Genomic DNA, 57,435 nt, shown 5'->3' with positions numbered 1-57,435 from the left:
GACCTGCCGGGCTTCAACGGCGAACAGCCTGATCCGGTGACCGGGCATTATTTATTGGGCAATGGGTATCGGGCGTTCAATCCGGTATTGATGAGATTCAACAGCCCGGACAATTTGAGCCCGTTTGGGGGTGGTGGGTTGAATGCGTATGCGTATTGCGTGGGGGATCCGGTTAATAGGGTGGATCCGACTGGGCATACGCCTTGGCTGATAAAGGCCCTTCTGAGAAGGGTTGGGCTAATGGCCAGACGTCAACGTGAGCCAATTGTGCTCAAAAAAATGATTCAGGGGGAACTAAAAATTCTAGGGGGAGGTGAACAAGTATTTTTTAGGCGTTCGCCTTTGCCTTCTGATAGCACCTTGGCTCCCAAGGCTCGAGCATCGAAACCCAGATATCAACTTCCGAAACCAGCCCATAAAGATACCGGAATTGGTCCGTATATCGAGACCGGTCCCAATCATGCGCCTCTTCCAATCGACCGACGTGATGCGTTCAAAAACACTCAGTCTTGGATAGCCAATTCGCCTTTCACCAGTATGGAATCTAGCAGTTTAGAAGTTTCATCAGTTTCTAATATCCACGCTCAGACGGTCTCCGCAGCATCTAATAGCTCTCTAACCTCTGCAAAACATTTGGAAAGATCATTGTCGTCTGTCTCTTCTGATCCCTTTTTTGGACCCAAGCTTTCTGGAGAGTTTGAGCGCGTATTGCGGAATATTCGGAGCACCTGACAGTTAAACGTCTGGAGGAGGCATTTAGCCTCCTCCAATTGTTCGCCAAAAACCTACGCCGCACTAAACAACTTATGCGGATCAATCACAAACTTCTTCGGCACGCCGGCATCGAACTCGCCGTAACCGCGTGGAGCGTCGTCGAGGCTGATGACTTCGACACCGACGATGTCTGCGATCTTGATGCGGTCCCACATGATGGCTTGCATCAGTTGGCGGTTGTACTTCATGACCGGGGTCTGGCCGGTGTGGAAGCTGTGGGATTTGGCCCAGCCCAGGCCGAAGCGGATGCTCAGGCTGCCCATTTTTGCTGCAGCGTCGACAGCGCCTGGATCTTCGGTGACGTACAGGCCGGGAATGCCGATTTTGCCGGCCACACGGACCACGCCCATCAATGAGTTGAGGACGGTTGCCGGAGCTTCATGTTGCACGCCTGCGTGGCCATGGCCGCGGGCTTCAAAGCCTACGGCGTCAACCGCGCAATCCACTTCCGGTTCGCCCAGCAGCGCGGCGATCTGTTCGTGCAGCGGGGTGTCCTGGGACAGGTCAGCAATTTCGAAACCCTGAGCCTTGGCGTGGACCAGACGGGCCGGATTGACGTCACCGATGATGACCACTGCGGCGCCCAGCAGGCGCGCCGATGCAGCTGCGGCCAGGCCGACCGGGCCTGCACCCGCGATATACACCGTACTGCCCGGACCTACACCGGCAGTCACGGCACCGTGATAACCGGTAGGCAGAATGTCGGACAGGCAAGTCAGGTCACGAATTTTTTCCATGGCCCTGTCACGGTCAGGCAGCTTCAACAGGTTGAAGTCGGCATACGGCACCAGCACGTATTCCGCCTGGCCGCCGGTCCAGTCGCCCATATCGACGTAACCATAGGCGCCGCCGGGGCGAGCCGGGTTGACCGTCAGGCAGACACCGGTGTGTTGTTCCTTGCATGAACGGCACAGGCCGCACGCCACGTTGAAAGGAACCGACACCAGATCACCGATTTTCAGGTTCTCGACGCCGGTGCCTTTTTCGATCACTTCACCCGTGATTTCATGCCCCAGCACCAGGCCGGTCTGTGCGGTTGTACGGCCGCGCACCATGTGTTGGTCCGAGCCGCAAATGTTAGTAGAGACCACGCGCAGGATGACGCCATGCTCGATCTTGCGACCGCGCGGATCCTGCATTTTTGGATAGTCAATTTTCTGTACTTCGACCTTGCCAGCGCCGAGATACACCACACCACGATTGCCAGACATGCTTTCACCTCGATTTTGTTGTTATGTCGCGGGGAAATGCGTTGCTTTGTCGGTGTAGCAGCAACGCACTGATTGCTCTGGGGTGCTTGCTTGATATTGATGTTTGCGATCCCGTAGGACCGGCTTTAGCCGGGAGGACGTCTTCCCGGCTAAAGCCGGTCCTACAGGGGATTGCGTTTACAGCACTACCGTTCTGTTGGCATTCAAAAACACGCGCCTTTCAATGTGATATCCCACCGCCCGGGCCAGGGTCTGGCCTTCGATATCCCGGCCCTTGGCGATCAGGTCTTCGGGGTAATGGCTGTGATCAACCGCTTCGACGCCCTGGGCAATGATCGGGCCTTCGTCCAGATCGTTGTTGATGTAATGGGCGGTGGCGCCGACCAGTTTCACGCCCTTGTTGTAGGCCTGATGGTACGGTTTGGCGCCCTTGAAACCCGGCAGCAGCGAGTGATGAATGTTGATCGCCTTGCCGTCCAGCTTGCGGCAAAGGTCCGGCGACAGCACTTGCATGTAGCGGGCGAGAATCACCAGCTCGGCGCCGGACTCTTCGATCACTTGCCAGACTTTGCTTTCCTGCGCCGGCTTGTCGTTCGGATCCAGGGGGAAATGGTAGTACGGAATTTCGTGCCAGCGCGCCAACGGCTCCAGATCCGGATGGTTGGACACCACGGCAACCACATCCATGGACAACTGGCCGATGCGTTGGCGGTAGAGCAGGTCGTTCAGGCAGTGGTCGGCCTTGGACACCATGATCACCACTTTCGGGCGGTAGTTCGGCGCGGTCAGCTCGAAGATCATGCCGAACGCTTGCCCGCGTTCGGCCAGACCGGCGCGAAAGCCCTGTTCGTCAAAACCATCGGGCTGACGGAATTCCACGCGAATGAAGAAGCGGCTGGAGAGCCGATCATCGAAGGAGTGGTGCTCGGTCACGTAGCAGCCCTGCTCGAACAGATAGCGGGTCACCGCGTCCACCGTGCCCAGCACGCTTGGGCAGTCGGCAGTCAGAATCCATGTGTCGGGGGCGCGGCTCATTGGTTAATCCTTGTTGGAAATGTGTCGTCGCTGCTCGCGGCTGAAGCCGCTCCTACGGGCGTACTGGAACATGCGCATCGCCTGTAGGAGCGGCTTTAGCCGCGAGAGCCGCGAGGTGTATCAGGCCTGAATGCTCAAGCCATACTCGGCACTGGCATCCTGCAACCACATCCACCAGTAATCAGCGAAGCTGCGGCGGATCAGCAGTTCCCAGGTTTCCTCGCCCGTACGGCGGATGACCAGTTGCGATTTGGCGAACACGGTGCCGACGGCCTTGCCCACCGGGAAGTTGTCCGGGTGAACGTCGTAGCTGGTGGATTTCATCAGCACTTCGCGGACTTTCGAGCCGGTCAGTTCAAGGATCGACTGGCCACCGCTGACGTTGACAATGGCAATGTGCAAACCGGTCAGCGCTGCGCGCAGCTTCTGTTCGGCTGCAAACTCTTCACCGCTGGGCACGATCAGCAGCCATTCATCCGGGCCGAGCCATTGCAGCGAGCTTTCGCCGTTGATGACCACGGTCAAGGCCTTGGGCAGTTCCATGCCGCTGGCGGTCGCCACTCCAGCAGCGAACGCCGGATCATGGGCATCGCCACGAATCGTCAGATGGCCGAGCAGTTTCTTCTCGCGCAGGAGCACGCCAGGGTTGGCGCGACCTTTACCGACCAGCTTGTTGAGATCGGCATGAAACAGCGGTGACTCGGCTTTTTCGCCGGTCGTTGGCCGCTGCTGGTAAACGTTGGCTGTGGTCATAGAGCACCTGTTCCTGAATTCTGTTGTTTCATTGGACGTAACTTCGGCGGCCTCGCTGCCTCGCGGCTGAAGCCGCTCCTACGGAATCCGTTTCCATTCCCCGTAGGAGCGGCTTTAGCCGCGAGAGGAGATGCAGTCACTCCACGTTCTGCTGCTCACCCTTCGGATCGAAGAACACCGAAGACACGATTTCGGCTTCGATGAAGCTGCCGTCCGCCAACGGTGCGAACACCCGTTCGCCCATGCGCTTCAAGCCGCCTTTGACCACGCCCATGGCGAACGAATAACCCAGCGAAGACACCGCGTAGCTCGACGTCACGTGGCCGACCATCTGCATCGGGATCGCTTGCTTGGTGTCGAACACCAGTTGCGCGCCTTCGGGCAGCCATTTGGTCGGATCGACCGGTTTCAGGCCGACCAGCTGCTTGCGCTGTTCGCGCACGCAATCTTCGCGATTCATGCCGCGCCAGCCGAGCCACGAGAACGGTTTGGTACGACCGACACACCAGCCCATGTTCAGGTCGTCCGGGGTCATCGAGCCGTCAGTGTCCTGGCCGACGATGATGAAACCCTTCTCGGCGCGCAGCACGTGCATGGTTTCGGTGCCGTACGGCGTCAGGTTGTACTGCTTGCCGGCTTCGACGATTTTTTCCAGTACGCCCATGGCGTAGTCGGCCTGGACGTTGACTTCGTACGACAGCTCGCCGGTGAACGAGATGCGGAACACCCGCGCCGGAACGCCGCCCACCAGACCTTCCTTCCAGGTCATGAACGGGAATGCATCACGGTCCAGATCGATGTCGGTCACTTCGCTGAGCAGCTTGCGGCTGTTCGGCCCGGACAGGGTCATGGTCGCCCAATGGTCGGTCACGGAAGTGAAATAGACCTTCAGGTCAGGCCATTCGGTCTGCTGATAGATTTCCAGCCATTGCAGTACGCGTGCCGCGCCGCCAGTGGTGGTGGTCATGATGAAATGGTTGTCGGCGACACAGGCGGTAACACCGTCGTCGAAGACCATGCCGTCTTCCTTACACATCAGGCCGTAACGCGCCTTGCCCACATCGAGCTTGGTCCAGGCGTTGCTGTAGATGCGGTTGAGGAACTCGCGGGCATCCGGGCCTTGAATGTCGATCTTGCCGAGGGTCGAGGCATCCAGCAGGCCGACGCTGTCGCGCACGGCTTTGCATTCGCGGCCAACGGCGGCATGGATGTCTTCACCTTTTTTCGGGAAGTACCAAGGGCGTTTCCATTGGCCGACGTCTTCAAACTCGGCGCCGTTCTTGACGTGCCAGGCGTGCAGCGCAGTGAAGCGAACCGGCTCGAAAATGTGCCCGCAGTGACGACCGGCCACAGCGCCGAACGTCACCGGCGTGTAGTTCGGGCGGAACATGGTGGTGCCCATTTCCGGGATGGTCACGTTCAGCGAGCGGGCGGCGATGGCCAGGCCGTTGACGTTGCCCAGCTTGCCCTGATCGGTACCGAAGCCCAGCGCGGTGTAGCGCTTGACGTGCTCGACCGACTCGAAGCCTTCGCGGGTTGCCAGTTCGATGGCGGCAGCGGTAACGTCGTTTTGCAGGTCGACGAATTGCTTCGGCGCGCGAGCGGTGGTTTTGTCATGCGGCACCTGGAACAGCGCCAGCGTCGGCTCTTCCGCGCGGCTCAGGGCTTTTGGCAAGACGCCTTCGACTGCTTTGAACCCGGCTTCGCTGGCGGCGCGCACGCCACCTTCGAAACCATCGGCCAGTGCGTCGCCGAGTGCGTAAACACCGTTCACACCACCGACGCAGACGCGTTTTTGCGGTGCTTCACCCGGTACGAAACCGAGGATGTCTTCACGCCAGACCGGCTTGCCGCCCAAGTGTGAAGCGAGGTGGACGATTGGGCTGTAGCCGCCGGAGCTGGCGACCAGATCGCAATCGAGCCATTCGCCAGGGCTGGTGACGCGATGGGCTTTGACGTCGATGGCGGCAATGCGCGCTGCCGTAACATGCTTGCTGCCGCGCGCTTCGATCACGGCGCTGCCGGTCAGGATGCGAATGCCTTTGGCGCGGGCTTCTTCAACCAGCGCGCCACGTGGGTTGTGACGGGCATCGGCAATCGCCACCACTTGCAGGCTGGCGTCGAGCCAGTCCAGAGCGACGCGGTACGCGTGATCGTTGTTGGTGGACAGCACCAGTTTCTTGCCCGGCGCCACGCCGTAACGGCGTACATAAGTGGAAACCGCGCCCGCCAGCATGTTGCCCGGCACGTCGTTGTTGCCGTAAACCAGCGGACGTTCGTGAGTACCGGACGCCAACACCACGCGCTTGGCACGCACACGGTGCATGCGCTGACGCACCTGGCCGATTGGCGCGCGGTCGCCGAGGTGATCGGTGAGGCGTTCGTGAATGGTCAGGAAATTATGGTCGTGGTAGCCGTTGACCGTGGCGCGTGGCAGCAGCACCACGTTCTTCAGGCCTTTAAGCTCGGCGATAACCGTCGCGACCCATTCAGTGGCAGGTTTGCCGTCGAGGCTTTCGCGAGTGTCCAGCAGGCTGCCGCCGAACTCTTCCTGTTCATCGGCGAGAATCACCCGTGCGCCGCTGCGCGCGGCAGCCAGGGCCGCAGCGAGACCCGCAGGGCCAGCGCCGACGATCAGCACGTCGCAGTGCTGGTTCATGGCGTCGTAGGTGTCCGGATCGTTTTCAGTCGGCGAGCGACCGAGGCCGGCAGCCTTACGAATGTACTTCTCGTAAGTCATCCAGAACGATTGCGGGTACATGAAGGTTTTGTAGTAGAAACCCGGCGGCATCAGCTTGCCGCCGACCTTGCCGAGAATCCCCATCACGTCATTGTTGACGCTCGGCCAGCCGTTGGTGCTGGTCGCGACGAGGCCCGAATACAACGCCTGTTGCGTGGCGCGCACGTTGGGGATTTGCGTCGCTTCGGTCGCGCCGATTTGCAGCACCGCGTTCGGCTCTTCGGAACCGGCTGCGAAGATGCCGCGCGGACGGGAATACTTGAAGCTGCGGCCGATGATATCAACGCCGTTGGCCAGCAATGCAGCGGCCAGCGTGTCGCCTTCGAAGCCTTGGTAGGTCTGGCCGTTGAAGGTGAAATTCAGCACCTTGCTGCGGTCGATGCGGCCGCCGTTGGGCAGTCGGTTAGTCTGGCTCATACCTTGTCTCCCTCGCCGCTGGCTGCCTGGTTGCCGAATGCCTTGTTAGTGAACTGGGGCTTGGCGCCAATCGGGTAGGTTTCGAGAATTTCGTAAGTAACGGTGTCGCGGGTAGCGTTGAAGTACTGGCGGCAACCGGCGGCGTGAATCCACAGTTCGTGATGCAGTCCGCGCGGGTTATCGCGGAAGAACATGTAGTCGCCCCATTGCTCGTCGGTGCAGGCGCCCGGATCCAGCGGACGCGGAATGTGCGCCTGACCGGATGCGTGGAATTCCTCTTCGGAGCGCAGTTCGCCACAGTGAGGACAGAAGATATGCAACATAAGGAAAACTCTCCTGTTAGTGGGCGACCGCGGCTGCGCCGTGTTCGTCAATAAGAGCGCCGTTGTGGAAACGGTCGATGGAAAAAGGTTTTGCCAACGGGTGCATTTCGCCTTTGGCGAGGCTGGCGGCAAACACGTTGCCCGAGCCCGGCGTGGCCTTGAAGCCGCCGGTGCCCCAACCGCAGTTGAAGAACATGTTCGGCACTGGTGTTTTGGAAATGATCGGGCAAGCGTCCGGCGTGGTGTCGACGATGCCGCCCCACTGACGGTTCATGCGTACACGGGACAGTACCGGGAACATCTCGACGATGGCCTGGACGGTGTGTTCGATCACCGGATAAGAGCCGCGCTGGCCGTAGCCGTTGTAGCCGTCGATACCGGCGCCGATCACCAGGTCGCCCTTGTCGGACTGGCTGATGTAGCCGTGTACGGCGTTGGACATGATCACGCTGTCGATAATCGGCTTGATCGGCTCGGACACCAGCGCTTGCAGCGGGTGGGATTCGATTGGCAGGCGGAAGCCCGCCAGTTTCGCCATGTGCCCGGAGTTACCGGCGGTGACCACGCCGACGCGCTTGGCGCCGATGAAGCCTTTATTGGTTTCCACGCCGACACACACGCCGTTTTCCTTGCGGAAGCCGATCACTTCGGTCTGCTGGATCAAGTCCACGCCCAAGGCATCGGCGGCACGGGCAAAGCCCCAGGCCACGGCGTCGTGACGGGCCACGCCGCCGCGCCGCTGTACGGTTGCGCCGATGATCGGGTAACGGGTGTTTTTCGAGCAGTCCAGGTACGGGATTTCGTCCGCGACCTGTTTGCCGTTGAGTAATTCGCCGTCCACGCCATTGAGGCGGTTGGCGCTGACCCGACGCTCGGAATCACGCATGTCCTGCAAGGTGTGACACAGGTTGTAGACGCCGCGCTGGGAGAACATCACGTTGTAGTTCAGGTCCTGGGACAGGCCTTCCCACAGTTTCATCGCGTGTTCGTACAGGTGCGCGGATTCATCCCAAAGATAGTTGGAACGCACGATGGTGGTGTTGCGCGCCGTGTTGCCGCCGCCCAGCCAGCCTTTCTCGACCACGGCCACGTTAGTGATGCCGTGCTCTTTAGCCAGGTAATAAGCCGTGGCCAGACCGTGCCCGCCGCCGCCGACGATAACCACGTCGTAGACTTTTTTCGGGGTCGGCGTGCGCCACATGCGCTGCCAGTTTTCGTGGTGGCTGAGGGAGTGTTTCAGAAGGCCGAAGCCTGAGTAATGCTGCATGAGTGACTACTCCTGACTCAGCGATAAACCGGGAAATCGGTGCACAGTGCTGCAACCTGACTGGCAACGTTGGCCTCGACATCGGCGTCGCCGAGATTGTCGAGGATGTCGCAGATCCAGCCAGCCAGCTCGACGCATTGGGTCACTTTGAAGCCGCGCGTGGTGACCGCTGGCGTGCCGATACGCAGGCCCGAGGTCACGAACGGTGATTGTGGATCGTTGGGGACAGAGTTCTTGTTCACGGTGATGTGCGCACGACCCAGCGCCGCGTCGGCGTCTTTACCGGTCAGGCCCTGACGAATCAGGCTGACCAGGAACAAATGGTTGTCGGTGCCACCGGAAACCACGTCAAAGCCACGGTCGATGAACACTTGCGCCATCGCCTGAGCGTTGTCGATGACTTGCTGTTGGTAAGCCTTGAAGCCGGGCTCCATGGCTTCCTTGAAGCACACGGCCTTGGCGGCGATCACGTGCATCAGCGGGCCGCCCTGGCCGCCTGGGAAAACAGCGGAATTGAGTTTTTTCTCGATCTCTTCGTTGGCCTTGGCCAGGATCAAGCCGCCACGTGGACCGCGCAGGGTCTTGTGTGTGGTGGTGGTCACGACGTCGGCATACGGCAGCGGATTCGGGTACAGGCCAGCAGCAACCAGACCAGCCACGTGGGCCATGTCGACGAACAGGTAAGCGCCCACTTTGTCGGCGATGGCGCGGAAACGTGGGAAATCCAGGGTTTTCGAGTAGGCCGAGAAACCGGCGATGATCATTTTTGGCTGGCATTCAACGGCGATGCGCTCGACTTCGTCGTAATCGATCAGGCCGGTGGTGGTGTCGATGCCGTATTGCACCGCGTTGTAGAGCTTGCCGGAAAAGCTGACTTTCGCGCCGTGGGTCAAATGACCACCGTGAGCGAGGCTCATGCCCAGCACGGTGTCGCCAGCTTGCAGCAGCGCCAGATAAACAGCAGCGTTGGCCGAACTGCCGGAATGCGGCTGGACGTTGGCGTAATCGGCACCGAACAGTTGCTTGGCGCGCTCGATGGCGAGCATTTCAACTTTATCGACGTGCTCGCAGCCACCGTAGTAGCGCTTGCCCGGATAACCTTCGGCGTATTTGTTGGTCAGACCGCTGCCCTGGGCTTCCATCACTCGCTGGCTGGTGTAGTTCTCCGACGCGATCAGTTCGATGTGATCTTCCTGACGTTGCTCCTCGGCATTGATCGCCGCCAACAGTGCATCGTCATAGCCTTGGATTTGGTCATTCTTGCTGAACATCGCGGTTCTCCCAGCGGCGGCGTGGCGCCTGACTTATGAGGGTAGGGCCGCAGTCTGAAGACAGTGCCCTTTGATGCGATGGTAGGGCCGGACCAAAGACGCCAAATGCCTACGGACGCCACGCAAAGGTGCGTTTACGACATGGGTTGGCGGGGAGGGATAAATAGAGCTTGTAGGACCGGCTTCAGCCGGGAGCGCGCCCTCGCGGCTAAAGCCGCTCCTACGGAAATCGCATTCGCTCAGGCAAAAAAAATCCCCCGTGATAATCGGAGGATTTTGGTCACATCATGTCGCAATCAGACAGATTTACCCGGCAACTGCCCATCGACCCGGAACATCCCGCGAATACCGCGTACGGCCTGGCGGATGCGGTCCTGGTTTTCGATCAGGGCGAAGCGCACGTGATCGTCGCCGTATTCACCAAAACCGACACCCGGCGACACGCAGACCTTCGCCTCGGCCAGCAGCTTCTTGGCGAATTCCAGTGAACCAAGGTGCGCGTAAGCCGGAGGAATCTTGGCCCACACGTACATCGAGGCTTTCGGGTTCTCCACCATCCAGCCTAATTCATGCAGGCCTTTGACCAGCACGTTGCGGCGTTGACGGTATTGCTCGGCGATGTCCAGCACGCATTGCTGGTCGCCTTCAAGCGCCGCAATGGCCGCCACTTGCAGCGGGGTGAAGGTGCCGTAGTCGTGATAACTCTTGATCCGCGCCAGGGCGTTGACCAGTTCCGCGTTGCCGACCATGAAACCGATGCGCCAGCCCGCCATGTTGTAGCTCTTGGACAGGGTGAAAAACTCCACCGCGATGTCCTTGGCGCCGGGCACCTGCATGATCGACGGGGCTTTCCAGCCGTCGTAGACGATGTCGGCGTAGGCCAGATCGTGAACCACCAGCACGTCGTATTGCTTGGCCAGCGCCACGACGCGCTCGAAGAAATCCAGCTCGACGCACTGCGCGGTAGGGTTGGACGGAAAGCCGAGGATCATCATTTTCGGCTTGGGGATCGAGCCGCGGATGGCTTTTTCCAGCTCGGCAAAGAAGTCCACACCTGGAATCAGCGGCACCGAACGGACCTGAGCACCGGCAATGACCGCGCCGTAGATATGAATCGGATAGCTTGGATTCGGCACCAGCACCGTGTCGCCTTGATCCAGGGTCGCCAGCATCAAATGCGCCAGGCCCTCTTTCGAGCCGATGGTGACGATGGCTTCGTCTTCCGGGTCGATATCGACGTCGTAGCGTTTTTTGTACCAGTTGGAAATCGCCCGACGCAGACGCGGAATGCCACGCGAAGTCGAGTAGCCGTGAGTGTCTTCACGTTGGGCAACGGTGACCAGTTTTTCGACGATATGCGGTGGGGTCGGCCCGTCGGGGTTGCCCATGCTCAAGTCGATGATGTCTTCACCACGGCGGCGAGCGGCCATTTTCAGCTCGGCGGTGATGTTGAATACGTACGGGGGGAGTCGATCGATGCGCGCAAAACGGCGCGGCGAAGGTAAGTCTGCCATGGAGGCCTCTGAAGACGTAAGCGCCCGGAACCGTCCGAGCGACGTTGGCCACATGCGGTGGCCTGTGCGGAAGATAAAGGCGCTGATGGCGTTTTGTCTACAAAATTTATATCCGGCAGCAGGAGCCAAATCCGACGGATTTTCGCCGGACACCGCCGTAGGAGCGGCTTCAGCCGCGAGCCGCATTCGCCGTCAAGTTGTGCGCGGATGCAGATGATGCCCTCCCGGCTGAAGCCGGTCCTACAGGAGTAGCAACTGCCTTAACCCCAACAACAACAGAAAATGCAGCGGATAAATCGCATAGGCCCAGCGACGCATGGGTTTGACCGGAAAAGGTAATCGCCGACGCAGCAACGCCAAACCCAATAACGGCGCGATCAGGCAGGCGATCATCGACCCAATGGAAATCGGATCGCCCCACGCCGCGCCCGCGAACATCTGCGGCCAGGCATTGCCCGCCAGGCAGACCGCGCCGGGCAGCGCCGCGAACCACAGCGGGCGGCGCAGCGCCAGTAGAAAACTCACCGGCAGCAGCACGCCGAAAAAGCCGAACATCAGTTGCTGCTGCAAAACGGCCGCGACCAGCAGCGCGGCAATCGCCAGCACCCGGGTGATCGGCAGCGGATGGCGCCAGCCTTGAGCAATCAGCAAGCCGAGCAGCAAGGTCGGCAGCACGTTCAGCGTGTCGGCATCGTGCATGAACAGCCGATAAGGAATTTCGGAAAGTCCGGCGAACAGCAGCAGCCAGGCCAGATAGCGCCACTGCACTTTTGGATCGGGGAACAGCGCGGTCTTGCGCCCCAGATTGACGGCAATCGCCAGGCAAAACCACGGAAAGGCGAAGCGCCCCGGCACGTACAGAACATTCACCGACCAGCCGACGTAGCGCAGGTGATCGAGCACCATGCTCAACATCGCCAGCCACTTGAGCAGGTCCAGCGCCTTGTCGCGTCCGGGCAGGTAAGGCGGGTTCGACAGATCCATAGCGCTCCAGGTTGGTTAACGTTTCATCCGGGCCTGTTGGAGCGAGGCTTGCCCGCGAAGAACGTTGACGCGGTATTCCTGCGCCACCGCAGCGACTGGTTCGCGGGCAAGCCTCGCTCCAACGAGGTTACTTTGCAACACGACAACACATGACCAAAGGCTGCGATCTTCGCTACAGTGCGCACCATAATCAATGACAAGGAACCGGCCATGACCGATAAAAGCCAGCAGTTTGCCAGTGACAACTATTCGGGCATCTGCCCCGAGGCATGGGCTGCCATGGAACTGGCCAACCACGGCCACCAACGCGCATACGGCGATGACCAATGGACCGCCCGCGCTTCGGATGATTTCCGCAAATTGTTCGAAACCGACTGTGAAGTGTTTTTCGCCTTCAACGGTACGGCAGCCAATTCCCTGGCGCTATCATCGTTGTGCCAGAGCTATCACAGCGTTATCTGTTCGGAAACTGCTCACGTCGAGACCGACGAATGTGGCGCGCCGGAGTTTTTCTCCAACGGCTCCAAGCTGCTGACCGCGCGCACCGAAAACGGCAAGTTGACCCCGGAATCGATCCGCGAAGTCGCCCTCAAGCGCCAGGACATTCATTACCCCAAACCGCGTGTCGTGACGCTGACCCAGGCCACGGAAGTCGGCAGCGTCTATCAGCCTGAAGAACTCAAGGCGATCAGCGCCACCTGCAAAGAGCTGAACCTGAACCTGCACATGGACGGTGCGCGCTTTTCCAATGCCTGCGCTTTCCTCGATTGTTCGCCAGCCGAGCTGACCTGGAAATCCGGGATCGACGTGTTGTGCTTTGGCGGCACCAAGAACGGCATGGCGGTGGGCGAGGCGATTCTGTTCTTCAACCATGACCTGGCCGAAGATTTCGACTATCGCTGCAAACAGGCCGGGCAACTGGCGTCGAAAATGCGCTTCCTGTCTGCGCCCTGGGTCGGCTTGCTGGAAAACGACGCCTGGCTCAAGCACGCACGGCACGCCAACCACTGCGCGCAGTTGCTGGCTGAACTGGTCAAGGATATTCCCGGCGTGGAGCTGATGTTCCCGGTGCAGGCCAACGGCGTGTTCCTGCAATTGTCGGAACCGGCCATCGCGGCACTGACCGCCAAGGGCTGGCGTTTCTATACCTTCATTGGCAGCGGCGGCGCACGTTTCATGTGTTCGTGGGACACCGAAGAAGACCGCGTGCGCGAACTGGCGGCGGATATTCGGTTGGTGATGGGGGCGTAAACAGTCGCTATAGCCGACTGAATTGGAATGCAATCCGTTGGAGCGAGGCTTGCCCGCGAATCAGATCACCGCGGTGTGGCAGGCATACCGCAATATCGTTCTTCGCGGGCAAGCCTCGCTCCAACAGGCAGTCAATCAGCTCTGCGCGATGGTCTTGGAAATCACTTCCACCGTCGCGTCGATCTGCTGTTGGCAGCGGTCGAGCTCGACCTGGTGCTGCTTTTTCAGTTCGACCTGCTGCGAGCACAGGTTCAGCGCGGCCAGGACCAGCAGGCGGTCGCCGATCAGGCTTGGGTATTTACGCTTGGTGTCGATCAATGAAGCCTTGAGCATGGCCGTTGCCTGCAACAGGGTTTGTTCTTCCCCGGCCGGTGCCTTGATCGAGTAGTCGTTACCCATAATCGAAACGACCGTCACCCCGTTTCCTTGAGTACTCATGCGCTGACGGCGCTGGCGCTGGTCGCGCGGTCAACCAACGCCTGAATACGAGCGGCAGTGGCGCCTTGCTTTTCTTCCTGCTCCATCAGGCTCAGTTGCAGACTGTCGTTGTCATCCTTGGCTTGAGCCAGTTCGGCGCTGAGCTGCGCGTTCGTGTTTTGCAGTTGCTGGTTCTGTTGCACCAGGTCTCCTACAAGTTGTTCCAATTGGCTCAGGGATGCTTCCAACATTTTGAATTCTCTAGCTAATTTCAACGGGCGCACACGATAAAGAAAAGTCACTGCGCATGCCAGGCTTTATCAGGACAGTCGGCCCTTTAAATACCGGTACTTCAGCGCGCGAGCCTCCTCAACGAGGTAAACGCATAAGGACCCTTGTTGACTGTCGTTTGGCGATCTGGTTCCGGCTACTCGTCAGACCGGCACCTTTTGCCATTCCTCCAGCGTGGTTGTGACCTTACGCCGCAGCTCCTTTTATCCGGGCGCCTCAAGTCTTTGGCGCCGCGACCGATAGGCATGGCAATCCGCTAAATTTGTTCTTTCGCTCGCAAGGAATGCGCCGCCACTTCTGGAAACATTATGTCCTTACGTAACATGAACATAGCCTCACGGGCATTCCTCGGGTTCGCCTTTATCGGTGCGCTGATGTTGATCCTCGGTATCTTCGCGCTGACGCAAATGAGCAAGATTCGTGACGCTGGGGATCAGGTCGCGCAAGACAGCGTCCCTAGCATCCAGAGCCTGAACGGACTCACTGTGACGGGTATCCGCATGCGGGTTCTGTCCTATCGTCTGCTCACCAATCGCGAGGCGGATGTTCAGGAAAAGACCATCGACCTGTTTGCCACGCGCAACAAGCAGATTAGCGATGCCCAGGTGGTCTATGAAAAATTGATCTCGTCCCCTGAAGAGCGGGCAGCCTACACCGAGTTTGTTCAGCTGCTGGGCGAGTCCCGCCAGATTGAAGCACGCATCATTGGCTTTAGCCGTGCGGGCAATGTCGAGGAGATGGCCAGGCTGCTCAATGGCGAATCCGCCGCCAACTCGGACAAGATGAATGTGGTCCTGGGCAAACTGTCCGACCTCAACAGCAAACAATTGAGTGTCACCAACAAGGCTGCCGCCGACGAATACTCCTCGGCATTCAATCTGGTCGTCGCTCTGCTGATCGTCGCCACGATTCTGACCATCCTGTTCGCCTGGCTGCTGACCAAGAGCATTACTCAGCCAATCGCTGCTGCGCTTGAAGCTGCGGAAACTATCGCTGAAGGCAATCTGACTCGCCCGATCAAAGTCGACGGTACGGACGAAGCCGGTCGCTTGTTGGCGGCGATGCAGAAAATGCAGGAAAAATTGCGCGACACATTGATGCATATTTCCGGCTCCGCGACGCAGCTGGCGTCTGCGGCTGAAGAACTCAACGCCGTCACCGATGAAAGCGCGCGCGGCCTGACGCAACAGAACAACGAAATCGAGCAGGCGGCCACTGCGGTCAATGAAATGACCAGCGCCGTGGAAGAAGTTGCGCGCAATGCAATCAGCACCTCTGATGCATCGAAAAGCGCGACCACTTCAGCGGGCGATGGTCGTGATCTGGTTATGGAAACGGTCAGCGCCATCGAGCGCATGAGCGGCGACGTGCAGAGCACTGCGGATTTGATCGGCAACCTGGCCAACGAATCCCGGGATATCGGCAAGGTGCTGGACGTGATTCGCGGTCTTGCGGATCAGACCAACTTGCTCGCGCTTAACGCGGCGATCGAGGCCGCAAGGGCCGGTGAAGCCGGGCGTGGGTTTGCGGTGGTTGCCGATGAAGTGCGGGCGCTTGCCCATCGCACACAGCAGTCCACCAGCGAAATCGAACGGATGATCGGCAGCATTCAGGGCGGCACCGAACAAGCGGTCAACTCGATGCGCAACAGCACCGAACGCGCCGAGTCGACCTTGAACATCGCCAAAGGCGCAGGCCTGGCGCTGGACACCATTAACACCGCCATCGTCGAAATCAACGAACGCAATCTGGTCATCGCCAGCGCAGCGGAAGAACAGGCACAGGTTGCACGGGAAGTGGATCGCAACCTGGTCAACATCCGCGACCTGTCGGCCCAGTCCTCAGACGGCGCCAACCAGACCAGCGCGGCCAGCGGCGAGCTGACGCGCCTGGCGATTGATCTGAACAGCATGGTTGCGCGGTTTAGTTTGTAGGGATACACCGCAATCCCGTAGGACCGGCTTTAGCCGGGAGATGACCATTCCATACGCCGCATGTGCGTTGTTGGAGCCGCTGCCCTCCCGGCTAAAGCCGGTCCTACGGTATTAATCGCCTCAGGCGATCAATACTCGATCCGCACATCACCCTTGGGCACGCTGCAGCAGGACAGGATGTAGCCTTCTTCGACATCCTCGTCGGTGATGCCGCCGTTGTGTTCCATTTCCACTTCGCCGCTCAGCTTCATCACCTTACAGGTGCCGCAGATGCCCATGCCGCAGGCTTTGGGGATCATCAGACCGAGCTTGGCGGCTGCGGCGTGGACGGTTTCGCCCGGTGCCACGCGGATGCTCTTGCCGGTGTCGGTGAATTCCACCTGATGCAGTTCCGAGGCATCGACTTCTGGGGCGTCGGCGGCGATTTCCGCTTGTTCCACGGCGTCGGCGCGGGCTTCCGGCGGCGTCTGGCCGAAGGATTCCTCGTGGTACTGCGCCATGTTGAAGCCGTTGCTCTCCAGCAGACGCTTGACTGCGTTCATGTACGGCGTCGGTCCGCAGCAGAACACTTCGCGTTCGAGGAAGTCCGGCGCCATCAGCTCCAGCATCTTCTGGTTCAGATAGCCGCGATAACCGGCCCAGGGTTCACCCAGGCCATGTTTTTCGCAGACCAGGTGCAGGCTGAAGTTGTCGATCCGCGACGCCATGTGTTCCAGCTCGCGGTGATAAATGATGTCCTTTGGCGAGCGCGCGCTGTGCACGAACACCATGTCGACGTTGGCGTTGGTGTCGTAGAACCAGCGCGCCATAGACATCACCGGCGTGATGCCGACGCCGCCGCTGAGGTAGAGAATCTTCGGGTTCGGGAAGTCGATGGCGTTGAACAGGCCCACCGGCCCGTGAACGGCCAGTTCCTGGCCTTCATGCAGCGTGTCGTGCAACCAGTTGGAAACCTTGCCGCCGGGCACGCGCTTGATGGTGATCGAGAAGCTGTAAGGCACCGAGGGCGAACTGGAAATGGTGTACGAACGCATCACCGGCACGCCGTCGATTTCCAGCTCCAGGGTCACGAACTGGCCGGGCTTGAAGAAGAACAGGATCGGCTGGTCGGCCATGAAGCAGAAAGTGCGCACGTCCCAGGTTTCCTGAATCACTTTGACGACGCGAACCAGGTGACGGCCGTTGGCCCATGTCTGGGTATTTACCGGGCTGAGGAAGCTTTGGGACATGCTGAATCTCCACGGCCGACTGTCGGCCTCATGATGCGAATTCTGCGTAAGGCGCAGACAGCCCACTTACCTATCAGCGACATCGGCGTACTTATCGCGACCAGCCCCACGCTACCGGGGTTCGCGCGTCGGGAACGGATTCGGCCATGTCGCCCATGGATAAGGCCGAGTCTGCGCCGAACTCCACACTCGCCACTCAATAGTTACCGAAAAAACTATTCTTGAGCATGAGCGATAAAACAATCGTCGCCTTGCGTGCAAACCGTTGCAAAGAACCGTATCAGCCACATTCGCCGACCGTTAGAAGACACGGTCATGAGGACTTCAACGATGGACGTCACCGCAACCTTGAGCTTGGGCGATCCGCTGGAACCCGCACGTAAGGCCACCGCCGAGATGCTGCAGAATCGCGAGCGCACGTATTCGCTGCCGCAGCCTTTCTACAGTGATGAGCGGCTGCATGAAATCGACATGCAGGAAATCTTTCACAAGGAATGGCTGATTGCAGGCATGACCTGCGAGATCCCGGCCAAGGGCAACTACCTGACGCTGCAGATCGGCAAGAACCCGGTGCTGATCGTGCGCGGCCCCGATGGTGTGGTGAATGCGTTCCACAACGTCTGCCGCCATCGCGGCTCGCGGCTGTGTACCGGCGAGAAAGGCAAGGTCGCCAAGCTGGTGTGCCCGTATCACCAGTGGACCTACGAACTGGACGGCCGTCTGTTGTACGCCGGCAGCGAGATGGGCGACGATTTCGACATGAAAAACTTCGGTCTCAAGCCGATCAATGTCAAGACCGCAGGCGGCTACATCTTCATCAGCCTGGCAGCAAATCCACCGGCCATCGACGAGTTCCTGCAGACGCTCAAGCACTATATGGAACCCTACGACATGGAAAACACCAAGGTGGCGGTGCAAACCACTTTGATGGAAAAGGCCAACTGGAAGCTGGTGCTGGAAAACAACCGCGAGTGCTACCACTGCAACGCGTCGCACCCGGAATTGCTGAACACGCTGCTGGAATGGGATGACGTCACCGATCCGCGCGCCACGCAGTCGTTCAAGGACCACGTCGCCGAGTCGGCCGCTGCCTGGGATGCCGAACAGATTCCTTATGCTCATGCCAGCTTCGGCCTGCGTAACCGTATCGTGCGCATGCCTCTGCTCAAAGGCACCGTGTCCATGACCATGGATGGCAAGCAAGGCAGCAAGAAACTCATGGGCCGGATCAAGAACCCGGATCTGGGTTCGATGCGCATCCTGCACCTGCCGCACGCCTGGAACCACTGCATGGGCGACCACGTCATCGTGTTTACCGTGTGGCCGATCAGCGCTCAGGAAACCATGGTCACCACCAAGTGGCTGGTGCACAAGGACGCCGTGGAAGGCGTTGACTACGACGTCGCGCGTCTGCGGCAAGTCTGGGACGCCACCAACGACCAGGACCGTCGTCTGGCCGAAGAAAACCAGCGCGGCATCAACTCCACCGCGTACCAGCCAGGCCCGTACTCCAAGACCTACGAGTTCGGCGTGGTCAACTTCATCGACTGGTACAGCGCCCGCATGCTGGAAAACCTCGGCGCTGAACCGGCGCCGTATCTGAAGGGTGTGGCGGTTAATCACGAGTAAGGTAAATCTGATAGGCCCAGTGGGAGCAAGCTTGCTTGCGAAGGCGGCGTTGAGGCTCAAATTAATGTGCCGACGCAATGTTTTTTCGCGAGCAAGCTCGCTCCCACACGTTATATGAAGATACCAACAACTTATCCACAGAACAGCCCACAGCCCTTGTGGGAAACCCGCCTGAAGCGCCAAAAAACCCAATAAAAAACCGTGACTTATCCAGATTGTCACTTCTGGGCAGGTATTGCCTATTATTTGATCAATACTTGAAAGGCCACGAATCTAAAGGCCTGCAGAGGACCGCAAACACCTTATCCACAGAAGCGCCAACAGAGTTTGGGGGCAACTTTGCTGGATTAGCGTCTCATCTGTGGAAAACTGCTGAAAAGGCCGTATTTAGCGGTGGACAAACAGGGATGTTGCTTATTTGACGGTGATTGACTGTTTTTTGTACAAATGCCTGTAGGCCATATATTTAAAGGCGTACAGAGGTTAGCGAACAACTTGTCCACAGAAGCGCCAACAGACTTTGTGGGCAACTGTGGATGAGTGCCGGATGTTTATCCACAGAAGGATGCTCGGTAATTCAAGGGTTTAGGTTGGTCAAATTTCGATCAGTGCGCTGGAGGTAGCGGATTTGAAGGGGTTGGGGGATAAGCGAACATGTTATCCACAGACTGGCTAACAGGGATTGTTAACAACTCCACCTGTTAGAGCGAGGCTTGCCCGCGAAGAACGATAACGCGGTGGGTCTGGTGCACTGAGGCGCTTGGTTCGCGGGCAAGCCTCGCTCCAACGGACCGCTGGACCTGTAGGAGCCGAGCTTGCTCGCGAAGAACGATAACGCGATAGGTCTGGCCCACCGAGGCGTTTGCTCCAACGGACCGCTGGACCTGCAGGAACCGAGCTTGCTCGCGATGAACGATGACGCGTGTATCTGGGCCACCGAGGCATTTGCTGCAACGGGGCACGACGGCTAGAACGAATGACTTCGCTGCCGCCGACGCCACTGGCTCAAGCACTGATCCAGCTGCGCGGGGCTGTCGATCTGTTGGCGGCGGGCGTGGCTGAAGAGGATCATCGCCAGTTCGGCAGTCACCAGGGCGTCGGCGCTGGCGTTGTGGCGTTCTTCGGCTTGCAGGCCGAAGAAGGCGGTCCAGTCATCCAGTCCGGCCTGGCGCAGATTCGCCTGCGGGAATAGCATCGGAGCGATTTCCGCGACGTCGAAAAAACGCTGCTCCAGTCGGTAATCGAGGCTTTCCTTCAAGGCCCGGCCGAGCATGTGCTGATCGAATGGCGCGTGAAACGCCAGCAGTGGGCTATTGCCGACAAACTCCATGAAATCCAGCAGCGCCTGCACCGGTTCACTGCCGGCAGCAATGGCGCTGGGCCCGAGTCCGTGAATCAATACCGCCGGGCTCAGCTTGTGGTCGACGCGCAGCAAGGTGCGTTCAAACTGTTGGCTCAGGTCAATGGCGCCGTCTTCGATCACCACCGCGCCGATGGACAGCACCTGATCGCGGTTCATGTTCAGGCCGCTGGTTTCCAGGTCGAACACCACCCAGCGTTGCTTGCGCAGCGAGTCTTCGCTGAGTGCCGCGAGGGGCGCAAGGTTCGCCAGACGCTGTTTGTCGCGGTGCTCCAGGGTCGGTTTTGGCGGACGCGGCCGCAGCCATTCAAACAGATTCATAGTTGATAGCGCAGGGTCAGGCTGGTTTGCAGGCGTTGGGCCTGGCGCAGGGATTCGCGCAGGATGCGGCGGTCCAGATGATTGAGTGTGTCCGGATCGATTCGGTTGGAATAAGGCAGGTTCTGGCGGCTCTGCAATTGGTGCTGTTGCATGCGCGTTTGCTGAATGAAGTGGTAGGCCTCTTCATACGCGGCGCCGTCCAGCCGGTCGATCACCTCGCGCTCCACCAGTTGGCGCAGGCGTTCCAGGGTGTTGTTGGCTTCGATGCCATTGGCCAGCGCCAGCAAGCGGGCACCGTCGACAAAGGGCGTCAGACCTTGGGTCTTGAGGTCCAGAGTGTCTTTGTCGCTGCCTTTGCGGGGCAGCACGAAATCCTTGAAGCGCCCCACTGGCGGGCGCTGACGCAGGGCGTTCTCGGCCATCATGCGCTGGAACAAGCGATTATCGCCGACCTGTTCCAGCACGCTGCGGCGCAATTGGTCGCAGCCGTGCTCGTCGCCCCAGACCACGCGCAAGTCAAAATAAATACTGGAGGCCAGCAGGTTCTCTGGCGTCGCTTCGCGGATGAACGCGGCGAAGCGCCGGGACCATTCAACGCGTGACAGGCACAGCTCCGGGTTGCCCGCCATGATATTGCCTTTGCACAGCGTGAACCCGCACAGCGCCAGGCTCTGATTGATGCGTTCGGCAATCGGCAGCAGCAGCGCCCGGATCTGTGTCGCTTCGGCAACGTCCCGGGCTTCGAAAAGAATGCCATTGTCCTGATCGGTGTGCAGCGTTTGCTCGCGGCGGCCCTCGCTGCCGAAACACAGCCAGCTGAATGGAATGCCAGGGTCGCCTTTTTCTTCCAGCGTCAGTTCGATCACGCGACACACCGTGTGATCGTTGAGCAGGGTGATGATCTGGGTGATCTGGGTCGAGGACGCGCCGTGGGCGAGCATGCGATCCACCAACTGCACGATGTCGCCGCGCAGGTTGCTCAGGCTTTCGATGCGTGGCGCGTTGCGAATGGTGCGCGCCAGATGCACCAGATCGACCCGTTGCAGGGAAAACAGATCCCGCTCGGACACCACGCCGCACAGCCGCCCATCCTTGACCAGGCACACGTGGGCGATGTGCCGACCGGTCATGGCGATGGCGGCATCGAAGGCGCTGGCGTCCGGGCTGAGGTGGAAGGGCGCTTGCGTCATATGCGCCTGGATCGGCTGGCTGAAGTCGGTATCAATCTCGGCCACCGCCTCGCGCAAGTCGCGCAGGGTGAAAATCCCCAGCGGCGCTTGCTGCGCATCGACGATCACGATGCTGCCGACTTGCTGTTCGTGCATGAGCTTCACGGCTTCACGCAACGGCGTTTGCGGGCTGCACATGACCGGATGCCGCATGGCGAGCTCGCCAAGACGGGTGTTCAGTGAATACTGGGTGCCCAGGGTTTCCGCAGCACGCTGCTGGACTTGCTGGTTCACCTGGTCGAGCAGGCTGCTGACGCCACGCAGGGCAAAGTCGCGGAAGGTGGTCGACAGCGCGAACAGCTTGATGAACGCCTGTTTGTTCAGTTGCAGGCAGAAGGTGTCTTCGGCCGCCAGATGCTCGGTGCGCGTAGCGCGTTCGCCCAGCAGCGCCGCCAGCGGGAAGCATTCGCCGGTAGTGATTTCGAAGGTGGTTTCGGTTCCGCTCTTGGCGGTGTGCGGCCGTTCGCCGACGACACGCCCTTGCTTGACGATGTAGAAGTGCTCTACTGGTCCATCAGCAGGCTTGATGATGCTTTCGTCCACCGCGTAGAAACGCAGCTGGCATTGTTCGACCAGATACGCGAGATGAGCGCTCTCCATCTGGTTGAATGGCGGGAATTTTTGCAGGAACTGCATCGTGCCGTGGATGTTCTGCAACACCGCTGTTTTGCCCGCCTGGGCGAATGCATCCGCTTTGCTCATGACCTGTACCGCGTTCTTTTTATTGATGGTCATGGTCGTCCGCTTGTCGGACAGTGCCCATTGGACGTAAGTCTTACACCGACGAAAAGATTTCTAGCGACCAGCGGCATGGTGTAAAAAGCAGTAACGCGAAGGCTTGGGACAGCAAACAATCGCCGGCAGGACGCCGACCACAGCACGCAGACGTGACCGGCCAAGTGTCCGGTTGGCTGCCAGTATCAGGCAAGGGAATCAGGCGCAGATGTTCGATTACGATATTTTGAGCGATGAAGAGCGCGAAGCGCTAAACGAAGTGATGCTCACCGCATTGCCCGATTCGCCGCAGCGGGTGTTGATCGTCGACGACGATCGCGATGCCCGGGAGTTGTTGGCCGAGATTCTCAGCCTCAATGACATCAGCTGTATGACCGCCGCAGGCGGCAACAGCGCCATGCATTTGATCGAAACGCGGGAATCCATCGGCCTGCTGATCACCGACCTGCGCATGGCCCCATGCAACGGCCTGGACCTGATCCGCAAGGTGCGTGAATCCGAACGCGCTTCGTTGCCGATCATCATCATTTCCGGTGACGCCAACGTGCGCGATGCCATCGATGCGATGCATTTGAGCGTGGTGGATTTCCTGCTCAAGCCCATCAACACCAAGCAGTTGCTGAAGCTGGTCAAGCGGGAGTTGGGGTTGGTGTGAGGGGGTATACAACCCGGTAGGAGGGGACTTGTCCCCGAAGAGGCCGGTGTGAACGCTGAAGATCTTCCTCCGCAGCCCCGACGCCTTCCCGGACAAGTCCGGTCCTACCGAACCCTATACAACCCAAGGGACCGGATTGCCGCTTCCGCTTACAACCCGTTTTTAGCCTTGAACTCCCGACGCCGACGGTGCAAGACCGGCTCGGTGTAGCCGTTCGGCTGTTTGCTGCCTTCGATGACCAGCTCCACCGCGGCCTGGAACGCGATATTGCTATCGAAGTTCGGAGCCAAAGGGCGATACAGCGGATCATTGGCGTTCTGTCGGTCAACCACCGGCGCCATGCGCTTGAGGCTGTCCATCACCTGAGTCTGATCGACCACGCCGTGACGCAGCCAGTTGGCCATGTGCTGACTTGAAATACGCAGCGTCGCACGGTCCTCCATCAGACCGATGTCGTTGATGTCCGGCACCTTCGAGCAACCCACGCCTTGGTCGATCCAACGCACCACGTAACCGAGGATGCCCTGGGCGTTGTTGTCCAGTTCGTTCTGGATCTCTTCCGGCGTCCAGTTGGCATTGGCTGCCAGCGGGATGGTCAGGATGTCGTCCACCGATGCGCGGGTGCGCTGGGCCAGTTCGGCCTGACGCGCGAACACGTCAACCTTGTGATAGTGCAACGCATGCAGCGCGGCTGCGGTTGGCGACGGAACCCAGGCCGTGTTGGCCCCTGCCAGCGGGTGAGCGATTTTCTGTTCGAGCATCGCTGCCATCAGGTCCGGCATGGCCCACATGCCCTTGCCGATCTGTGCCCGACGTTGCAGGCCGCAGCTCAGGCCGATATCGACGTTCCAGTTCTCGTAGGCGCCGATCCACTTCTCAGCCTTCATCTGTGCCTTGCGCACGACCGGACCGGCTTCCATGGATGTGTGAATCTCATCGCCCGTGCGGTCGAGGAAACCGGTGTTGATGAACACGACACGCTCGCTCGCGGCCTTGATGCAGGCCTTGAGATTGACCGTGGTGCGGCGCTCTTCGTCCATGATCCCGACCTTCAGCGTATTACGCGGCAGGTTGAGAACGTCTTCTATGCGGCCAAACAGTTCGTTGGTGAAGGCCGCTTCTTCCGGGCCGTGCATCTTCGGTTTGACGATGTACACCGAACCGCTGCGGCTGTTGCGGCGAGTATTGTTGCCGTTGAGGCTGTGGATCGCCGCCAGGCTGGTCAACAAGCCATCAAGAATGCCCTCGGGGATTTCCTGGCCTTGCTGATCGAGAATCGCGTCGATGGTCATCAGGTGACCCACGTTGCGCACGAACAGCAGCGAGCGGCCGTGCAGCGTGACGTCACCGCCGTCGGGCGCGGTGTAGACGCGGTCGGCGTTCATGGTGCGGGTAAAGGTTTCGCCGCCCTTGGCAACTTGTTCGGCCAGATCGCCCTTCATCAGGCCCAGCCAGTTGCGATAGACCACGACTTTATCGTCGGCATCGACGGCGGCGATGGAATCTTCGCAGTCCATGATGGTGGTCAGCGCGGCTTCCATCAGCACGTCTTTAACGCCCGCAGGATCGGTCTGACCCACCGGGCTGGTTGCGTCGATCTGGATTTCGAAGTGCAGGCCGTTGTGCTTGAGCAGCACGGCGAACGGTGCGGCGGCGTCGCCCTGAAAGCCGATCAGCTGCGCGTCGTCCTTGAGGCCGGTATTGCTGCCGCCCTTGAGGCTGATCACCAGTTTGCCGTCGATCAATTTGTAACCGGTGGAATCCACGTGAGAGCCGGCAGCCAATGGCGCGGCTTCATCAAGAAAGGCCCGAGCAAAGGCGATGACCTTGTCGCCGCGAACCTTGTTGTAGCCTTTGCCTTTCTCGGCGCCATCGGCTTCGCTGATCGCGTCGGTGCCATAGAGCGCGTCATACAGCGAACCCCAACGGGCATTCGAAGCGTTGAGGGCGAAGCGGGCATTCATCACCGGCACCACCAGTTGCGGGCCAGCCATGTGGGCAATTTCTTCGTCGACGTTTTGCGTCGTGATGTGGAAATCTGCGGCTTCTGGCAGCAGATAACCGATTTCCTGAAGGAAACTCTTATAGGCCGAGGCGTCGTGAGCCTGTCCGGCACGGGATTGATGCCAGGCGTCGATTTGCGCCTGCAAGTCATCACGTTTGGCGAGCAGGGCTTTGTTCCTGGGTGCCAGCTCGTTGATGAGCTTGTCTGCACCGGCCCAGAACGCTTCAGTATTCAGACCGGTTCCGGGAATTGCTTCGTTGTTCACGAAGTCGAACAGCACCTTGGCGACCTGCAGGCCACCGACTTGAACGTGTTCAGTCATTGCACTTGCCTCACTCTGCTCAGCTTTTTGCGCTCGAAGGGGAGCGCTCTTTTATTAGGGATCAACGTTGTGTAGTGCGCGACGCGGCATACTACATGAAGCGCCGACGGGTGAAAACGAGACTAAATATGTCACCAAGCGACTGGATTTACATGGCCGATCACGATAAAGAGCAGGATGTTCTCAAAATCACGCGTAGTTGTTCCAGTTAAATCTGGAAATCGTACACAGTCCGGCTATTCAAACGTCGTAAGGTGCTCTTGTCAGCCTTGCCTATACTTGGGCGACGACTACTCGTCAGCAGAAGGAGTTACCTGTGGATCATTTTGTGGTCACTGTTGTTGCACCGGATAAACCAGGTCAGGTCGAGCGCATCGCCGATTGCATTGCGCAACATGGCGGCAACTGGCTCGAAAGCCGCATGTCGCGAATGGCCGGTCAGTTCGCCGGGATCGTGCGTGTGCAGGTGCCGGCAGATAACCGGGAAGAATTGAAGAGCGCATTGCAGGCGCTGGCCGAACAGGACATTCGGGTGCTGTTTGCTGAAAGCAACAACGAACCTTTGGTGGGCTGGAAATCCATTGGCATGGAGCTGGTGGGCAACGACCGCCCCGGCATTGTCCGCGACATCACCCGATTGCTGGCGGAACAGGGCGTCAACGTCGAAAGGCTGGTTACCGAAGTGAATCCCGCGCCCATGAGCAGCGAGCCACTGTTCCACGCTGAAGCGATACTTGGCGTACCGCTGACGCTTTCTCTGGATCTATTGCAGGAACGTCTGGAAACCCTGGCGGATGATTTGATGGTGGATCTGGTGTTGCGCACCGAGCTTTGAATGTCTGAAAACCGTAGGACCGGCTTCAGCCGGGAGGGCGAATGCCTCTGACCTGCTCACGGCTAAAGCCGGTCCTACGGAGTGAGTTGTGCGCCTTGATCAGGCTCTGCGGCGCATGGTCAGCCAGGCATCCACGCTGTAAATCGCCAGCCCGCTCCAGATGAATGCGAAGGTGATCAGCGTGGCGGAGGTCAACTGTTCGCCGTACACCAGCACGGCCAGCGCCAACACTAGCGTGGGGGCGATGTATTGCAGGAAACCCAGCGTCGTATAGGGCAAGTGACGTGCCGCTGCGTTGAAACACACTAAAGGCACCAACGTCACCGGTCCGGCCGCTGCCAGCCAGATCGCCTGGGATGTGCTCCAGAATTCCGGCTGCGCGCTATGCGCCATGGGATTGAGCAGCAACCAGCCAGCCGCCAGCGGCACCAGCAACCAGGTTTCCACCACCAGACCCGGCAATGCCGCGACCGGCGCTTTTTTGCGGATCAGTCCGTAGCAGCCGAAGGTCAGCGCGAGCACCAGCGACACCCATGGCAGGCTGCCAAAGTGCCAGACCTGCTGCGCAACCCCGGTCGCCGCCAGAATCACCGCCAACCATTGCAAGCGCCTCAGGCGTTCGCCGAGCAGCACCATCCCCAGCAACACGTTGACCAGCGGGTTGATGTAGTAGCCGAGGCTGGCTTCCACCATGCGCCCGTTATTTACCGCCCAGACATACACCAGCCAGTTGCCGGCGATCAGCGAGCCGCTGACGGCCAGCACCGCAAGGCGCTGCGGATTCTCGCGCAACTCGCGCCACCAACCCGGATGCTTCCAGACCATCAGCAATAAAGAGCCGAACAACGCCGACCAGAGCACCCGGTTGACGATGATTTCCACCGATGGCACTTCGGCAATGGCTTTGAAATAAAGAGGGAACAGGCCCCAGATGGTGTAGGCGCTCAGGCCGAGAATATACCCGCGACGCGGGTTGGCAGCTTGCATAAGGGGTCCTGTTGGCAGGTTGTCATTGTGTGCAAGATAAACGGGGTGTCATGGGTAACGTTGCCGCGCCTTGGCAAGCGCGGCACGCTGAACAATCAGAACAGCTTCAGCGGCTCCTCGTTGAGCGCCGACAACTGCTCGCGCAGGGCGAGCACCTGATCGCCCCAATAACGCTCGGTGCCGAACCACGGGAAACTGTGCGGGAACGCCGGATCATCCCAGCGCCGCGCCAGCCAGGCGCTGTAGTGCATCAGGCGCAGGGCGCGCAAGGGTTCGATCAACGCCAGTTCGCGCGGGTTGAAGTCGTGGAATTCGTTGTAGCCGTCCATCAATTCCGACAACTGCCCGAGACATTCCTGACGATCCCCCGCGAGCATCATCCAGATGTCCTGCACGGCGGGCCCCATCCGACAGTCATCGAGATCGACGATGTGGAACATCTCATCGCGCGCCATCATGTTGCCGGGGTGGCAATCGCCATGCATGCGGATGTTCTGATGCGGCGTTGCGGCGTAGACGTCTTCGACGCGCTTGAGCAGATCCTTGGCCACTGATTCGTAAGCCGGCAGCAGGCTGCGCGGGATGCAGTTGTTTTGCAGCAGGAAATCCAGCGAGTCCTGGCCGAAGTTCTTCACGCCCAGCGCTTCGCGATGCGCGAAGGGTTTGGTCGCGCCCACTGCATGAATCCGCCCCAGCAATTGGCCGAGGCGATACAGCTGGTCGAGATTGCCCGGCTCCGGAGCCCGGCCACCGCGACGCGGGAACAGGGTGAAGCGAAAGCCCGCGTGTTCAAACAGCGTTTCGCCGTTGTGCACCATGGGCGCGACGACCGGGATGTCCACTTCCGCCAACTCGAAGGTGAAGCTGTGCTCTTCGAGGATCGCTTCGTTGGTCCAGCGCTGCGGCCGATAGAACTTGGCGATCAGCGGCTGACCATCCTCAATGCCGACCTGATAGACGCGGTTCTCGTAGCTGTTCAGCGCAAGAATGCGGGCGTCACTGAGAAACCCGATGCTTTCAACGGCATCAAGGACCAGGTCCGGCGTAAGTGTTGCAAACGGGTGAGCCATGCTTACTCCTGCGCGCAGCAGGCTGCCGCGTCGGGCCCGTGATGGTAGCGCAGACCGGGGTCGCATGGGTCGTCGGCTTTACAGCAAAGTCTTGCGTTGCAACCAAACTGTCATCTTTTATTCGCTGTAACGCCATGTTGCATCAGTAGTGTCATCGCCAATGAGATCGATCTCAAAGGCGTGAACATGAGTGATTTGAAAGAGGTGGCGCGGCTGGCCGGGGTTTCCCGGGCAACTGCCGCGCGCGCCTTTGCTTCCCCCGACGTGGTGCGCCCTGCAACACGCGACCAGGTATTTGCCGCCGCCCGACAACTGGGTTTCCGACCCAATCGTCTAGGCCGCCAGCTGCGTCTGCAAACCACCAATCTGATTGGCGTGGTGGTGCCCAATCTGCTCAACCCGGTTTTCGCCGAGCAATTCCAGGCCATGGAACGCGCTGCGCGTTCAAAGGGCTACAACCTTTTGCTGGCAACCACTGACTACAGCAGCGAGCGTGAGAGTGCGGTGGTCGAGGAATTGCTGCGCCAGCGGGTCGATGGTCTGGTGCTGACTGTCACCGATGCCGAGAGCAATCGGGTTCTGGAAAGTCTGGTCAACGAAGACACGCCGTTCGTGCTGGCTTATCACCAGCCGGGAAATCCGGACTACAGCGCGGTGTCTGTGGATAACCGCGCCGGTATGGCGTTGGCGACACGCTATCTGCTCGATTGCGGGCATCGCCGTATCGGCATGGTCGCCGGTCCCGCGTTGCAGTCGGACCGCGCCCGTCTGCGCTACGCCGGTTATTGCGACGCCATGGCCGAACGCGGCTTGCCGAGCCTGCCGGTGATCGAAATGCCTGCGCACACCCAAGCCGATTTCGCCGTGATCGAGGCTTCATTGCGCGGCCCGAATGCGCCGAGCGCCTTGGTCTGCTCCAACGACTTACTGGCGATCAGCCTGATTGCCGAATTGCGCCGCAACGGCTGGAGCGTTCCGGGCCAGCTTTCGGTCATCGGTTTTGACGGGATCGCCCTCGGCACCCAGATGCATCCGACGCTGTGCAGCGTCGTGCAACCCATTGCGACATTGGCCAGCACTGTGATCGAGCAGTTGCTGGCCCAGATTGCTGGCGCTGCACCGATTTCCCATTGCCTGCCCTGCCATATCCGGCCGGGTGAAAGTACACAGCCCTACGAGGAGACGCTCCATGATCCGCTTCAGTAAAACTCTGGCAGCCTTGCTGCTGTGCGGCGTAGCCAGTCTGGCTCAGGCTGCCGAAACGGCAATTTGTTACAACTGCCCGCCGGAATGGGCGGATTGGGGCGCTCAGCTCAAGGCAATCGCCGACACCACGGGCGTGCAGGTGCCGCTGGACAACAAAAATTCCGGCCAGTCGCTGGCACAAATCGTCGCGGAAAAAGCCGCGCCGGTGGCCGACGTGGTGTATTACGGCGTGACCTTCGGCTTGCAGGCACAGAAAGCCGGCGTGGTCGGCACTTACAAACCCAAGGGCTGGGAACAGATTCCGGTGGGTCTGAAAGACCCGGCTGGCCACTGGTTTGCGATTCACTCCGGGACCTTGGGCATCATGGTCAACGTTGATGCGCTGGGTGGTTTGCCGGTTCCGCAAAGCTGGGCCGATCTGCTCAAGCCGGAATATAAAGGCATGGTCGGTTACCTCGATCCGTCCAGCGCCTTTGTCGGTTACGTGTCCGCCGTGGCGATCAACCAGGCCATGGGCGGCACGCTGGATAACTTCGCGCCAGCCATCAATTACTTCCAGAAACTGGCGAAAAACTCGCCCATCGTGCCCAAGCAGACGGCTTATGCGCGAGTGCTGTCCGGCGAGCTGCCGATCCTGGTCGATTACGATTTCAACGCCTATCGCGCCCGCTACAAGGACAAAGCCAACGTCGCCTTCGTAATCCCTCAGGAAGGCAGCATCAGCGTGCCGTATGTGATGAGCATCGTCGACAACGCGCCCCATCGGGCCAATGCCGAGAAAGTGCTGGATTTCACTCTCTCCGATCAAGGTCAGGCGTTGTGGGCCAAGGCTTACTTGCGCCCGGTGCGTGACGTGAAAATCCCTGCGGATGTGGCCGCGCAATTTCTTCCCGACAATGATTACGCCCGCGCCGGAGTCGTGAATTACGAGCACATGGCCGCCGTGCAGGAAGCCTTCGCAGCGCGCTATCTGAGTGAGGTCAAGTAAGTGACCACCTCGGTTCTGAAGGCCCAGGCCGCTGGTTCGGGCAGACGCGCATTCCTGCGTCTGCGCCCGACGGCGGCCTGGGCGCTGGCTCCGGCAATGGCCGTGCTGTTCGCCTTCTGGTTGTTGCCGTTGGCGCACCTGATTTTGCTGGGCGGCGAAAACCGCGACGGCAGCAGCGGTTATTGGCAAGTGCTGAGCAGCGCGCAGTATCTGGGCAGCCTGGCGCAGACCTGCGTACTCGCCGTGGTGGTGACACTCGCGGCGTTGCTGGTCGGTGGCATCAGCGGGGTTTTTCTCGCCCGCCAACGGTTTTTCGGCCGTTCGGCGCTGGTCGCGTTGTTGACCTTTCCTCTGGCGTTTCCCGGTGTGGTCGTGGGTTTTCTGGTGATCCTGCTGGCGGGTCGTCAAGGCTTGTTCGCCATGCTTGGCATGGAGCTGGCCGGGGAGCGATGGATCTTTGCTTACTCGCTGACCGGTCTGTTCATCGGTTATCTGTACTTCTCGATTCCACGCGTGATCCTCACGGTGATGGCCGCTTGTGAAAGTCTCGATCGCAGCCTGGAGGAGGCCGCCCATTCCCTGGGTGCCGGACATTGGCGAGTGGTTTGCGATGTGATCGTGCCAGGCCTCGCGCCAGCCTTGGTGTCCTGCGGCGCAATCTGTTTTGCGACGTCCATGGGCGCGTTCGGCACTGCATTCACTCTCGGCACGCGGCTAAATGTGACGCCGGTTGCGATCTACAACGTGTTCACCAATTACGCGAATTTCGCCGTTGCTGCGGCGTTGTCGGTGGTGCTGGGCGCGGTGACCTGGGCCGTGCTGTTGCTGGCGCGACGGCTGGTGAAAAATTCGGGGACTGTTCTGTGATGCGTTCCACACTGTTTGTCGCGCAACTGCTGTTCACCTTGCTGGTCTGCGCCTTCATGTTGGTGCCGGTGGTCATGTCTTTGCTGGCCGGCCTGACGCGTAATTACTTTCAGGGCCTGTCGAGTGGGCTGACGTTCGACTGGCTGATTCAAGTCTGGCAGGCGTACTCGCCAACGGTCTGGCTGTCGCTGCAACTGGCGCTGGCTTGCGCGGTGTGCGTCTGCGTGATTGGCGTGCCGGCGGCTTATGCGCTGGTGCGCATGAACAACCGCTTCAGTCGTGCGTTCGAGGAGTTGATGGTCTTGCCGGTGGCCATGCCCGGACTGGCGAGCGCTCTTGCGTTGCTGCTGACTTACGGCCAGTTCGGCGGATTTCGCAGCAGTTGGCTGTTCATTCTGGTCGGCCACGTGCTGTTCACGTTGCCGTTTCTGGTGCGCCCGGTGATGGCGGTGATGCAGCGCCAGCATTTGCCGACGCTGGAGGAAGCTGCCGCCAGTCTGGGCACGGGGCCGATCAAGCGCTTCTTCAGTGTTGTGGTGCCCAACTGCCGCGCCGGGATTCTGGCCGGGGTGTTGATGGTCGTCACCTTGTCGCTGGGTGAATTCAACCTGACCTGGATGCTGCACACGCCCATGACCAAAACCCTGCCGGTGGGTCTGGCCGACAGCTACGCCTCGGCGCGTCTGGAAGTCGCCAGTGCCTACACCCTCATATTTCTGCTGATGATCGTGCCGCTGTTGATTGCGTTGCAGACCATCAGCGCCCGCCTTTCCCGTGGAGAGAGTCGATGACCGGAACCACCATTCGCCTGCAGGGCTGCCGCAAGGCGTTCGCTGACGGCACCGTCGCCGTGCAAGACCTGAACCTGACCATCGAACCTGGCGAAACTCTCGCGATTCTCGGCCCGTCCGGCTGCGGTAAAACCACCACGTTGCGGTTGATTGCCGGGCTGGAAAGCCCGGATGTCGGGCAGATATTTTTCGGCGACAGCGACGTCACGCGCCTGCCCATCGAAAAGCGCGATGTCGGCATGGTGTTCCAGAATTACGCGCTGTTCCCGAACCTGGATGTGACCGGCAACATTGTTTACGGCCTGAAGATTCGCGGCATGTCGCCCGCCGAGCGCAACAAGCGTTGTGCCGAATTGCTGGAACTGGTCGGTTTGCAGGAGCACGGCAAACGCAGCATTCATGAGTTGTCCGGCGGCCAGCGCCAGCGGGTTGCCCTGGCGCGTGCCCTGGCGCCACGGCCTCGGGTGTTGCTGCTCGACGAACCGCTGGCGGCGCTGGATGCGCAGTTGCGTGAGCGTTTGCGTAGCGAGCTGGATCAGCTGCTGCGCGGGCTCGGCATCACTGCCGTGTTCGTCACCCACGATCAAGGCGAAGCCATGGCACTGGGCGACCGCATTCTGGTGATGGAGCAAGGCCGCGTCGCGCAACTGGCGACTCCACGAGAAATTTATCAACAGCCAGCCAACGCCTTCGTCGCCGGTTTTGTCGGCAATCTCAATGCGTTTGCCGTGGACGGTCGCACGGCTGATGGCCTGAAAGTCAGCGGTGGCGAGCTGCCGTGGACGGGTTCGAATCTGCCCTCGACCGTGTATTGCCGCCCGGAGCATCTGCGGGTAATGGACGGGGAAGGTCACATGCGTGGGCGTCTGGTCGGGCAGTTTTTCCAGGGCGCGCAGAGTCGCCTGTTGGTGGATGTCGGCGCCGCGCAGCCGCTGCTGGTCGATAGCACCGACAACGTCATTCATCTGCCAGGTGCGCCGATTGCCCTGGCGGTCGAGCCGCAGGTGTTGTTTACCCTGCATTCGTAGCGCTTTCGCCCCAAACACAGACCCGTAGGACCGGCTTTAGCCGGGAGCAAAGGTTTCCGCCGACGCTACTGCCGTGAATGTACCGGCCCCCTCCCGGCTGAAGCCGGTCCTACGAGCCGGTCCTACAAGATTTGCGTTCAATCAGGGCAATCATTTTTTGAGAGTTTATTTTGAACCACCCATTCCTCATTGCGCAGATCAGCGATCTGCACCTTAAAGCCGGTCAAAAACTGACCTACGGCGTCGTCGACACATTGGGTGCGCTCAGGCGTGCCGTGGATCATCTGAACGCCAGCGTGCCGCGCCCCGATGTTGTGGTCATCAGCGGCGATCTGGTGGACTTCGGTCGCCCGGACGAATACGCCGTGCTGCATCCAGAACTCAGCCGGCTGCACATGCCGTTTTATCTGGTGCCGGGTAATCATGATGATCGCGCGCATCTGCTGGCTGAATTCGCCGATCAGGCTTATCTGCCGATCAGTCACGACCAGCCGCTGGATTGGGTCGTCGAGGAATATCCGGTGCGGTTGATCGGCCTGGACACTAGCATTCCCGGCTCTCACGGCGGGCAACTGATGGAAAGTCAGTTGCTCTGGCTGGATGAGCAGTTGGCGCAGCGTCCGAATACGCCGACCGTGTTGATTCTCCATCACCCGCCCTTTATCACCGGCATCGGGCATATGGACCGCGAGCCGTTCATCAATGGGGCGGAGTTTGAAAAGGTCACCGCTCGCCACCCGCAAGTCGAGCGCTTGCTCTGCGGGCATTTGCATCGTCCGATGCAGCGGCGTTTCGCCGGGAGCTTGAGCTGCATCTGTCCCGGCACTTCGCATCAGATCGTGCTCGATCTACAGGAACATGCTCCGGCGCATTTCAATCTGGAACCACCGGGCTACCTGCTACACCGCTGGCATCCCGTAGAAGGATTGGTCACCCATAACGCAGTGTTCGGTGAGTATCCGGGGCCGTATCCGTTTTATGACGGGAATGGGTTGATTGATTGAGCGGCTGGTGGCGGCCGGGTCCGGACAGGGCTTAGGTCAAGGTTCGACCCACGGCTTGGCAAGCGCAAGCGTGATGAGGTAACGCTCCTCTGTGGGGCGCTTGTCGTCCCGGAAACGATTGACCACCAACATCACCTGATACTTGTCTCCCGCCTGCCAGTAGGCCGTGCCGCCTTTATTGACGTCGCGCAATCGGGCACGCCATTGCGGCGTATCGGCGAACGAGGGAAAGGTGCCGGTCAGGATCGGATGCCAGCCAGCATTGCGCCATTGCTCCTGCAAGTCCAGCAGGATCTTGAGCGTATCGTCGAGCAATAGCGGCTCGATTTGGGGGGACATGCGGACTCCGTTTACAACACCCAGAACATAACCGATCGTAAAAAAACGAGCGGGTGGCGTTTCGAATGCGTATTGCGAGTCGGTGAAACGCAGGCGCGCGTCGGATTTCGGCACGCCGAACGCAATTTCATTAGGTATCGCGGGAGCTATTTTCGCGCTGGAGCGTTGGCGCATTTCTTCCCAAGGCTCGCCAATTTTTAGGGCGATTTCCACATCCCTTGTTTGATACCAGAGCTGAGAGGCGCCTAATGCAAGGAACGCAGCGAGCGTTAGCGCCGCACCGGTTCGTCTTGATAGGGGCTGGGCAACGCTCATCGCACACCATAGCCAGCAGCGATGTCCTGAATCGCCTGTTGAATCAGTGGTCGCTGGGGACCATTGAGCAGCTCATCAAACTGAGCTGCAGCTCTGAGCACAAAGGCCATGCGCTGTTTGATATCGGACAAATCGGCAAAGGGATTGTTGCCAAAGCCAATGGTGCGGGCATCGTCCACACGCCTGCACTGGCTGGCCAGCGTGAGCTCGATAGGCTCTGCGACACCACGCGGCAAGCTGGTGATATACGACAATGATTGCCACGCAACAGACTCACTAATTTCGAGTCACTGTACATTGCTGGTTGCAGAATATTTCGTTGCTCATGGTCAGCCAGGAATTTAACGCTCTCGGCAACGTTGCCCGCCTCGATTGCCTCAAAGGCTTGCAGAATTTCTGGGTAGTCGATTCCAAACTTCAGCCTCTCCTGCCCAACTGGCCAGAGCACCGGAAACCGTTCAAGCCCATAAATATTTTTGCGTAAAGGCAGGCATTGTTTGAATTCTTTCCAGCCGCGTTTTGCGTAGAAAGCGTGTAGGGGAAACACGTCCAGGAACAGCGACGTGTTGCCCATCGCCATCATTTCGTAAACGTGTTCGTACTGCTGCTGCATTAGCGACAATGGCTCGCTGTCGCGTCTGATATCGATACTTGGGACCGGATTGTTACGGCGAGCCTCATCCAGATCGCGCACAGCCTGTTCGTCATTCTTGCTGATGCTGAACAGTCCCGGGATATCCAGAATGGATTCGCCGCCGCTGGTGAGGCGTTGTGCCGCTTCATGCTCGGTTTGAATATTCTCGATGGCGTTGGAGGCATGCAGCAGGCCGCACCCGACTTGTTTGGAGGCGAAAGCGGCTAGCCCCGCCCATTGGAAGCGGTTGTCGTACAGCCAGAGCCTTGCGTAGGCGGCGTTGATGGCGCGGTTACGTTCTTTTGGGTCCGCAATCAGCTTCCCGCCTGGGGCCACTATTTCTTCGGCTTCTCGCTGGTATACGCGCCAGATGCCTTCACCGGTCAGTATTGATACTTCAATGAATTCTGACCGTTGATCGTAGAGGTCGAGAATTTTGATCTCGCACTCCGAGATGGGAAGGGTGTTCTGGTTCAGTGCCTGTGTATCAATCTCGTGGTCTTTGAAACATTGAGTCATCGGGATCCCCAGCTAAATGCTCATCGCGCAGAAAGCCAAAGACTCAACACAAAGAAGGTAAGGGGAAATAGGACATTTCCGAGAGTCAGGTGGGAAAAGGATTCTTGAAGGGTGGTTGCCGATTTGAGTGTGCTGGCATCGCTAGCAGGGTCTGGTCACCCACAATGCGGTATTCGGTGAATACCCATGGCCGTATCCGTTTTATGACGGGAATGGGTTGATTGCTTGAGCGGCGATAACCCGTTGGAGCGAGGCTTGCCCGCGAAGAACGATGACGCGGTGGATCTGGATCACCGAGTCGCCTGATTCGCGGGCAAGCCTCGCTCCAACAATCCACGGACCTGTAGGAGCCGAGCTTGCTCGCGAAGAACGATGACGCGGTGGATCTGGGTCACCGAGGCGCCTGATTCGCGGGCAAGCCTCGCTCCAACGATCATTGGACCTGTGGGAGCCGAGCTTGCTCGCGAAGAACGATAACGCGGTGGATCTGGGCCACAGAGTCGCCTGATTCGCGGGCAAGCCTCGCTTCAACGATCATTTGACCTGTGGGAGCCGAGCTTGCTCGCGAAGAACGATGACGCAGTGGATCTGGGCCACCGAGTCGCCTGATTCGCGGGCAAGCCTCGCTCCAACGATCTGGACCTGTGGGAACCGAGCTTGCTCGCGAAGAACGATGACGCGGTGGATCTGGGCCACCGAGGCGCCTGATTCGCGGGCAAGCCGGAACGCCGCCCGCTCGCTCCAACAGTTGCAACTATTTAAGCGCCGATCACGCCGCCATCCTCCCGGGTAATCACCATCACCGACGAACGCGGTTTGCCGTCTTGCAGGTGTTCGGGGAAGGTCGAGCCGCCGTTTTCGCCGGGGTGCTGGATGCCGATGAACAGCGTCTTGTAGTCCGGTGCGAAGCTGATGCCGGTGACTTCGCAGCCAATCGGGCCGACCATGAAACGGCGGATTTCGCCGCTGTCCGGGTCGGCGCAGAGCATCTGGTTATTGCCCATGCCGGCAAAATCACCCTTGTTGGTGGAGTCGCCGTCGGTCTGGATCCACAGGCGACCGGCCTGGTCGAAACTCAGGCCGTCCGGGCTGTTGAACATGTTCTGCGCATTGATATTGCTCGAGCCGCCCTGAGGTTTGCCGCTGTGAACGGTCGGGTTGCCCGCGACCACGAACAGATCCCATTCGAATGCCATGGCTGAGGCGTTACCGTCGTTTTCCGCCCAGCGCAGGATTTGCCCGTACTGGTTTTTCGCTCGCGGGTTCGGCCCGCCGACGGGTTGGCCATCGTCGCCGCGTTTGGCGTTGTTGGTCAGCGTGCAATAGACCTGGCCATCCTTGGGGCTGACCACGATCCATTCCGGGCGGTCCATGCGCGTGGCGTTCACGACGTTGGCGGCCAGGCGCGCATGAATCAACACTTCAGCCTGATTGGTAAAACCTGCGGCAGCGTCCAGGCCGTTCTTGCCGTGGGTCAGTTCGATCCACTCGCCTTTGCCCTTTGGCCGGTCCGGATTGCCGTCGCCGTTATCGAAACGGGCGACATACAGCGTGCCGTGATCCAGCAGGTCGCGGTTGGCTTTCGGGTCGTTGTGATTGATCTTGTCGCGGCTGATGAATTTGTAGATGAACTCGCCGCGCTCGTCGTCGCCCATGTACACCACCGCGCGGCCGCCTTTGGTTTCGGCCAGGGCAGCGTTTTCATGTTTGAAGCGACCCAGCGCTGTGCGTTTGACCGGCGTGGATTTCGGATCGAACGGATCAATCTCCACGACCCAGCCGTGCCGGTTCAACTCGTTGGGGTTTTTCGCCAGATCAAAGCGCGGATCGTGGTGGTGCCAGTTGATTTCTTTACTGGCGACGACCGCGCCGTAGCGCTTGATGCCTGCGTCGAATTTCTGCTCAGCATTGCTGCTGCCGAAACAGTCCGTGAAGTTTTCTTCGCAGGTCAGGTAAGTGCCCCACGGCGTCTTGCCGTTGGCGCAATTCTGGAATGTGCCGAGCACTTTTTTGCCGGTGCTGTCAGCGGCGGTTTTCAGCCAGTCATACCCGGCAGCCGGGCCGCTCAGGTTGATCGGCGTGTTGCCATGGATGCGGCGGTTGTATTTCGAGTCCTGCACGAACTGCCACTTGCCGTCCTTGTGCTGGACTTCGATCACCGACACGCCTTCGCTGGCCAGCGCCTTGCGCACGTCCTCGGCGGATTGCGGGTCTTTGCCGTGCTCGAACAGGTAGCGGTAATTGGTGTATTCGTTGTTGATCGCCATCAGTGCGCGGCCTGGCTTGCCCGGCATCGGGAACAGGCTCATGCCGTCGTTGTTGTCGCCGAACTGCACTTCCTGCGCCTCGGCGCTACCTTTGCCGCTGGCATCGAACGCCGGACCGCCGCTGTGCAGCGGTTGGCCCCAACTGATCAGGACCGATGACTTATAGCCCGGTGGCAAGCTGATGCTGTCGGCGGTCGCGGCGGGAATGCTGTCGAAACCCAGCAAGGTGCCGGAGGCGGCGCTGACACTGGCGGCGATAGTGCTGCGGCTCAGCAGGTTACCGCCGAGGAACATCGCGGCACCGCACAAGGCGCCCGCGCTGATGAAACCTCGACGAGTGAGGCCGACCATGTTTTCCAGATCGGTGCTTTGATTTTCTTCTAATAGTTTCATCATCACGGCTCCCAGCAGATGTGGCAGCTACCTTAGTCAGGGTATATGACGGAAATATGTCGCGAAGTTGACGCGCTGCGGCTACTGCGCCGTGCCCAGCAGAACCAGTGAAGGGGCAAACTGCGCCTGCACCGGGCTACCGACAACCAGCGCTAGCGCGTCAAGCTGCGCGGGCTCGGCCAGTGAGCACAATGTCTGGCCGCTGGGCAGGGCAATGCGGACTTCGCTGGGGCCGTCTTCGGCGCCGAGAATTTCTTCTATTGTACCGTGAAGGGAATTGTGTCCAGTTGTTGCAGGCTGGTCCGGGCCGAGCAAACTCAGCCATCCGGCCTTGATCAGCGCGACCACATCGGTGCCAATTGTCAGGTCCAGGCGCAGCGTGCTGTCGTGGGTGATCTGTGCATTGATGAACAGATCGCCAGCCAGACGCAGGCGCACCAGATCGTTATGGCCGTGAGCGGTAATCGCTTCGATCCGGCCGAGCAGTTGATTACGCGCGCTGGTGCGTAATGACAGGCGACTGAGCAATTCCAGGTCGGTGCTTTCTTCGGTGGCTTCCAGCACCTGGGCTTGCAACGCTTGCAGGCGATGATAAAGGCGCAAGACGCGCTCGCCTTCAGCCGATAGTTTTGCACCACCGCCGCCGCGCCCGCCGACGCTGCGCTCAACCAATGGCTTTTGCGCCAGATTGTTCAGCTCATCGATGGCGTCCCACGCCGCCTTGTAACTCAGGCCTGCGCTTTTCGCCGCACGGGTGATCGAGCCCTGCTCGGCAATGTGCTGCAACAACGCAATGCGCTGCGGGCGACGGACCATGTGTTGGGTGAGCAGGGAAGGTAGGGGCATGGGGAGCGGCTTTTTGTTTAATGATGAGGGCGAGTGTAAGGCATCGATCAACCTGTAGGAGCCAACTTGTTGGCGAGACTTTGGTCCTGCGTTGTCAGGAGTATCGTCTCGCGAATGAATTCGCTCCTACAGGTAGGTATTTCAATCCTGGGTGTTTGGCTTGGGCGTTCGCGCCAGGCAATAGACATCCACCCGCCGCGCCCCGGCCTTTATCAGCAATTGCGCAATGGCATCGGCGGTGGAACCGGTGGTCAGCACGTCGTCGATCAACGCCACATGCCGGTCGGCGATTTTCTCTGCATCGATCAAGGCAAAAGCTCCGCGCAGATTGCGCTTGCGGGCTTTGGCGTCCAGGCCTTGTTGCGCAGGGGTTTCTCGGGTGCGGATCAGCAAGCGAGGTTGTACCGGCAGCTGCAATTGCTGGCCGAGCCAGTCGGCGAGCATTGCGGCCTGGTTATAGCCGCGCTGGCGCAGGCGTTTGCCAGCCAGTGGCACCGGCAGCAGCAGGTCCGGCTTCGGTTGACCTTCGTCGAAGCGGTGTTGCAGGAATTGTCCGAGCAGTTCGCTCAACAGGCGACCCATGGGCCAGTTGCCCTGATGCTTGAAGCGCGTCACCAGGCTGTCCACGGGAAAGTCATAAAGCCACGGTGTCAGCACTTCATCGAAAGCGGGCGGATGGCTGAAACACTGCGCACAGCTCAGATCGGCCATCGCCAGCGGCAGAGCGCAATGCCGACAGTGATCGCCGAGCCACGGCAGCTCGGCTTCGCAAGGCACGCAGATCGCCAGAAGCGCATCCGTACGTTCATCACACAGCAAACAGCTCTGTTTGTTTTTTAACCAGATGTAAACCGGGTATTGGCTTTGTGGTTGACAGCGCATGACTCTTCCTTAAATATGCCGAACATCCGTGTCGCGCCTGTGGACTTTAAGCGTTTGCATAATGCTGAGCTGCCGGTCGCCTGCTAAAAGAAAACCCCGAGGAGCCGCCCGATGAGCGCCAGCACCACCGCCACTTTGCGTCATGACTGGAATTTAGCCGAAGTTCGGGCGCTGTTTGTACAGCCCTTCAATGACCTGCTGTTTCAGGCGCAAACCGTGCACCGCGCTCATTTCGACGCCAACCGTGTGCAAGTCTCGACCCTGCTGTCGATCAAGACCGGCGCCTGCCCGGAAGACTGCAAGTACTGTCCGCAGTCCGGCCACTACAACACCGGTCTTGAGAAAGAAAAACTGCTCGAAGTGCAGAAGGTTCTCGAAGAGGCCGCGCGCGCCAAGGCCATCGGCTCGACGCGTTTCTGCATGGGCGCCGCGTGGAAGCATCCTTCGGCCAAAGACATGCCGTACGTGCTGGAAATGGTCAAAGGCGTGAAAGCCCTGGGCCTGGAAACCTGCATGACCCTGGGCCGTCTGGATCAGGAACAGACCGAGGCGCTGGCGTCGGCGGGTCTGGATTACTACAACCACAACCTCGACACCTCGCCCGAGTTCTACACCAGCATCATCACCACCCGTACTTACGGCGAGCGCCTGCAAACCCTGGCGTACGTGCGAGATTCGGGGATGAAGATCTGTTCCGGCGGCATTCTCGGCATGGGCGAATCCCTCGACGACCGCGCCAACCTGCTGATCCAGTTGGCCAACCTGCCAGAACACCCGGAATCGGTGCCGATCAACATGTTGGTCAAGGTCGCCGGTACGCCGCTGGAAAACGCCGAAGACATCGACCCGTTCGATTTCATCCGCATGCTCGCCGTAGCGCGCATCCTGATGCCGCAATCCCACGTGCGGCTGTCGGCCGGTCGCGAAGCCATGAACGAGCAAATGCAGGCGCTGGCGTTCTTCGCCGGGGCCAACTCGATTTTCTACGGCGACAAACTGCTCACCACCGCCAACCCGCAAGCCGACAAGGACATGCTGTTGTTCTCGCGCCTGGGCATCAAGCCTGAAGCCCGCGAAGAACACGCTGACGAAGTGCATCAGGCCGCCATTGAACAGGCGCTGGTCGAACAGAAGAGCAGCGCGCAGTTTTATAACGCTGCGGTTTGACTACCGACCGTAGGACCGGCTTCAGCCGGGAGGGCGTCTTTCCTGACTGACCCTCTCCCGGCTGAAGCCGGTCCTACAGGAGTTTAAATTTCCCCCGAGGCCTGCATGTCCTTCGATCTTCTCGCTCGTCTCGCTGCCCGCCGTGCTGACAATCTCTATCGCCAGCGCCCGCTGCTGCAAAGCCCGCAAGGGCCGGATGTGGTGGTGGATGGTCAGCCGCTGCTGGCGTTCTGCAATAACGATTATCTGGGCCTGGCCAATCATCCCGAGGTGATTGCCGCCTGGCAGGCCGGTGCCGAAAAATGGGGCGTCGGCGGTGGTTCTTCGCATCTGGTGATCGGCCACAGCGGCCCGCATCACGAACTCGAACTGGCGTTGGCTGAAATGACCGGCCGCCCGCGAGCGCTGCTGTTCTCCAATGGCTACATGGCCAACCTCGGCGCCGTAACGGCGCTGGTCGGGCAGGGCGATACGGTGCTGGAAGACCGGCTCAATCATGCTTCGTTGCTCGATGCCGGTTTGCTCAGTGGCGCACGGTTTTCCCGTTATCTGCATAACGACGCCGAGAGCCTGGCTGCGCGCCTGGATAAAGCCAGCGGCGATACGCTGGTGGTCACCGATGGCGTGTTCAGCATGGACGGCGATCTGGCCGACCTGCCCGCGCTGGCGCAAGCGGCGAAAGCCAAAGGCGCCTGGCTGATGGTCGACGACGCGCACGGCTTCGGCCCGCTGGGTGCCAATGGCGGCGGTATCGTCGAGCATTTCGGCCTGGGCATGGACGACGTGCCGGTGTTGATCGGCACGCTGGGCAAGGCGTTCGGCACTGCCGGAGCGTTTGTTGCCGGCAGCGAAGAGCTGATCGAAACCCTGATTCAGTTCGCCCGTCCGTACATCTACACCACCAGCCAGCCGCCTGGATTGGCCTGCGCGACGCTGAAAAGCCTTGAGCTGCTGCGCACCGAGCATTGGCGCCGTGAGCACCTGGCGCGCTTGATCGCCCAGTTTCGCAGCGGTGCCGAACAGATCGGCCTGACCTTGCTCGACAGCTTCACGCCGATCCAGCCGATCCTGATTGGCGACGCCGGACGCGCCATGCGCCTGTCGCAGATGTTGCGTGACTGCGGTCTGCTGGTGACAGCGATTCGGCCGCCCACGGTGCCCGCGGGCAGCGCTCGATTGCGCGTCACCTTTTCCGCCGCGCACACACAGGCGCAAGTGCAGCTATTGTTGAGTGCATTGGCGCAGTGTTACCCGCTGCTGGATAAGCACGATTCGGTGGAGCCACATCATGCGTGATCAGTTGATCCTGCTACCCGGTTGGGGTTTGGGCATTTCGCCGTTGGAGCCATTGGCCGCTGCATTGCGTGGGTTGGACGAGCATCTGCGCGTGGAAATCGAGCCGCTGCCGGACCTGGAAAGCAGCGACCCGCAGGAATGGCTCGACGAACTGGACGCCAATCTGCCGGACAACGCCTGGCTGGGCGGCTGGTCGTTGGGTGGCATGTTGGCCGCCGAATTGGCGGCGCGGCGTGGCGAGCGTTGCTGCGGGCTGGTGACGCTGGCGAGCAATACCTGTTTCGTGACGCGCGGCGCTTGGCCCAACGCTATGGCGGCCGGAGATTTTGACGCGTTCCTGGCTGGTTGCATCGACGATCCTGATGGCACGCTCAAGCGTTTCAGCCTGTTGTGTGCCCAGGGTGCCGAAGATCCGCGCGGTATTTCGCGCCTGCTCAAGGCTGGCGCGCCTCACGGTTCGACGGCGGCGCTGGTCCACGGCCTGCAATTGCTGGAACGACTCGATACCCGCAGCGCCCTGCAGACATTTCGCGGTCCGCAGCTGCATCTGTTTGCCGGGCTTGATGCTTTCGTGCCCGCTGAAGCTGCGGGCGATTTGCTGGCACTGTTGCCGGACGTCGAAGTCGGCGTCATCGAGCAGGCCAGCCACGCTTTTCTCCTGGAAAATCCTCACGGTGTCGCAGCGGCGATCCAGGCGTTTTTACATGAGTCCGGTGATGACTGATTTATCCCATCCAAGGTTGCCGGGTGGTTTGCCTGGCAAACGCCAGGTAGCCGCTTCGTTTTCCCGCGCGGCTGGCAGTTACGACAGCGTCGCCCAGTTGCAGCGCGACGTAGGCAGCCAGCTGATCGCGCGTTTGCCGCAGGAGTTTCAGCCGCAACGCTGGCTGGATCTGGGCTGCGGCACCGGTTATTTCAGCCGGGTGCTGGCGGAAAAATTTCCCCAGGGACACGGCGTCGCGCTGGATATCGCTGAAGGGATGTTGCGTCATGCGCAACCTTTGGGTGGCGCCGAACATTTTGTCGCGGGCGACGCCGAGCGCTTGCCGCTGCGGGATGCCAGCTGCGAACTGATTTTCTCCAGCCTGGCGGTGCAATGGTGCGCGGATTTTGCCGCTGTGCTCAGCGAAGCCAGACGTGTGCTGCAGCCTGGCGGGGTTTTCGCCTTCGCCAGCCTGTGCGTCGGTACGCTCGGTGAACTGCGCGACAGCTGGCAAACCGTCGACGGTCTGGTGCACGTCAACCGCTTCCGGCAGCAGCAGGATTATCAGCAATTGTGCACGGCAAGCGGCTTGCGCCTACGCTCTCTGGATGTGCAGCCGCATGTTCTGCATTATCCGGACGTGCGCAGCCTGACCCACGAGCTGAAAGCCTTGGGCGCGCACAATCTCAATCCGGGCAGGCCAGGCGGCTTGACCGGCCGCGCGCGGATACTGGCGCTGATCAACGCTTACGAGGGCTTCCGTCAGCCCGAAGGCTTGCCGGCGACGTATCAGGTGGTCTACACCGTGCTGGAAAAAAGCCGGTGAACTTAGGATGCAGCAGAGGAAAGCCGAGATGAGCCGTGCGTACTTCATCGCGGGAACCGATACCGACGTGGGCAAAACCACGGTCGCCGCTGGACTGTTGTACGCCGCGCGACAGGCAGGTTTGAGCACCGTGGCGGGCAAGCCGGTTGCCTCCGGCTGCGCGGTGACCCCCAATGGTTTGCGCAACGACGACGCGTTGGCCCTGCTGGCGCAATGCTCGGTTGCCGTGAGTTACGACGAGGTCAACCCCGTCGCCTTCGAGCCAGCCATCGCCCCGCATCTGGCGGCGCGGGAAGCGGGCGTGGCGTTGACGGTGCAAGGGCTGCTCAGACCGATGCGGCTGTTATTGGCGCGCAATGCCGACTTCAGCCTGATCGAGGGTGCTGGCGGCTGGCGCGTGCCGTTGGCGGACCAGGCCAACCTGTCGGATCTGGCCGTCGCGCTGCAATTGCCGGTGGTCCTGGTGGTTGGTGTGCGGCTGGGTTGCATCAACCACGCGCTGCTCACGGCTGAAGCCATCGCTCAGGATGGGCTGCAACTGGCGGGTTGGGTCGCCAATATCGTCGATGCCAAGACCTCGCGCCTGGAAGAAAACCTCGCCACCCTCGCCGAACGCCTGCCCGCGCCCTGCCTGGGCCGCGTGCCACGCCTGAAGAAACCCAGCGCCGAAGCGGTGGCGGAGTATCTGCATCTGGAGTTGCTGGATTAGGAACGGGATTATTCATGCCCATTGCTGAGGGTCGCTCGGACTGACGTTTTCGGGGACAAGTCCCCTCCTACAGGATTTGTAGGACTTGTCCCCGAAGGCCTGGGCCGCGTGCCACGCCTGAAGAAACCCAGCGCCGAAGCGGTGGCGGAGTATCTGCATCTGGAGTTGCTGGATTAGGAACGGGATTATTCCTGTCCAGCGCTGAGCGTCGGTAGGAGGGGACTTGTCCCCGAATGCAATTGGATTGGCAACGAGATCATCCGAAAAAGCACTGTCGCCTGAACTGGCGCCTTCGGGGACAAGTCTCCTCCTACCGGATCTGTCGTTCCGGCGGTCACAGGCGTTCACTGCGCCCGTCATTTCAAATACCAACCCCAAGGCTGTTCGCCGATGTACTCGGTAACTTGCTTGACCTCCAGGTAATTATCCAGACCCCATTGGCCCAGTTCGCGGCCGATGCCGCTGTGTTTCATGCCACCCCAGGGCGCTTCGACGAAGGTCGGTTGTGAGCAGTTGACCCAGATGATCCCGGCGCGCAGCTGGTTGGCGACGCGGGTGGCGCGTTGCGGGTCGGCGCTCATCACGGCGGCGGCGAGGCCGAAGCGGCTGGCGTTGGCCATTTGCAGTGCTTGTTGTTCATGCTTGAAGCGTTTGATGCACAGCACCGGGCCGAAGATCTCTTCGCGCCAGACAATGCTGTTTTCGGCGGGCTCGTCAAAAATCGCCGGTTCCATGAAATAGCCTTGCCCCAGATGCGCCGGACGTTTGCCGCCGGTCAGCAGCTTCGCGCCGCTGGCTTGGCCTTGATCGATAAAGCCCAGGACCTTGTCGTATTGGCTCTTGCTCACCAGCGGGCCGAGCAACACGCCGGGTTCCATGCCGGGGCCGATGGTGATTTTGCGCGTCTCAGCGACCAGTCTTTCGATGAGACGCGGCGCGATGCTTTCCTGCACCAGCAAGCGCGACGTGGCGCTGCACACCTGACCCTGATTCCAGAAAATCCCGAACAGAATCCACTCCACCGCCGCCTCGACATCCGCGTCATCAAACACGATGAACGCCGATTTGCCGCCCAGCTCCAGGCTGATGTTCTTGATGTCGCTGGCCGCCGCCGACATGATTTTCGCCCCGGTCGGCACGCTGCCGGTGAAGGCCAGTTTGTCGACGCCGGGATGCAACGTCAGCGGACTGCCAGCGTCGCTGCCCAGCCCGGTCACCACGTTGAGCACGCCAGCGGGCAAGCCGATGCGGTCGGCGGCGGCGGCCAGCTCCAGAGCGGTGAGCGGGGTCAGCTCTGACGGTTTCAACACCACCGTCGCGCCAGCGGCCAGCGCCGGTGCGACTTTCCAGGCGGCCATTAGCAGCGGGTAGTTCCACGGAATGATCTGCCCGGCGACGCCAATCGGCTCAAGGCGCGTGCGACAACGAAAGCGCTCGTCCGGCAGCGCCAGCGGCTGATCCTGCCGACCGTCCAGCTCCCGCGCGAGCCCTGCGTAATAACGAAAACAGCCAATCGCGTCGGCGATGTCCCATTGCGCTTCGGGCAGCGGCTTGCCGTTATCGCTGACCTCCAGCCGGGCGATGCTGTCCTGACTGTTTTGCAGCTCGTCCGCCAGGGTTTCCAGCCACACCGCGCGCTCGGCGCCGCTGCTCTGGCTCCAGCCACTGTCAAATGCCCGACGTGCAGCGCGCACCGCGTGATCGATGTCTTCTTCGGTGCCTGCCGCGACCCGTTGCAAAGACTGTTCGGTCGCCGGATCGGTGACCTCCAGGTAACCGCCCAGGTCCGGGCTGACCCACTCGCCGTTGATATACAACTGATCACGCATGTGAGGCTCCTGTGCGACGGTTCTGCAAGTAACGGGAAGTGAACAGCAGCGCCAGGGAGACGCAGATGATCACCGTGGAAACCGCGTTGATCTCGGGCGTCACGCCCCGGCGTATCGAGGAAAAGATGTAGATCGGCAAGGTGGTTTCCGGACCCGCGACAAAGAACGCGATGATGAAATCGTCAAAGCTGAAGGTGAACGCCAACAGGAAGCCAGCCATGATCGCCGGGGTGATTTGCGGCAAGGTCACGCGCCAGAAGGTTTCCAGCGGCGGCGCGTACAAATCGGCGGAGGCTTCCTGCAGGGCTTTATCCAGCGAATCTACCCGGCTGCGGACGATGACCATGACCAACGCCATGGTGAACAACGAGTGCGCGGCGATGACCGTGAAAAAGCCCATGTTCAGGCGCGGGAAGCCCGGCATCAGGTTGGCCAGCAGCGGATTGAGCACGTCGAACAGGCTGATGAAGGCGATCAGCGTCGAGATGCCGATGACGATTCCGGGAATGATGATCGAGCAATAGGTCAGCACGTCGAACAGCAGGCGGATCTTGCGTCCCGCGCGTTGCAGGCCGAACACCGCCAAGGTGCCGAATAGCGTCGCCAGCACTGCCGAACAGGTGGCGATCATCGCGCTGTTGCCCAGGGCTTCCATGATGAACGGGTTGCTGAACGCGCGGCCAAACCACTGCACCGAGCAGCATTCGAACGCCAGCCCGCTGCGCCCGGCGTTGAAACTGAACAGCATGATCAGCGCAATTGGCGCGTACAGGAACAGGTACAGCGAGGTGGAATAGCTGCGTAGCCACATGTCACAAGGCTCCATCGCCGGGGGTGCCGCCGTAGCGCTTCACCAGTTTCAGGTAGATGCCGATGATCGCCAGCATGATTGCCACCAGCGTCATCGCCAGCGCACTGCCGAACGGCCAGTTACGCGATTGCAGGAACAGGTCGACCAGCGCATTGCCGACAAAAAACACTTTGCCGCCGCCGAGAATGGCCGGGATCAAAAATTCGCCCATCAACAGGATGAACACCAGCATGACCCCGGTGATGATCCCCGGCGCGGACAGCGGCAAAGTGATGCGCCGAAAGCTTTCGAACGCGCTGGCGCCCAGATCGGCGGAGGCTTCGAGCAGGCGTTTGTCGAGCTTTTCCAGGCTGACGTAGATCGGGAACACCATCAGCGGCAAGTAGCCGTAGACGATGCCGATCAACACCGCCGTCGGTGTGTTGATCAGGCGCACGCCGTCCAGCCCGAGGCTGGCGAGCATGGCCGGGATGCCTTTGCCGCTGAGGATGAAAATCCACGCGTAGGTGCGAATCAGGAAGCTGGTCCAGAACGGCACGATCACCAGCGTCAGCAGCAGCGAGCGATTCTTGCCGGCGCGCACTGCGAGGAAATAGGCCAGCGGATAAGCCGCCAGCAAACACACCAGCGTCCCCAGCGGCGCCAGTATCAGCGTGTTGCTGAATGCGGCGGCGCGGGAACTCAGGTTCAGGTAGTTGGCCAGCGTCAGGCCGCCGGCATAACCGCCGACAGCACTGCGCTCACCGAAGCTGAAGACCAGAATGATCAGCAGCGGCATCACCAACAGCAGCAAGAACCAGAGCGTCGACGGCAGCAACATTAGCATCGTGATGCGTCGCCGCAGACTGCGGCGCTTGCCTTCGGCCTGGGCGAGTTGCGCAGGCGAGGCGTCGGCTCCATCAAGAAGCGTTTCGGATGAGGCTACGGCGTTCATGGACGGGTCCTTGCTGCGCATGGCGATGGGTCAGGCGGATTTGAAACGGGCCATCAATTCGGCGCGCAACGGGCTGGTCAGCGTTGCCGCGGCACCGAATTCCAGCGGGCTCAACTGCTCGGCGGCCGGGTACATGATCGGGTCGCTGAGCATCGCCGTGGGCAGTAGGGCATCGACGCGCTTGTCGCCGCTCGGATAACCGTGGCTCAACACTTCCAGCTTGTTGTGCTGCGGATCGAGCAGGTAATTGATGAAGGCATAGGCCGCATCGCGATGCTCGGCCCCCTTGGGGATGGCGAAGAAATCGCTCCACAACTCGCCGCCTTCCTTGCCCAGCGCGTATTGCATGGTCGGGATGTCGCGATGCAGCTGCGAGGCATCACCGGTCCACGACATGGCCAGAACCGCGTCGCCACTGCGCATCGACGGCTGAATGTCGGAGTTGATCGCGAACAGATGCGGCTTGACCTCGATCAGCAGTTTTTCCGCGTCGGCCAGCTCTTTGGGATCAAGGGAATTGAAGCTGTAGCCGAATGATTTCAGCGCGTTGCCGATGGCGGTCAGTTGGTAGTCGTGAATCATCGTGCGGCCGCTACCTTCACCTTGCGCCAGGGCCCAGAACTCTTTCCACGAAGTCGGTTTGGCCTTGAGCTTGGCGCTGTCGTAGGCCATGCCGGTGGTGCCCCAGTTTTTCGGCACGGCGTAGACCTTGCCGTCGACGGTGCCCTGCGCCATGAATTTTTCCTGGAAGGCGGCCGGGTCGAAATTGGGGATGCGCGACAGGTCCAGCGGCTCGATCAAACCCAGTTTGACGTAGGTGCTGATGGTGTAGTTGGTCGGCACCATCACGTCCCAACCGCTGCCGCCGGCTTGCAGCTTGGCGAGCATTTCTTCGTTGGAGCCGAACACGCTCATGGCAACACGCGCGCCGGTGCTTTTGGCAAACGCATCGAGGTTGTCCTGGCTGTGATAGTTGGGCCAGGTCGCCAGGCCGAGACGATCACCGATATTCTTTTCTGCCGCACCCGCGCTGGAATCCTTGGTGCCCATCAACAGGCCGGGCATGTTGGTGGCGACCACGGCGGCGGCGACACCCAGACCGGTGCGGCCGAGAAATTCGCGACGGCTGATCGAGCCGTTCTGCCAGCTGCGCATCGTCTTGATAAAAGTCTTCTGGTCCATGGCAATCTCCCGGTCTGATGTGTGTTCGAAATGAGCTGTGTTCGAAATGAGCTGTGTTCGAAGCAGGGTAAAGCGAGCTGTTACAAAGCCATGGCCAGGCCGCTGGCGTTATCCCAGCCAACGCGCACTGCGGCGCCGTGTTCAAAACCGCCAAAATCGGTACCCGGTCCGGCTTGGCCCAGGTGGCGCGGCACCCGGACGCAGACGATGCCGAACGGCTCGGTGCGCACGCGGTATTCCGTGAGGTTGCCCAGGTAAATCCGGTCCTCGACGCAGCCGTTCAGGGTTACGTCGCGGGCCAGCAGACCGTTGGGCGCGGCAATGCTGATCAGCTCCGGACGAACCGCAATGCAGCCGGGTGTGTTGGCGCTTAGCGCCATGCCGGTCGGGGTTTGCGGGCTGGTCAGTTCAAGGCCGTGATCGGTGCGCAATACCACCGAGTTGCCAGTCAGATGGCGGACTGTGCCATTGAACAGATTGGACTCGCCGATGAAGTCCGCCACATAGCGATTGGCTGGCGCTTCGTAGAGTTGTTCCGGGGTGGCGGTCTGAATGATCGAGCCGCTGTGCATCACGCTGATGCTGTCGCTCATGGACAGCGCTTCTTCCTGATCGTGAGTCACCAGCACGAAAGTGATCCCGACTTCGCGCTGCAAGCGCAGCAGTTCGGATTGCATCTCCTTGCGCAGCTTGCGATCCAGCGCGGCCAGCGGTTCGTCGAGCAGCAACACGGTTGGCTTGTTGACCAGCGCGCGGGCCAGCGCCACCCGCTGTTGCTGGCCGCCGGACAATTCGCTGGGCTTGCGATGCCCGAGGCCATTGAGGCGCACCATCTCCAGCGCTTCGTCGGCCAGGCGACGTTGTTCTTTCTTGTCCGGGCGTGGGGTTCGATACCGCAGGCCGTAGGCAATATTCTCGGCGACGGTCATGTGCGGGAACAGTGCGTAATGCTGGAACACCATGTTCACCGGGCGCTGAAAAGCCGGCACGCCTGCGACGTTTTTGCCAGCCAGCAACACTTCGCCGGAGCTGGGCTGATCGAAGCCGGCAATCATCCGCAACGTGGTGGTCTTGCCGCAGCCGGAGCCGCCGAGAAACGAATGAAAGGTGCCGCGCCGCACCTGAAAACTCAGGTCGTTGACGGCTTTCAGATTGCCGTAGAGCTTCTCTACGTGACGGAACTCGATATCGTTGGCGTGGCTGTTGTCACTCATCGTTGGCGCTCGCGTGATTTCCAGTGCATCGGTCTCTGCAATGGCGATCAAACTAGCAACCGGGGTTTTGCGCTGTATATATCCCTTGGGGGATAGAGGCTGTCGCGTAGCAAACACCGCCCGTTGGAGCGAGGCTTGCCCGCGAAGAACGATTACGCTGTGGATCTGGCTCACCGAGGCGCCTGATTCGCGGGCAAGCCTCGCTCCAACGAATCGCATTCAGCGTCAGGCGGATTTCACCCCGTCGCCGCCATCTCCGGCCCGGCCAGCTCGCGAATGAACAACCCGAGTAGCTCCGACTGGCTGCAGATACCCAGCTTGGCGTAGATATTCTTGCGGTGGATTTTCACCGTGCCGGGGCTGATCGACAGTTGCTCGGCCACCGAGGCGCTGGAGTGGCCGCGCAGCAGCAGGCGGACGATTTCCTGCTCGCGACCGGTCAGAATATGCGCGCCGAAGTGATCGAATGCGGCGTGGATCTTGAAGTCCAGATCCTGCGCCGGACGCGGTTTGTCGGCGTGGAACTGGCTCCATGCCTCGCCGATGACCTGCTCGACGATGGGTTGCGCACAGTCCATCAATTGCAGTTCGTCACGGCTGAAGGCGCAGCTGGACGTGGCGCGCATCAACGACAAAACCGCCGTGGTGTCGTCGCCCAGATCGACAAAGAACGCCACTTCTTCGGCCAGGCCGGTCTGCTGGTAGTACGCCAGGTAATACTCGCTCAGGTAGAAGTGGTCGGGCGCGAACTGGCGCAAGCGCCACAGGCCGGGCGGTTGGCGGCGTGTGCAGGCCAGATAGAACGGGTCCAGCAGGTACGGCCCGCACTGATAATCATCGACATAGACCTTGCGCTTGTCCGGCGTGAAGGTATCGAACAAGGCCAGCGGCCGGTGATTGCCTTGATAAACGAACAGCACGAAATGGTCGACCGGGCATATCTGCTTCAGCCACTGGCTTAATCCACTCAGCCGCGCGGCGCCCATCGGCAGATCGAGGAGGTGGGCGATGCCGGTGGTCCAGTGTTTGAGTTCCTTTGGGCGCATGGGGAGGCTTGGGTCGGCTGAATCCACTGAAGGAGGTTGGGGAAAAGATGCAGGATGTGCGCCACTGCACAGATTTTGACCATCGCCGCCACGAGCGCCTGCGTAGACTAGGTATAGCCTGATTCGAGCGCGCTGGGTCGTGCACCGTTTTCAGGCGAGTGAGCACTGAGCTGTCACTCTCTGCCACGCTTGGTAACATTTGCGCGCTTGAGTCGCAGGGTGCCAAGACTCAGCCTATGAGGCGGCGAAGTGCCATTAGTCTAATTGTCAGGCTATTTGCCAGTTTTACTGCTTCAATAGCAGGTGTTCGTTATCAGAACAGGAGGATCGACACATGCAAATCAGTATGAACAACACGTTGTATCCAGGCCTTAGCGCGATGGAGGTTGGGCAATCTCGTGTCGATCAAGCGGCCACTCAGATCGCCAGCAGCAATATCGAAGTCTCAGGCAGAAGCCAGTCTTCGGATTTCCAGCTGGAAAATCTGCGTTCCGTTGATCGCTCCCAGCGCAGTGATCTTTCGGCCAATATCGTTGAGCTGGAATCGGCCAAGTCCCAGTTTCAGGCTGGCGCAGCGGTACAAAAAGCCAGCGACGAAGCGCTCGGTACCTTGATCGACACTTACGCCTGATCGACCCTTCTCGCCGTGCAATCGTGCACGGCGTTGCGTGCTGAATCCTCTGTCATCACGCGCTTCTATCCAATCCGCTGTGCCCACTCGCTGAACTAGACTCAAGCCATCGACGGATTCTTCATCCTTCGCTGCATCCCTTTGCCTGCAAGGTTTGTAGCGAAGTCGACGATGAACGGCGCGTTAGGCACGCTTGACAAGGCCCAGGCGTAAACGTATGTTTCAAACACCTGTTTGACCGCTAGGCATCCGAGTTTGTCCGGTGGTTGGGGAACCTTCCCGCAGCGACCGATCGGTCATACATTCCAGGATTCAACAGCAGAGGTTTATCGCTATGCCTGACTACAAGGCCCCCTTGCGTGATATTCGCTTCGTTCGTGACGAACTGCTCGGCTACGAAGCGCACTATCAAAGTCTGCCGGCTTGCCAGGACGCTACTCCCGATATGGTTGACGCCATTCTTGAAGAAGGCGCCAAGTTTTGTGAGCAGGTTCTGGCGCCGCTGAATCGTGTCGGTGATACCGAAGGCTGTACCTGGAGCGAATCGGGCGTGAAGACGCCAACCGGTTTCAAGGAAGCCTACAAGCAATTCGTCGAAGGCGGCTGGCCAAGCCTGGCCCATGACATCGAGCATGGCGGCCAGGGTTTGCCTGAGTCCCTCGGTCTTGCTGTCAGCGAAATGGTCGGCGAAGCCAACTGGTCGTGGGGCATGTACCCAGGTTTGTCCCATGGCGCGATGAACACTATTTCCGAGCACGGCACCGAAGAACAGCGCCACGCTTACCTGACCAAGCTGGTGTCCGGCGAATGGACCGGCACCATGTGTCTGACCGAACCGCATTGCGGCACCGACCTGGGCATGCTGCGCACCAAGGCCGAGCCTCAGGCTGATGGTTCTTACCGTGTCAGCGGCACCAAGATCTTTATCTCTGCTGGCGAACACGACATGGCCGATAACATCGTCCACATCGTGCTGGCCCGCCTGCCGGACGCGCCGGCTGGCACCAAAGGCATTTCGCTGTTCATCGTGCCCAAGTTCATGCCCAACGCTGACGGCAGCATTGGCGAGCGCAACGCTGTGACCTGCGGTTCGCTGGAACACAAGATGGGTATCCACGGCAACGCGACCTGCGTGATGAACTTCGACGCGGCCACCGGTTTCCTGATCGGCCCGGCGAACAAAGGCCTGAACTGCATGTTCACCTTCATGAACACCGCGCGGCTGGGCACTGCATTGCAAGGTCTGGCCCACGCCGAGATCGGCTTCCAGGGCGGCCTGAAATACGCTCGCGATCGTCTGCAAATGCGCTCGTTGACCGGCCCGAAAGCGCCTGAAAAAGCCGCTGACCCGATCATCGTGCACCCTGACGTGCGCCGCATGCTGTTGACCATGAAAGCGTTCGCCGAAGGCAACCGCGCGATGGTGTACTTCACCGCCAAGCTGGTGGACATCGTCAAGTACGGCCAGGACGAAGAAGCCAAGAAACAGGCCGACGCACTGCTGGCGTTCATGACGCCGATTGCCAAGGCGTTCATGACTGAAGTGGGCTTCGAGTCTGCCAACCATGGCGTGCAAATCTACGGCGGTCACGGCTTCATCGCCGAGTGGGGCATGGAGCAGAACGTTCGCGACAGTCGCATTTCCATGCTGTACGAAGGCACTACCGGCATCCAGGCGCTGGACCTGCTGGGCCGTAAAGTGTTGATGACCCAAGGCGAGGCGCTTAAAGGCTTCACCAAGATCGTCCACAAGTTCTGCCAGAACAACGAAGGCGTCGAAGCCGTTCAGGAATTCGTCACCCCGTTGGCTGCATTGAACAAAGAGTGGGGCGAGCTGACCATGAAAGTGGGCATGGCCGCCATGAAGGATCGCGAAGAAGTCGGTGCCGCTTCGGTGGATTACCTGATGTATTCCGGTTACGCCTGCCTGGCTTACTTCTGGGCTGACATGGCGCGTGTTGCTGCCGAAAAACTGGCAGCGGGCACCACCGAAGAAGCCTTCTACACCGCCAAGCTGCAGACTGCGCGCTTCTACTTCCAACGCATCCTGCCGCGTACCCGCACCCACGTTGCAACCATGCTGTCGGGCGCCAGCAACCTGATGGACATGAAAGAAGAAGACTTCGGCCTGGCTTACTAAGCACCGCCGGCTTCACGCAAAGCCGCTTCCTCCGTTGGGGGGAAGCGGCTTTTTTGTGGAGCACTGTTGGTAGGAGGGGACTTGTCCCCGAGGGTGATTTCCAGACGCCAAATCCACCCGAGAAATTACGCCGCTTGTGCCACCGGCTTCGGGGACAAGTCCCCTCCTACCGTTTGAGCGGGCTGCGCAGGTAAATTCAAAGCTTTCCTTCGTTTTGGGGATGCGGCTTTTTTGTGGAGCACTGTTGGTAGGAGGGGACTTGTCCCCGAGGGTGATTTCCAGACGCCAAATCTACCCGAGAAATTACGCCGCCTGTGCCACCGGCTTCGGGGACAAGTCCCCTCCTACCGTTTGAACGGGCTGCGCAGGTAAATTCAAAGCTTTCCTTCGTTTTTGGGAAGCGGCTTTTTTGTGGGCGTCTGACGCAGTGCTGTTGGTAGGAGGGGACTTGTCCCCGAGGGTGATTTCCAGACGCCAAATCTACCCGAGAAATTACGCCGCTTGTGCCACCGGCTTCGGGGACAAGTCCCCTCCTACCGTTTGAACGGGGCGCGCAGGTAAATTCAAAGCTTTCCTTCGTTTTGGGGAAGCGGATTTTTTGTGGGCGTCTGACGCAGCGCTATCGGTAGGAGGGGACTTGTCCCCGAGGGTGATTTCCAGACGACAAATCTACCCGTGAAATTACGCCGCTTGTGCCACCGGCTTCGGGGACAAGTCCCCACCTACCGTTTGAACGGGGCGCGTTAATAAACCTTTCCCATCTCCTGCCGTTAAAGAAAGTAGCCTGCTATCTGGTTATGAGGGCACAATGCCATCAACTGAGATCTTTGCCCATGCCGGGTAGGAGACATTCACTTTGCTGCGTTCTTCATCTCTACGTCTTAGCCATTTCCTGCCATCGCTGGTATTGCTGCTTGCGGGGCTTGCGGCTGCGTACGTTAAGGATTTGAACGTATTTTTTACCTCCTTGTTCAACGTTCTGCCGACACTGGTGCTGTTGCTCGGCGGCGCGTATTGCGGGGTTTATCGACGGCAGCGTGAGCTGTTTCTGATGATCACCGTCTACATTGCCTACTTCCTGCTCGACACCCAGACCGATTATTTCCGCGATTTCGGCAAGGTGCGCGAAGACGCGGCGGTGGTCTTTCATCTGGTGTGCCTGCTGCTGCCGTTGATGTTCGGCGTGTACGCCGCCTGGGAAGAACGCACGCATCTTTTCCAGGACATGATTGCCCGGCTCGCGGTGCTGCTTGCGGTGGGCGCGGTTGCGCTGGGGCTGGAGCAAAGTTATCCGGACACCGTGCTCCGCTGGCTCGCCGAGATCCGTTGGCCCGCGCTGCATGGCGCGTGGATGAGCCTGATCCAGCTTTCTTACCTGATGTTCCTGATCACTTTCAGCCTGTTGGTCGTGCAGTACGTGCGTAAACCGAGGCCGCTGCATGCCGCGCAGCTGGTCGGCTTGGTCGGACTGCTCTGGGCGTTGCCGAAAACCTTCATTCTGCCGTTTACCCTGAACATCCTGTGCAGCCAGGTGATGTTGATGATTGCGGCGGCGGTGGCTCACGAGGCCTATCAAATGGCCTTCCGCGACGAACTGACCGGCCTGCCGGGGCGGCGCGCGCTCAACGAGCGGATGCAGCGCCTGGGTCGCAACTATGTGCTGGCGATGGGCGACGTCGATCACTTCAAGAAATTCAACGACACTCACGGCCACGACGTTGGCGATCAGGTGCTGCGACTGGTGGCCAGCAAGCTGTCGAAGATCACCAGCGGCGGCGGCAAGGCTTATCGCTATGGCGGTGAAGAATTCGCCATCGTCTTCGCTGCCAAGACGCTGGAAGAATGCCTGCCGCATCTGGAAGCGATCCGCGAGTCCATCGCCAACTACGACATTCTGTTGCGCAACAATGACAACCGACCTCAAGACGACCAGCAAGGTCGTCAGCGCCGGGGTGCGGCCCAGGCTTCCAGCGTGTCAGTAACCATCAGCATTGGCGTCGCTGAACGTCAGCCGGAGCATCGCACGCCGGAAGAAGTGCTCAAGACCGCCGACCAGGCGCTGTATGCCGCCAAAGGTGCTGGCCGCAACTGTGTGATGTCCAATGGCAACGTCAACAAACGCGGCGCGGTACGCATGGTCGGCGCGGCGGGCTGATCCCACGGGTGTTCCCAAGGCACGGTGACTGACGAGCGCCGCGTTTTTTTCGTCCGCAAGAAATATGTGACTAAAGCATTATTAATAGTCACGAGTTGACCCTATGTGTCGCTCCCGGTGTTCAGTTACACTTCAGCCCAATCGATACCGAGGT

The 57,435-nt window shown here is 60.0% G+C and carries 47 protein-coding genes and 3 pseudogenes (1 of these 50 only partly in view); 22 read left to right on the top strand and 28 right to left on the bottom strand.

Features of this window, described 5'->3' with window-relative positions:
- Window positions 1–732 carry the 3' portion of an RHS repeat-associated core domain-containing protein gene (locus tag AFK24_RS31120; protein WP_080482011.1) on the top strand. It extends 321 nt beyond the left edge of the window, so 732 of the gene's 1,053 nt are visible here — the last part of the coding sequence; its start codon lies beyond the left edge, outside the window; its stop codon occupies window positions 730–732.
- Between the two features lie 53 nt (window positions 733–785).
- Here the strand turns inward: AFK24_RS31120 and fdhA are convergent, their stop codons facing one another.
- From fdhA to AFK24_RS01410, 9 genes are all read right to left on the bottom strand, one after another.
- Window positions 786–1,985 (bottom strand): formaldehyde dehydrogenase, glutathione-independent, encoded by a 1,200-nt coding sequence (gene fdhA / locus AFK24_RS01450; RefSeq protein WP_065831550.1) that lies wholly within the window; start codon window positions 1,983–1,985, stop codon window positions 786–788.
- 177 nt (window positions 1,986–2,162) lie between these two features.
- A complete protein-coding gene (purU, locus tag AFK24_RS01445) occupies window positions 2,163–3,020 on the bottom strand; it encodes a formyltetrahydrofolate deformylase (RefSeq protein WP_065831549.1) in 858 nt (285 codons plus the stop codon).
- A 120-nt stretch (window positions 3,021–3,140) separates the two neighbouring features.
- Complete coding sequence (locus tag AFK24_RS01440) at window positions 3,141–3,773, bottom strand: sarcosine oxidase subunit gamma (protein WP_065831548.1); 633 nt, start codon at window positions 3,771–3,773, stop codon at window positions 3,141–3,143.
- 136 nt (window positions 3,774–3,909) lie between these two features.
- Window positions 3,910–6,930: a sarcosine oxidase subunit alpha gene (locus AFK24_RS01435; protein WP_065831547.1), complete on the bottom strand. Its 3,021-nt coding sequence runs from the start codon at window positions 6,928–6,930 to the stop codon at window positions 3,910–3,912.
- Window positions 6,927–7,253: a sarcosine oxidase subunit delta gene (locus AFK24_RS01430; protein ID WP_065831546.1), complete on the bottom strand. Its 327-nt coding sequence runs from the start codon at window positions 7,251–7,253 to the stop codon at window positions 6,927–6,929. The genes AFK24_RS01435 and AFK24_RS01430 overlap by 4 nt, the downstream gene beginning before the upstream one ends.
- A 16-nt stretch (window positions 7,254–7,269) precedes the next feature.
- The gene (locus AFK24_RS01425) at window positions 7,270–8,520 is read right to left on the bottom strand and encodes a sarcosine oxidase subunit beta family protein (protein WP_065831545.1); all 1,251 of its coding nucleotides are present in this window, start codon (window positions 8,518–8,520) and stop codon (window positions 7,270–7,272) included.
- A gap of 17 nt (window positions 8,521–8,537) precedes the next feature.
- Entirely contained in the window at window positions 8,538–9,791 is a 1,254-nt protein-coding gene (glyA, locus tag AFK24_RS01420; protein WP_065831544.1) for a serine hydroxymethyltransferase, read from the bottom strand.
- Between the two features lie 296 nt (window positions 9,792–10,087).
- Window positions 10,088–11,305 (bottom strand): alanine transaminase, encoded by a 1,218-nt coding sequence (gene alaC / locus AFK24_RS01415; protein WP_065831543.1) that lies wholly within the window; start codon window positions 11,303–11,305, stop codon window positions 10,088–10,090.
- A 240-nt stretch (window positions 11,306–11,545) separates the two neighbouring features.
- Complete coding sequence (locus AFK24_RS01410; protein WP_065831542.1) at window positions 11,546–12,289, bottom strand: TraX family protein; 744 nt, start codon at window positions 12,287–12,289, stop codon at window positions 11,546–11,548.
- A 210-nt stretch (window positions 12,290–12,499) separates the two neighbouring features.
- Between AFK24_RS01410 and AFK24_RS01405 the strand changes: the two genes are divergently transcribed.
- Window positions 12,500–13,540, top strand: coding sequence for a low specificity L-threonine aldolase (locus AFK24_RS01405; protein WP_065831541.1), 1,041 nt, complete (start codon window positions 12,500–12,502; stop codon window positions 13,538–13,540).
- A 135-nt stretch (window positions 13,541–13,675) separates the two neighbouring features.
- Here the strand turns inward: AFK24_RS01405 and AFK24_RS01400 are convergent, their stop codons facing one another.
- Together AFK24_RS01400 and AFK24_RS01395 are read right to left on the bottom strand one after the other, a co-directional pair.
- Complete coding sequence (locus AFK24_RS01400; protein ID WP_065831540.1) at window positions 13,676–13,978, bottom strand: cell division protein ZapA; 303 nt, start codon at window positions 13,976–13,978, stop codon at window positions 13,676–13,678.
- Window positions 13,975–14,208: a hypothetical protein gene (locus AFK24_RS01395; RefSeq protein WP_065831539.1), complete on the bottom strand. Its 234-nt coding sequence runs from the start codon at window positions 14,206–14,208 to the stop codon at window positions 13,975–13,977. The genes AFK24_RS01400 and AFK24_RS01395 overlap by 4 nt, the downstream gene beginning before the upstream one ends.
- A gap of 348 nt (window positions 14,209–14,556) precedes the next feature.
- Between AFK24_RS01395 and AFK24_RS31925 the strand changes: the two are divergent.
- A pseudogene (locus tag AFK24_RS31925) lies at window positions 14,557–15,036 on the top strand (MCP four helix bundle domain-containing protein); the annotation flags it as partial.
- Window positions 15,037–15,084: 48 nt separating this feature from the next.
- Window positions 15,085–16,182: pseudogene (locus tag AFK24_RS01390) on the top strand (methyl-accepting chemotaxis protein); the annotation flags it as partial.
- Between the two features lie 128 nt (window positions 16,183–16,310).
- Here the strand turns inward: AFK24_RS01390 and gbcB are convergent.
- Window positions 16,311–17,411: a glycine-betaine demethylase subunit GbcB gene (gbcB, locus tag AFK24_RS01385; protein WP_065831537.1), complete on the bottom strand. Its 1,101-nt coding sequence runs from the start codon at window positions 17,409–17,411 to the stop codon at window positions 16,311–16,313.
- A gap of 330 nt (window positions 17,412–17,741) precedes the next feature.
- On the opposite strand from gbcB, the gene gbcA reads away from it, so the two are divergent.
- Both gbcA and AFK24_RS31115 read left to right on the top strand, forming a co-directional pair.
- Entirely contained in the window at window positions 17,742–19,040 is a 1,299-nt protein-coding gene (gene gbcA / locus AFK24_RS01380; protein ID WP_065831536.1) for a glycine-betaine demethylase subunit GbcA, read from the top strand.
- A gap of 815 nt (window positions 19,041–19,855) precedes the next feature.
- Window positions 19,856–20,011, top strand: coding sequence for a hypothetical protein (locus tag AFK24_RS31115; protein WP_170826274.1), 156 nt, complete (start codon window positions 19,856–19,858; stop codon window positions 20,009–20,011).
- Here AFK24_RS31115 and AFK24_RS01375 read toward each other — a convergent pair.
- Together AFK24_RS01375 and AFK24_RS01370 are read right to left on the bottom strand one after the other, a co-directional pair.
- On the bottom strand, window positions 20,008–20,721 hold the full coding sequence (locus tag AFK24_RS01375) for a 3'-5' exonuclease (RefSeq protein ID WP_065831535.1): 714 nt from the start codon (window positions 20,719–20,721) through the stop codon (window positions 20,008–20,010). The two genes, AFK24_RS31115 and AFK24_RS01375, sit on opposite strands and share 4 nt — an antisense overlap.
- Complete coding sequence (locus AFK24_RS01370; protein WP_065831663.1) at window positions 20,718–22,652, bottom strand: putative nucleotidyltransferase substrate binding domain-containing protein; 1,935 nt, start codon at window positions 22,650–22,652, stop codon at window positions 20,718–20,720. The genes AFK24_RS01375 and AFK24_RS01370 overlap by 4 nt, the downstream gene beginning before the upstream one ends.
- A gap of 241 nt (window positions 22,653–22,893) precedes the next feature.
- Between AFK24_RS01370 and AFK24_RS01365 the strand changes: the two genes are divergently transcribed.
- A complete protein-coding gene (locus tag AFK24_RS01365; RefSeq protein ID WP_065831534.1) occupies window positions 22,894–23,340 on the top strand; it encodes a response regulator in 447 nt (148 codons plus the stop codon).
- 149 nt (window positions 23,341–23,489) lie between these two features.
- On the opposite strand, the gene AFK24_RS01360 is transcribed toward AFK24_RS01365, so the two are convergent.
- Window positions 23,490–25,667 (bottom strand): malate synthase G, encoded by a 2,178-nt coding sequence (locus tag AFK24_RS01360; protein ID WP_065831533.1) that lies wholly within the window; start codon window positions 25,665–25,667, stop codon window positions 23,490–23,492.
- Between the two features lie 316 nt (window positions 25,668–25,983).
- On the opposite strand from AFK24_RS01360, the gene AFK24_RS01355 reads away from it, so the two are divergent.
- The gene (locus AFK24_RS01355; protein ID WP_065831532.1) at window positions 25,984–26,502 is read left to right on the top strand and encodes a glycine cleavage system protein R; all 519 of its coding nucleotides are present in this window, start codon (window positions 25,984–25,986) and stop codon (window positions 26,500–26,502) included.
- 99 nt (window positions 26,503–26,601) lie between these two features.
- Here AFK24_RS01355 and rarD read toward each other — a convergent pair whose 3' ends face one another.
- Together rarD and AFK24_RS01345 are read right to left on the bottom strand one after the other, a co-directional pair.
- Window positions 26,602–27,489 (bottom strand): EamA family transporter RarD, encoded by an 888-nt coding sequence (gene rarD, locus AFK24_RS01350; protein ID WP_065831531.1) that lies wholly within the window; start codon window positions 27,487–27,489, stop codon window positions 26,602–26,604.
- 95 nt (window positions 27,490–27,584) lie between these two features.
- A complete protein-coding gene (locus AFK24_RS01345; RefSeq protein ID WP_065831530.1) occupies window positions 27,585–28,559 on the bottom strand; it encodes a serine/threonine protein kinase in 975 nt (324 codons plus the stop codon).
- 186 nt (window positions 28,560–28,745) lie between these two features.
- On the opposite strand from AFK24_RS01345, the gene AFK24_RS01340 reads away from it, so the two are divergent.
- From AFK24_RS01340 to AFK24_RS01315, 6 genes are all read left to right on the top strand, one after another.
- Window positions 28,746–29,765 carry a LacI family DNA-binding transcriptional regulator gene (locus tag AFK24_RS01340; RefSeq protein ID WP_065831529.1) on the top strand — a complete coding sequence of 340 codons (1,020 nt, stop codon included), beginning with the start codon at window positions 28,746–28,748 and terminating at the stop codon, window positions 29,763–29,765.
- Window positions 29,749–30,753 carry an ABC transporter substrate-binding protein gene (locus tag AFK24_RS01335; RefSeq protein ID WP_065831528.1) on the top strand — a complete coding sequence of 335 codons (1,005 nt, stop codon included), beginning with the start codon at window positions 29,749–29,751 and terminating at the stop codon, window positions 30,751–30,753. The genes AFK24_RS01340 and AFK24_RS01335 overlap by 17 nt, the downstream gene beginning before the upstream one ends.
- Window positions 30,754–30,849: 96 nt before the next feature.
- Window positions 30,850–31,620, top strand: coding sequence for an ABC transporter permease (locus tag AFK24_RS01330; protein ID WP_240500323.1), 771 nt, complete (start codon window positions 30,850–30,852; stop codon window positions 31,618–31,620).
- Window positions 31,617–32,411, top strand: a complete 795-nt coding sequence (locus AFK24_RS01325) for an ABC transporter permease (RefSeq protein ID WP_065831526.1) — start codon at window positions 31,617–31,619, stop codon at window positions 32,409–32,411. Before AFK24_RS01330 ends, AFK24_RS01325 begins: the two co-directional genes overlap by 4 nt.
- Window positions 32,408–33,439: an ABC transporter ATP-binding protein gene (locus AFK24_RS01320; protein ID WP_065831525.1), complete on the top strand. Its 1,032-nt coding sequence runs from the start codon at window positions 32,408–32,410 to the stop codon at window positions 33,437–33,439. Before AFK24_RS01325 ends, AFK24_RS01320 begins: the two co-directional genes overlap by 4 nt.
- Window positions 33,440–33,609: 170 nt before the next feature.
- Window positions 33,610–34,443, top strand: a complete 834-nt coding sequence (locus tag AFK24_RS01315; RefSeq protein ID WP_065831524.1) for a phosphodiesterase — start codon at window positions 33,610–33,612, stop codon at window positions 34,441–34,443.
- 36 nt (window positions 34,444–34,479) lie between these two features.
- Here AFK24_RS01315 and AFK24_RS01310 read toward each other — a convergent pair whose 3' ends face one another.
- The 5 genes and pseudogenes from AFK24_RS01310 to AFK24_RS01290 all read right to left on the bottom strand — a co-directional run bounded on the left by AFK24_RS01310 (window position 34,480) and on the right by AFK24_RS01290 (window position 40,638).
- Window positions 34,480–35,097, bottom strand: a complete 618-nt coding sequence (locus tag AFK24_RS01310; RefSeq protein ID WP_065831523.1) for a hypothetical protein — start codon at window positions 35,095–35,097, stop codon at window positions 34,480–34,482.
- Window positions 35,094–36,250 (bottom strand): annotated as a pseudogene (locus AFK24_RS01305) (DUF2515 family protein). The gene AFK24_RS01310 and the pseudogene AFK24_RS01305 overlap by 4 nt, the downstream one beginning before the upstream one ends.
- Before the next feature lie 758 nt (window positions 36,251–37,008).
- The gene (locus tag AFK24_RS01300; protein ID WP_065831662.1) at window positions 37,009–38,910 is read right to left on the bottom strand and encodes a PhoX family protein; all 1,902 of its coding nucleotides are present in this window, start codon (window positions 38,908–38,910) and stop codon (window positions 37,009–37,011) included.
- 81 nt (window positions 38,911–38,991) lie between these two features.
- On the bottom strand, window positions 38,992–39,756 hold the full coding sequence (locus tag AFK24_RS01295; protein WP_065831522.1) for a TOBE domain-containing protein: 765 nt from the start codon (window positions 39,754–39,756) through the stop codon (window positions 38,992–38,994).
- A 141-nt stretch (window positions 39,757–39,897) separates the two neighbouring features.
- Window positions 39,898–40,638, bottom strand: coding sequence for a ComF family protein (locus AFK24_RS01290; protein WP_065831521.1), 741 nt, complete (start codon window positions 40,636–40,638; stop codon window positions 39,898–39,900).
- A gap of 111 nt (window positions 40,639–40,749) precedes the next feature.
- Between AFK24_RS01290 and bioB the strand changes: the two genes are divergently transcribed.
- The 5 genes from bioB to bioD all read left to right on the top strand — a co-directional run bounded on the left by bioB (window position 40,750) and on the right by bioD (window position 45,339).
- A complete protein-coding gene (bioB, locus tag AFK24_RS01285) occupies window positions 40,750–41,805 on the top strand; it encodes a biotin synthase BioB (RefSeq protein ID WP_065831520.1) in 1,056 nt (351 codons plus the stop codon).
- A 105-nt stretch (window positions 41,806–41,910) separates the two neighbouring features.
- Window positions 41,911–43,101: an 8-amino-7-oxononanoate synthase gene (gene bioF, locus AFK24_RS01280; RefSeq protein WP_065831519.1), complete on the top strand. Its 1,191-nt coding sequence runs from the start codon at window positions 41,911–41,913 to the stop codon at window positions 43,099–43,101.
- The gene (locus tag AFK24_RS01275) at window positions 43,094–43,825 is read left to right on the top strand and encodes an alpha/beta fold hydrolase (RefSeq protein ID WP_065831518.1); all 732 of its coding nucleotides are present in this window, start codon (window positions 43,094–43,096) and stop codon (window positions 43,823–43,825) included. Before bioF ends, AFK24_RS01275 begins: the two co-directional genes overlap by 8 nt.
- A complete protein-coding gene (bioC, locus tag AFK24_RS01270) occupies window positions 43,818–44,630 on the top strand; it encodes a malonyl-ACP O-methyltransferase BioC (protein WP_065831517.1) in 813 nt (270 codons plus the stop codon). Before AFK24_RS01275 ends, bioC begins: the two co-directional genes overlap by 8 nt.
- A gap of 28 nt (window positions 44,631–44,658) precedes the next feature.
- The gene (bioD, locus tag AFK24_RS01265) at window positions 44,659–45,339 is read left to right on the top strand and encodes a dethiobiotin synthase (RefSeq protein WP_065831516.1); all 681 of its coding nucleotides are present in this window, start codon (window positions 44,659–44,661) and stop codon (window positions 45,337–45,339) included.
- A gap of 356 nt (window positions 45,340–45,695) precedes the next feature.
- Here the strand turns inward: bioD and AFK24_RS01255 are convergent, their stop codons facing one another.
- The 6 genes from AFK24_RS01255 to AFK24_RS01230 all read right to left on the bottom strand — a co-directional run bounded on the left by AFK24_RS01255 (window position 45,696) and on the right by AFK24_RS01230 (window position 52,355).
- Window positions 45,696–47,168: an aldehyde dehydrogenase family protein gene (locus AFK24_RS01255; protein WP_065831514.1), complete on the bottom strand. Its 1,473-nt coding sequence runs from the start codon at window positions 47,166–47,168 to the stop codon at window positions 45,696–45,698.
- Window positions 47,161–47,979, bottom strand: a complete 819-nt coding sequence (locus AFK24_RS01250) for an ABC transporter permease (RefSeq protein WP_065831513.1) — start codon at window positions 47,977–47,979, stop codon at window positions 47,161–47,163. The genes AFK24_RS01255 and AFK24_RS01250 overlap by 8 nt, the downstream gene beginning before the upstream one ends.
- Before the next feature lies 1 nt (window position 47,980).
- Window positions 47,981–48,913 carry an ABC transporter permease gene (locus AFK24_RS01245; protein ID WP_065831512.1) on the bottom strand — a complete coding sequence of 311 codons (933 nt, stop codon included), beginning with the start codon at window positions 48,911–48,913 and terminating at the stop codon, window positions 47,981–47,983.
- A 30-nt stretch (window positions 48,914–48,943) separates the two neighbouring features.
- Window positions 48,944–50,095: an ABC transporter substrate-binding protein gene (locus tag AFK24_RS01240; protein ID WP_065831511.1), complete on the bottom strand. Its 1,152-nt coding sequence runs from the start codon at window positions 50,093–50,095 to the stop codon at window positions 48,944–48,946.
- Between the two features lie 80 nt (window positions 50,096–50,175).
- A complete protein-coding gene (locus AFK24_RS01235; protein WP_065831510.1) occupies window positions 50,176–51,309 on the bottom strand; it encodes an ABC transporter ATP-binding protein in 1,134 nt (377 codons plus the stop codon).
- Between the two features lie 236 nt (window positions 51,310–51,545).
- Window positions 51,546–52,355, bottom strand: coding sequence for a helix-turn-helix transcriptional regulator (locus tag AFK24_RS01230; protein WP_065831509.1), 810 nt, complete (start codon window positions 52,353–52,355; stop codon window positions 51,546–51,548).
- Between the two features lie 334 nt (window positions 52,356–52,689).
- Here AFK24_RS01230 and AFK24_RS01225 point away from each other — a divergent pair, with 334 nt between their 5' ends.
- The 3 genes from AFK24_RS01225 (at window position 52,690) to AFK24_RS01215 (ending at window position 57,281) form a co-directional block, all read left to right on the top strand.
- Complete coding sequence (locus tag AFK24_RS01225) at window positions 52,690–52,986, top strand: pyrroloquinoline quinone biosynthesis protein PqqE (RefSeq protein WP_065831508.1); 297 nt, start codon at window positions 52,690–52,692, stop codon at window positions 52,984–52,986.
- A 334-nt stretch (window positions 52,987–53,320) separates the two neighbouring features.
- Entirely contained in the window at window positions 53,321–55,126 is a 1,806-nt protein-coding gene (locus AFK24_RS01220; protein WP_065831507.1) for a phenylacyl-CoA dehydrogenase, read from the top strand.
- An 856-nt stretch (window positions 55,127–55,982) separates the two neighbouring features.
- Window positions 55,983–57,281, top strand: a complete 1,299-nt coding sequence (locus AFK24_RS01215) for a GGDEF domain-containing protein (protein ID WP_065831506.1) — start codon at window positions 55,983–55,985, stop codon at window positions 57,279–57,281.
- Window positions 57,282–57,435: the final 154 nt, after the last annotated feature.

The sequence above is a fragment of the Pseudomonas syringae genome (assembly GCF_001698815.1).
Taxonomy (GTDB): Bacteria; Pseudomonadota; Gammaproteobacteria; order Pseudomonadales; family Pseudomonadaceae; genus Aquipseudomonas; species Aquipseudomonas syringae_A.
This window is presented reverse-complemented; position numbering and strand designations above follow the sequence as displayed.

What these genes read in the sequence shown, in the direction of transcription:
- fdhA (WP_065831550.1), bottom strand. Translation starts at nt 1,985, where the DNA reads ATGTCTGGCAATCGTGGTGTGGTGTATCTCGGCGCTGGCAAGGTCGAA.
- purU (WP_065831549.1), bottom strand. Translation starts at nt 3,020, where the DNA reads ATGAGCCGCGCCCCCGACACATGGATTCTGACTGCCGACTGCCCAAGC.
- AFK24_RS01440 (WP_065831548.1), bottom strand. Translation starts at nt 3,773, where the DNA reads ATGACCACAGCCAACGTTTACCAGCAGCGGCCAACGACCGGCGAAAAA.
- AFK24_RS01435 (WP_065831547.1), bottom strand. Translation starts at nt 6,930, where the DNA reads ATGAGCCAGACTAACCGACTGCCCAACGGCGGCCGCATCGACCGCAGC.
- AFK24_RS01430 (WP_065831546.1), bottom strand. Translation starts at nt 7,253, where the DNA reads ATGTTGCATATCTTCTGTCCTCACTGTGGCGAACTGCGCTCCGAAGAG.
- AFK24_RS01425 (WP_065831545.1), bottom strand. Translation starts at nt 8,520, where the DNA reads ATGCAGCATTACTCAGGCTTCGGCCTTCTGAAACACTCCCTCAGCCAC.
- glyA (WP_065831544.1), bottom strand. Translation starts at nt 9,791, where the DNA reads ATGTTCAGCAAGAATGACCAAATCCAAGGCTATGACGATGCACTGTTG.
- alaC (WP_065831543.1), bottom strand. Translation starts at nt 11,305, where the DNA reads ATGGCAGACTTACCTTCGCCGCGCCGTTTTGCGCGCATCGATCGACTC.
- AFK24_RS01410 (WP_065831542.1), bottom strand. Translation starts at nt 12,289, where the DNA reads ATGGATCTGTCGAACCCGCCTTACCTGCCCGGACGCGACAAGGCGCTG.
- AFK24_RS01405 (WP_065831541.1), top strand. Translation starts at nt 12,500, where the DNA reads ATGACCGATAAAAGCCAGCAGTTTGCCAGTGACAACTATTCGGGCATC.
- AFK24_RS01400 (WP_065831540.1), bottom strand. Translation starts at nt 13,978, where the DNA reads ATGAGTACTCAAGGAAACGGGGTGACGGTCGTTTCGATTATGGGTAAC.
- AFK24_RS01395 (WP_065831539.1), bottom strand. Translation starts at nt 14,208, where the DNA reads ATGTTGGAAGCATCCCTGAGCCAATTGGAACAACTTGTAGGAGACCTG.
- gbcB (WP_065831537.1), bottom strand. Translation starts at nt 17,411, where the DNA reads ATGTCCCAAAGCTTCCTCAGCCCGGTAAATACCCAGACATGGGCCAAC.
- gbcA (WP_065831536.1), top strand. Translation starts at nt 17,742, where the DNA reads ATGGACGTCACCGCAACCTTGAGCTTGGGCGATCCGCTGGAACCCGCA.
- AFK24_RS01375 (WP_065831535.1), bottom strand. Translation starts at nt 20,721, where the DNA reads ATGAATCTGTTTGAATGGCTGCGGCCGCGTCCGCCAAAACCGACCCTG.
- AFK24_RS01370 (WP_065831663.1), bottom strand. Translation starts at nt 22,652, where the DNA reads ATGAGCAAAGCGGATGCATTCGCCCAGGCGGGCAAAACAGCGGTGTTG.
- AFK24_RS01365 (WP_065831534.1), top strand. Translation starts at nt 22,894, where the DNA reads ATGTTCGATTACGATATTTTGAGCGATGAAGAGCGCGAAGCGCTAAAC.
- AFK24_RS01360 (WP_065831533.1), bottom strand. Translation starts at nt 25,667, where the DNA reads ATGACTGAACACGTTCAAGTCGGTGGCCTGCAGGTCGCCAAGGTGCTG.
- rarD (WP_065831531.1), bottom strand. Translation starts at nt 27,489, where the DNA reads ATGCAAGCTGCCAACCCGCGTCGCGGGTATATTCTCGGCCTGAGCGCC.
- AFK24_RS01345 (WP_065831530.1), bottom strand. Translation starts at nt 28,559, where the DNA reads ATGGCTCACCCGTTTGCAACACTTACGCCGGACCTGGTCCTTGATGCC.
- AFK24_RS01340 (WP_065831529.1), top strand. Translation starts at nt 28,746, where the DNA reads ATGAGTGATTTGAAAGAGGTGGCGCGGCTGGCCGGGGTTTCCCGGGCA.
- AFK24_RS01335 (WP_065831528.1), top strand. Translation starts at nt 29,749, where the DNA reads ATGATCCGCTTCAGTAAAACTCTGGCAGCCTTGCTGCTGTGCGGCGTA.
- AFK24_RS01330 (WP_240500323.1), top strand. Translation starts at nt 30,850, where the DNA reads ATGGCCGTGCTGTTCGCCTTCTGGTTGTTGCCGTTGGCGCACCTGATT.
- AFK24_RS01320 (WP_065831525.1), top strand. Translation starts at nt 32,408, where the DNA reads ATGACCGGAACCACCATTCGCCTGCAGGGCTGCCGCAAGGCGTTCGCT.
- AFK24_RS01310 (WP_065831523.1), bottom strand. Translation starts at nt 35,097, where the DNA reads ATGAGCGTTGCCCAGCCCCTATCAAGACGAACCGGTGCGGCGCTAACG.
- AFK24_RS01300 (WP_065831662.1), bottom strand. Translation starts at nt 38,910, where the DNA reads ATGAAACTATTAGAAGAAAATCAAAGCACCGATCTGGAAAACATGGTC.
- AFK24_RS01295 (WP_065831522.1), bottom strand. Translation starts at nt 39,756, where the DNA reads ATGCCCCTACCTTCCCTGCTCACCCAACACATGGTCCGTCGCCCGCAG.
- AFK24_RS01290 (WP_065831521.1), bottom strand. Translation starts at nt 40,638, where the DNA reads ATGCGCTGTCAACCACAAAGCCAATACCCGGTTTACATCTGGTTAAAA.
- bioB (WP_065831520.1), top strand. Translation starts at nt 40,750, where the DNA reads ATGAGCGCCAGCACCACCGCCACTTTGCGTCATGACTGGAATTTAGCC.
- bioF (WP_065831519.1), top strand. Translation starts at nt 41,911, where the DNA reads ATGTCCTTCGATCTTCTCGCTCGTCTCGCTGCCCGCCGTGCTGACAAT.
- AFK24_RS01275 (WP_065831518.1), top strand. Translation starts at nt 43,094, where the DNA reads ATGCGTGATCAGTTGATCCTGCTACCCGGTTGGGGTTTGGGCATTTCG.
- bioC (WP_065831517.1), top strand. Translation starts at nt 43,818, where the DNA reads ATGACTGATTTATCCCATCCAAGGTTGCCGGGTGGTTTGCCTGGCAAA.
- bioD (WP_065831516.1), top strand. Translation starts at nt 44,659, where the DNA reads ATGAGCCGTGCGTACTTCATCGCGGGAACCGATACCGACGTGGGCAAA.
- AFK24_RS01255 (WP_065831514.1), bottom strand. Translation starts at nt 47,168, where the DNA reads ATGCGTGATCAGTTGTATATCAACGGCGAGTGGGTCAGCCCGGACCTG.
- AFK24_RS01250 (WP_065831513.1), bottom strand. Translation starts at nt 47,979, where the DNA reads ATGTGGCTACGCAGCTATTCCACCTCGCTGTACCTGTTCCTGTACGCG.
- AFK24_RS01245 (WP_065831512.1), bottom strand. Translation starts at nt 48,913, where the DNA reads ATGAACGCCGTAGCCTCATCCGAAACGCTTCTTGATGGAGCCGACGCC.
- AFK24_RS01240 (WP_065831511.1), bottom strand. Translation starts at nt 50,095, where the DNA reads ATGGACCAGAAGACTTTTATCAAGACGATGCGCAGCTGGCAGAACGGC.
- AFK24_RS01235 (WP_065831510.1), bottom strand. Translation starts at nt 51,309, where the DNA reads ATGAGTGACAACAGCCACGCCAACGATATCGAGTTCCGTCACGTAGAG.
- AFK24_RS01230 (WP_065831509.1), bottom strand. Translation starts at nt 52,355, where the DNA reads ATGCGCCCAAAGGAACTCAAACACTGGACCACCGGCATCGCCCACCTC.
- AFK24_RS01225 (WP_065831508.1), top strand. Translation starts at nt 52,690, where the DNA reads ATGCAAATCAGTATGAACAACACGTTGTATCCAGGCCTTAGCGCGATG.
- AFK24_RS01220 (WP_065831507.1), top strand. Translation starts at nt 53,321, where the DNA reads ATGCCTGACTACAAGGCCCCCTTGCGTGATATTCGCTTCGTTCGTGAC.